We start from the raw sequence: 56,620 nt of genomic DNA on the forward strand, positions 1-56,620 counted from the left end.
CTTCAAATAGACAGCCTTTCTTGTTTTAATAGGCCATTTCCTTTATATTTGCCACTCACAACAAAATGGGATATATGGAAAAGATTACGGAGTTCAGAAATACCTTGGCAGTACCTATTCATAAGTTATCGATAGACTCTCTGGTACAAGAGGTATGCCTCTGCCCCGAGTATTTTGAAGATATATACCGATTGACATACGATGAAAAACAGACGGTGTCATGGCGGGCAATATGGGTATGCGAGAAATTGAGCGAAATCCATCCCGGCTGGTTCATCCTACTGTACGATGAAATCATTCAACGGCTGATAGACTGCACGCACGACGGTTCCAAACGTCTCTTATTATCTATACTGTATAATATTCCCATCCCTACTCCAATCTCCGTCGATTTGCTGAATTACTGCCTGGACCACATGCTATCTCCGCAAGAAAGCATAGGAGTGCAAGCCCTTTCCATCAGAATAGCCTATCTGCTTTGCAGGAAGGAGCCGGAACTGCTGCAGGAATTGCAACTGATACTGGAAAATACAGAGCTTGATTTTTATTCAACTGGAGTCAGAACCACTGTTCGGAATACGCTGAAAAAGATACGTGCCACAAAGGGGCGCGAGTAAACAAAAAGTAATCACTGAAATAAAAAGTACGTTCTTTTGTTTTTTATTTCCGATTTTCCCTTACCTTTGTTGCCGTAAAGACAAAGGGGTGCCCCGACGGGCTGAGATTATACCCTCGAACCTGATGCAGTTAGTACTGCCGTAGGAATTGGATATTTCTTTCTTCACTGAACTTGCCGTAAAGACGCTTCTTTGTATTTACTTCCATTTGTTTTATTTCTTAATGAACAGAAAAATGAAAGTATTGGTCAACAACAAGGAAGTGAAAACCGGCGCCACTACCCTTTCACAACTTATCGAGGAACTTGCCCTACCGATGCAAGGCATTGCCGTGGCCGTAGACAACCGTATTGTACTTCGCACGGAATGGACAAAATGCATCCTGAGGGAATACATGCCTATCATCATTATCAAAGCAGCTTGCGGAGGGTGAGGAAGATGAAGGACGAGAGACTGAAAAACGGAGGAATGCAGTTCATCACGCACTATACGGAACGATATTCGTATCTGGATGCTGCACGCATGGCTCTTGAGGGCGGTTGCCGCTGGGTGCAACTGCGCATGAAAGACACCCCGGTGGAAACGATAGAACCCGTAGCTTTGGAAGTGCAGGCCCTTTGCCGGCAATACGGTGCCACCTTCATCATTGACGACCATGTGGAACTGGCGCGAAAACTGCATGCCGACGGCGTACATCTTGGAAAGAAAGACATGCCCATAGCCGACGCACGCCGGATTCTGGGCGCGGAGTACATTATAGGCGGTACCGCCAATACTTTTGAGGATGTACTGCAACACTACAAAGCCGGTGCCGACTACATAGGCTGCGGCCCCTTCCGCTACACCACTACCAAGAAGAATCTGAGTCCGATATTGGGACTGGAAGGATATACAGCTATCATCCACCGGATGCAGGAGAAGGATATACACCTTCCGATAGTAGCCATCGGTGGAATAACCATAGCGGATATTCCAGCCGTTATGCAGACGGGGGTAAGCGGGATTGCCCTTTCGGGCACGGTACTGCATGCCGATAGTCCGGCAGATGAAATGAAAAGAATCATTTCTTTAATGGAGAATGAAAAATAAAGAATTAATATATGACGACTGATATGGAAAAATTAGTGATTGCGGAACGTGAGTTCAACTCCCGTCTGTTTTTAGGAACCGGAAAGTTCAATTCCGATGAAGTGATGGAGCAGTCTATCCTGGCATCCGGCACAGAAATGGTGACGGTAGCCATGAAACGCATTGAACTGGACAACAAGGAAGACAATATGCTGGTACACATACAGCATCCCGGTATCCAGCTTCTGCCCAACACCTCCGGCGTGCGCAATGCCGAAGAAGCTGTTTTTGCTGCACAGATGGCGCGTGAAGCTTTCGGCACGAACTGGCTGAAACTGGAGATACACCCCGACCCCCGCTATCTGTTGCCCGATTCTGTAGAGACGCTGAAAGCCACAGAAGAACTGGTCAAGTTAGGATTTGTGGTACTGCCCTATTGCCAGGCCGACCCCACACTGTGCAAGAGGCTGGAAGAAGCCGGTGCCGCCACCGTCATGCCGCTGGGTGCTCCTATCGGTACAAACAAAGGACTGCAGACAAGGGATTTCCTGAGAATAATCATCGAGCAAGCCAATATCCCCGTAGTGGTGGATGCCGGTATCGGTGCCCCGAGCCATGCGGCAGAGGCTATGGAAATGGGCGCTTCGGCTTGCCTGGTGAATACAGCCATTGCAGTGGCGGGCGACCCCGTGACCATGGCGGTAGCGTTCAAGCAGGCTGTAGAGGCAGGACGCATGGCATACGAAGCAGGTCTGGGCATACAGGCAGATAATTTTGTTGCGGAAGCCAGCTCACCGCTGACGGCTTTCTTGAATGAAAAATGATAAAACAGGGAGATTTACGATTAGACGATTTACGATTGAAGTTACTCATGCAATCATAAACCTACCGGTTGAGAGAGGTTGTTTAACAATACAAACTCCAATCGTAAATCGTAAATTGTCTAATCGTAAATCTCTACATAACAAAACCTAAAGAAAAATGAACCAGAAGATAAAATTCCCCCGTTCCGAGAAAGTATATTTGCCGGGCACCTTGTTTCCCGAATTGCGCGTAGCTATGCGCAAGGTGGAGCAAGTGCCCAGTACGAACTTCGTTGATGGAGAAAAGGTACTTACTCCGAATCCGGAAGTGTATGTGTATGATACCAGCGGACCGTTCAGCGACCCTGCCGTCGAAGTGGATTTGAAGAAAGGGCTGCCCCGTCTGCGCGAGCCGTGGATACTGAAACGCGGCGATGTGGAGCAGCTTTCCGAAATAACGTCGGAGTACGGGCGCATGCGCCGCGACGACCGGTCGCTCGACTCTCTGCGCTTTGAGCATATCACCCTGCCCTACCGCGCCCTTCAAGGAAAATGCTGCACACAGATGTACTATGCCAAACAAGGCATCATCACGCCTGAAATGGAGTATGTGGCGATTCGCGAGAACATGAACTGCGCGGAGCTGGGAATAGAGACGCACATCACACCGGAATTTGTACGCCAGGAGATTGCTGCCGGACGCGCCCTGCTTCCTGCCAACATCAACCATCCCGAAGCAGAGCCGATGATTATAGGCCGTAACTTCCTGGTGAAGATAAATACCAATATCGGAAACTCCGCCACCACCTCGGGCATCGAAGAAGAGGTAGAGAAAGCATTGTGGAGCTGCAAATGGGGCGGCGACACGCTGATGGACCTCTCCACGGGCGAGAACATACACGAAACGCGCGAATGGATTATCCGCAACTGTCCCGTTCCCGTGGGCACTGTCCCCATCTACCAGGCATTGGAGAAAGTGAACGGCAAGGTGGAAGACCTCACCTGGGAAATCTACCGCGATACCTTGATTGAACAATGCGAGCAGGGAGTGGACTACTTCACCATCCATGCCGGCATACGCCGCCACAATGTGCATCTGGCCGAGAAAAGGTTGTGCGGCATCGTGAGCCGTGGCGGCAGCATCATGAGCAAATGGTGCCTGGTGCACGACCGCGAGAGTTTCCTTTACGAACACTTTGATGACATTTGCGACATTCTGGCACAGTATGACGTTGCCATCTCTTTGGGAGACGGGCTGCGTCCGGGGTCTACGCACGATGCCAACGATGAAGCGCAGTTTGCAGAACTCGACACGATGGGCGAGCTTGTGCTGCGTGCCTGGGACAAGAATGTGCAGGCTTTCATCGAAGGTCCCGGCCACGTGCCCATGCACAAGATTAAGGAGAATATGGAGCGCCAGATAGAAAAATGCCACGATGCGCCTTTCTATACGCTCGGCCCCATCGTGACGGACATCGCACCGGGATACGACCATATCACGTCCGCCATCGGTGCGGCGCAGATAGGCTGGCTGGGTACGGCGATGCTCTGCTATGTCACTCCCAAAGAGCATCTGGCACTGCCCGATAAGGAGGATGTGCGTGTAGGTGTCATCACCTATAAGATAGCCGCCCATGCCGCCGACCTGGCAAAAGGGCATCCCGGAGCACAAGTGCGTGACAATGCACTGAGCAAAGCACGTTATGAATTCCGCTGGAAAGACCAGTTTGACTTGTCGCTCGACCCGGAACGTGCGTTCAGCTATTTTCATGCAGGGAAGCATGTGGATGGGGAGTATTGCACGATGTGCGGACCGAACTTCTGTGCGATGCGGTTGTCGAGAGAATTAAAAAAGAAATAAATGGGAATTGATAGAGCACTATGTTTTCAGACGAATTAGAACATATATCCTGGGAGGAAACCACGGCACGCATCCATGCCAAGACAGATGCGGATGTACGCCGTGCCCTCTCCAAAGAACATTGTAATGTAGAGGACTTCATGGCCCTCATCTCACCCGCCGCTGCCCCCTATCTGGAGACGATGGCACGATTGAGCAAGAAATACACCGAGGCACGATTCGGGAAAACCATCTCCATGTTCGTGCCTCTTTACATCACGAATTCCTGCACCAACTCTTGCGTGTATTGCGGTTTCCATATCAGCAACCCCATGCCGCGTACCATACTGACGGAAGAAGAAATCGTGAACGAATACAAGGCCATCAAGAAGCTGGCACCTTTCGAGAATTTGCTGTTGGTAACGGGAGAAAATCCGGCCAAAGCAGGCGTGCCCTACATAGCCCGTGCACTGGACCTGGCAAAACCCTACTTCAGCAATCTGAAAATAGAAGTGATGCCCTTAAAAACGGAAGAGTATGCAACGCTGAAAGAACACGGCATGAATGGCGTGATTTGTTTTCAAGAAACCTACCACAAGTCGAATTACAACATCTACCACCCCCGTGGCATGAAGTCCAAATTCGAATGGCGTGTCAATGGTTTCGACCGCATGGGGCAGGCAGGCGTCCATTCCATCGGCATGGGAGTGCTCATCGGTCTGGAGAAAGAATGGCGGACAGACATCACCATGATGGCTTATCACCTGCGCTATCTCCAGAAACATTATTGGCAAACGAAATACAGCGTCAACTTCCCCCGTATGCGTCCTTCGGAGAACGGCGGCTTCCAGCCCAATGTCATCATGAGCGACCGCGAACTGGCACAAGTCACTTTCGCCATGCGCATCTTCGACCATGATGTAGACATCTCCTACTCCACCCGCGAGCCTGCCGATATACGCGACCATATGGCAACACTCGGTGTGACAACCATGAGCGCCGAAAGCAAGACCGAACCGGGAGGATATTACAGCTATCCGCAAACACTGGAACAGTTTCATGTCAGCGACGAGCGCAAGGCTGTGGAAGTGGACAAAGCATTGAAACGCCTGGGGCGCGAACCAGTGTGGAAAGATTGGGATGCGAGTTTTGATTTGAAGGCTTTCAAGAGATGAGTGGCCGAATACAGAACCTTAATAATAATGAACAAATGAACCGATATGCCAGACAAACGTCCCTCCCTGAAATAGGCGAAGCCGGACAAGAGAAACTGCGTAATGCCAAGGTGTTGATAGTCGGTGTGGGAGGATTGGGTTCTCCCATTGCCCTCTATCTGGCGGGAGCAGGAGTCGGAACGCTGGGATTGGTGGACGATGACCAGGTCAGCATCAGTAATCTTCAACGTCAGGTTCTGTATGCTGAAGCTGACCTTGGGCAGCCTAAACCTCTATGTGGCGCCCGTAGAGTGCAGGGTTTGAACAGCGATGTAAACGTGGAAGTATACCCCTTCCGTCTGGACAAGAAGAATGCCGGAGAACTGATAAGGAACTACGATATAGTGGTAGACGGGTGCGACAACTTCGCTACCCGCTACTTGCTGAATGACGTATGCAACGCTTGGGGCAAGCCCTACGTTTATGGTGCCATTCAAGGCTTTGAAGGCCAAGTGTCCGTCTTCTGCTACGGTGAGAGTGCTAAAAACTATCGTGACCTCTATCCGGATGAAGAAGGGACACTGCTCATGCCATCTCCGGACAAATCGGTTATCGGCGTAACCCCTGCCATTGTGGGTAGCGTAGAAGCCAATGAAGTGTTGAAACTGATTTGCGGCTACGGTGAACCCTTGGCTGGAAAGCTATGGACGATTGATTTAAGGACCATGCAGTCGTATATTCTCTCACTATAGGCAAACATCCATAAAGATATGAAACTGATAGTCATTACCACGCCGCAATTCTTTGAAGGAGAAGCAGAGGCAGTTACCTCCTTATTCCAAAACGGTTTGGAAATGCTCCACCTGCGCAAGCCGGGAGCTTCGGCAGAGGAGATGGGGAATTTTCTTCAACAGCTACCGATGGAATATATGCCACGCATTGTCACGCATGAGCAATTCCAGCTGGCATCCGTTTTCGGTCTGAAAGGAATTCATCTGAACGGGCGCAATCCGCAGATACCGTCCGGATATAAGGGACATGTCAGTCGCTCTTGTCACTCTCTTGAAGAAGTGTTGAAACATAAATCAGATTGTAACTATGTGTTCCTCAGCCCCATTTATGACAGTATATCCAAAGAAGGCTATTCTTCCGCTTACTCCTGCGATACCTTGCAGAAGGCGCAGCAAGCTGGTATTATCGACTCAAAGGTGATGGCATTGGGTGGCATCACCTTGGAACATCTTCCGGAAATAGCCGCTTTAGGTTTCGGAGGTGCCGTACTGCTGGGAGATGTCTGGCAGCAAGCGAAGGAAGCTTTCATCCCCCACTTCCTCCACCTGAAACAGCTTTCCTCTCACCCCTTTAATTTTTAATTTCTAATTTTTAATTATTTCATGCTTCCCCCTATTATCCTTTCCATTGCCGGTTCCGACTGTTCGGGCGGTGCAGGCATACAAGCAGACATAAAGACCATTTCCGCTTTGGGAGGTTATGCCGCTTCCGTCATCACGGCTGTTACTGCACAAAACACACTGGGAGTACAATCGGTTTATCCGATACCTGTGGATATGGTTAAGGCACAAATCACCTCTGTTATGGATGATTTAAGGCCGGATGCCGTCAAGATAGGTATGGTATATGATGCCGGTATTGTGACCACCATTGTCGATTGTCTTCAGACATATACTCCGGAGTGTATAGTCTATGACCCCGTCATGATATCGACCAGCGGACGGCGGCTGATGACCGAAGAAACCATACAAGTCATTAAGACGGAACTGTTTCCGCTATGCACCCTCATTACTCCCAACCTGAATGAAGCAAGCCTGCTTTGGGGGCGAACCATTGCCGGCACTGTGGAGATGCAGCAAGCGGCACAGGAATTATCCTGCAGATACAATACCGCTGTTCTCGTCAAAGGCGGACATCTGGAGGGCAATGACATGTGCGACGTGCTTTATTGCCGGCAACCTTCTGCCGGGGCTGACGTCCTGCCATCCGGATGCATCCTCTATTCCAATCCCAAAATAGAGAGCCGTAACCTGCACGGCACGGGGTGTACCCTTTCCTCTGCCATAGCTACATTTCTTGCCGGTAGCAGCAAACTCGATGAAGCGGTCTGCAAGGCTAAAGAGTATATCGGTACTGCGATAAACCGGGGGAAAAACATGGATATAGGGCACGGGAACGGTCCGTTATGGCACTTTCCTTTATCGGAATAAGAGCTCGTCGAAACGCATTATCTGTTTACCTTAAACGCATTATCTGTCAGCCTCCGATACATCATGTGTTTGGCACCAACGGACAATGCGTTTCGACATGCCTGCTTCTTAATAGCGTATGCCCAGAATTTTCTTGGCATCGTCTTTCTTGAACAGTGAATCAATGACGTCTAAAATCGCTTCGTAGTTTTCCGGATCTACGATATTGGGAGCGAATATGTTGAGGACTTTCATCTTGTCGTCATCAAAAGTATATAGTGCCATCAAACTGGCACATTGCACACAGTTCAGACTGTTGTTTCGGGCAACAGTTCTCATCATTTCGATTTGATCATCCTTGAAAGGGCGGGACTTCACTTTTTCATAAAAATGCCGGAAGTCTTCGGGGTGCATCCCCCTGACATAAACCGGAGCTGGAGAATCTATCACTACTTCACTGGGAACAACCGGCAACGTACGTGGCTCTCCGGAGAATGAGTCCATTGCAACGACTCTCCCACCTTCAAAAGTCACGACAATCTGAGTTCGGCTGATATTACTTTTACCGGACAGCACTCTGGAATATTCCCATTCTTCTATATCCCGGTCGAAGCGGCGATACTCTGGAGTTCCCAATATCTTGGTGACCTCCTGCCTGCTCATCCCCTTCTGGATACTGTTCAACACATCTACCTTAGCATCATAAAACAAACTGGAACAACTGCTGAATCCCATCGTCATTACCAGTCCCGCAATAATTAGTCTGATTGTTTTCATCTTATCGAGTTTTTAGTTGCCACAAAGGTAGGCAGAAACATGGATAGACCTCTTATTATCCCCCTATTTGTCAAAAGGGATTTCCCTACTTTTTTTAGCCATATACCTATTAATATGGAAATAATCCGTTATTTTTGCAGATACTATCACTATAAATAGGTAAAAACACATGGAAAAAGCAAAAGTATACTACTCTGATTTGCGTACCTCCCCTACATCCAATCTTTTGGATAAAATGGAACGCTTGCTGAAAAGGGCAGGCATCGAGCAACTTCCTTTGAAAGATAGCTTTGCTGCCATTAAAATCCATTTCGGCGAACCCGGAAACCTGGCATACTTGCGTCCCAATTATGCAGCTCGAATGGCAACCCTGCTCCGCAGCCTGGGAGCCAAACCTTTCTTGACGGACTGCAACACGCTGTATTCCGGTCGTCGTGCCAATGCTGTAGACCACTTGCAAAGTGCGATGGAGAATGGCTTTAACCCTATCTCGGCCCAGTGCCAGGTCATTATCGGCGACGGACTGAAGGGAACGGACTACCGCGAAATCCCTCTGAACGGGGAATATTGTCCGGCACCCAAAATCGGCACAGCGATAGCCGATGCCGATATTGTAATCAGTATGAACCACTTCAAGGGGCACGAACAAGCCGGTTTTGGCGGCGCCTTGAAGAATCTGGGCATGGGATGTGCCAGCGTAGGCGGAAAGCTGGAACTGCATTGCGCCTCGCAACCCAAGATTGATGAAGCAAGCTGCATCGGCTGCAACATCTGCGTGAAGCATTGCGCACACGACGCTGTGCACCTCAATGCCAGCCGCAAGGCAGAAATAGACTACGCCAAATGCGTAGGTTGCGGACAGTGCGTAGCCCTCTGCCAGCACGACGGTGCCGTGATGGGAGCCGAAGATACTTCCGAGCGCCTGAACTACAAGATTGCGGAATATGCCCTCGCTGTCGTTATGGGCAAGCCCCATTTCCACATCAGCTTCATCATGAACGTATCTCCCGAATGCGACTGCTGGAACCACAACGATGCCGCCATCGTGCCCGACCTCGGCATTCTGGCTTCGGCAGACCCGGTTGCACTGGACAAGGCATGTGCAGATATGGTCATCCAAGCCCCGATACTGCACGGTAACAATTGCCTTGCCACGGCACACGAGCACGACGACTTGTGTGGATGCGACAAGTTCCACTTGATGCACCCCGACACGGACTGGCTTGCCGGATTGCGCCATGCCGAGAAAATAGGATTGGGAACCATGGAATATGAATTGGTGAAGATTTGATTAAACCTTTTCAGTTTTAAACAGTCATAATAAAAATAGATTTATCAACTAATGCATAATATTATACAAATGGAAACATCTGCAAAACTTTATTCTTTGCCTTTCGGCAACGTAAAGACCTATCTATTCGCCCTGCTGTTCGTGGCAGGAAACATCGCCTTGCCGCAACTCTGCCATCTGGTCCCAGCAGGCGGTCCGACGTTGCTTCCCATCTATTTCTTTACACTGATAGCTGCTTATAAATATGGTTTCAAGGTAGGTCTGCTGACGGCTCTCTTGTCTCCGGTCATCAATCATCTGCTTTTTGCCATGCCTGCAGCAGCCGTGTTGCCGGCCATACTTATAAAGTCCGGTCTGCTGGCCGGAACCGCCGCTCTTGCTGCACGCTATGCCAAGAATATCTCTTTATTGGCATTGCTGGGTGTAATCCTCTCCTATCAAATTATCGGTACGGCCTTTGAATGGGCACTGTGCGGTAATTTCTTTTTGGCAGTGCAAGATTTCCGTATGGGCATTCCGGGCATGCTGATTCAGTGGTTTGGAGGATATGCACTGCTGAAAGCAATCGCAAAGAAATAAACGTATATTCTCAAACAGTATCCCTTAATCCTAAAACTTTGTTCGCACACTGCGGATACATATCCCCAGTTTGCGGATGTCTATCCCAAGGCTTGGGATAGACATCCGCAAACCATAAACAAAGTTTTTTCTTAACTGATAAAAACTTTTTCCCTAACTAAGAAAAACTTTCTCCTTAATAGAGAAGACTTTTCTCTTAATACTTTGAACTTTTTTCCGCTATTTTCCTTTCTCCCTACAATAAAATCATTAATTTCGTGCCGAACAATATATCATATTTTCAACATGGAAGTAGTAACGAACAACTGGTTCACTAAAAAATATCCAATAGGTTTTGCCTTAAGCGGCGGTTTCATCAAAGGCTTTGCCCATTTGGGTGCCATGCAATCCTTATTGGAACATGACATAAAGCCCAATATACTTTCCGGAGTCAGCGCCGGAGCCTTGGCCGGGGTATTCTACGCCGACGGCAATGAACCGCATAAAGTTCTTGACTACTTTGCCGGGCACAAGTTTCAGGACCTGACCAAACTGGTGATTCCCAAAGTCGGATTGTTTGAATTGGGAGAATTCATCGATTTCCTGAAAAGCAATCTGAAATCCAAGAAACTGGAAGAACTGCAAATCCCTCTGATTATTACAGCTACTGACCTGGACCACGGACGTCTGGTACATTTCCATAAAGGGGACATCGCCGAACGCGTAGCAGCTTCGTGTTGCATGCCGGTATTGTTTGCCCCGGTCAATATAGACGGCACCCATTACGTGGACGGAGGCCTGCTGATGAACCTGCCTGTCTCTACCCTCCGCCGTATATGCGAAAAAGTGATTGCCGTGAATGTCAGCCCTCTGATGGCGACCAAGTATAAAATGAACATTGTGAGCATTGCCTTACGTTCCTATAATTTTATGTTCCGCTCCAACTCTTTTCCTGAACGCGAGAAGGCTGATTTGCTGATAGAACCTTATAACTTGGAAGGATACAGCAATACAGAGCTGGAAAAGGCGGAGGAGATATTCATGCAGGGATATAATACGACCAATGATATATTGGAACGCCTGCTCATTGACAAAGGCAGCATTTGGAAAGAATAAAATAACCATTCTATAACATAGAAAACAAAGAAATGAACGACGAAAACAAATTGATTATTTATCAAGTGTTCACCCGACTATTCGGAAACAACAATAACCACTGCATCAATAATGGCAGCATCACCGAAAATGGATGCGGCAAGATGGCTGACTTTACAGCCAAAGCGTTGGGAGAAATCAAGAAGCTTGGCGCTACACATATCTGGTACACGGGCATCATCGAGCATGCTACGCAAACTGACTACCGCCGTCACAATATCCAACCCGACCATCCGGCCATAGTGAAAGGTAAAGCCGGATCTCCCTATGCCATCAAGGACTACTATGATGTCGACCCGGATCTCGCCAAGGACGTACCGGAGCGTATGAAAGAGTTTGAGAATCTGGTGCAGCGCACTCACCGTAGCGGTCTGAAGGTTATCATAGATTTTGTTCCCAACCACGTAGCCCGTCAATATCACTCGGATGCCCAGCCGGATGGCACTTCACAACTGGGGTCAAACGATGATACCAATTATGCGTTCAGCCCATATAATAACTTCTATTATATCCCGAAATCGGAACTGCATGGCCAATTTGACATGAAAGGTGCAGCCGCCGAACCTTATAGGGAGTTTCCGGCAAAAGCTACCGGAAACAACCGTTTTGACGCTTATCCAAACATCACCGATTGGTACGAAACTATAAAGTTGAATTATGGAGTGGATTATCAGAACGGCGGGACTTGCCATTTCGACCCCATTCCCGACACATGGACCAAGATGCTGGATATCATGCTGTTCTGGGCGGGAAAGAATATAGACGGTTTCCGTTGCGATATGGCCGAAATGGTTCCCGTAGAGTTCTGGGAATGGGCAATCCCGCAGGTAAAAGAGCAATATCCCTCCCTGCTGTTTATAGCCGAAGTCTATAACCCGGGAGAATACAAGAATTACTTGTTCCGTGGCAAGTTTGATTATTTATACGACAAAGTAGGACTTTATGATACCTTGCGGGCTGTTACTTGCGGGTATGAATCGGCAACTGCCATCACCCGTTCCTGGCAAAGTCTGGGAGGTATAGAAAAACGCATGCTGAACTTTCTGGAAAACCATGACGAGCAACGTATCGCTTCCGACTTTTTTGCCAGTAACCCACGCAAGGCGATTCCGGCACTCATTGTGTCAGCTTGCATGAACACCAATCCGATGATGATTTATTTCGGTCAGGAGTTTGGTGAGCTGGGCATGGATAGTGAAGGTTTCAGCGGCCGGGACGGACGTACAACCATCTTTGACTATTGGAGTGTAGATACTATCCGCCGTTGGCGCAATGGCGGCAAGTTCGACGGCAAGATGCTGACGGAGGACCAGAAACACCTATACAGCATTTATAAACGGCTGCTGACTCTTTGCAATGAAGAAAAGGCCATCTCTCAGGGGGCTTTCTTCGATTTGATGTATGCCAATGTCAACGGATGGCGCTTTAATGAACATAAGCAATATACATTCCTGCGCAAATTTGAGAGAGACCTGCTGCTGTTCGTCGTGAACTTCGACCATATCTCGGCAGACCTTGCCATAAATATTCCTTCCCATGCTTTTGACTTCCTACAAATACCGCAGATGGACCAGTACAAAGCTACGGAGCTGCTCAGCGGAAAAGAAGAAAACATAAGTCTGCTTCCCTATAAGGCTACTAATGTGGCCGTCGAAGGATATGGAGGAAAGATACTTAAGATAAAGCTATAACGGAGTCACAACTCTGGTGATTTATTAGATTTGACACTGATTATGCAGAACAACACGGATTTCTTAATCGCTTCGTGGTTTTCCGCATAATCAGTGCCAAGTCTTTATTTGTTCTCTTCCATATATTCCTTCAGCCGATATAGCCGCGTGATGGCAGGATTATAAAAATCATCAGGATAATGTGCATCTATGTCACTCAGGTTAGCTTGCACAAAACGTTTCACATCCACTATGTTCTCAGCATCAGACAATGTTACACTTTGAGGGAAAGATGTGCTCTTTGCCCAAGCTATCAGCGCTTTAACGCTATCTTCATCAAATTTATATTCGGCCATATTCTACATATTTTCTTGCAAAGATAGTGCAAACCGGATGCAGAATAAAATGACCCACCCATTTTTTTATGCTAAAGTTATCCTCATCTGCATGAACAAAATTCCAATTTGTTGTGTTATATAAATGTGTTTTTCATAGTATTAGATATAAGATTAATTAAAAGAGACGTACCCGCTTGTGATAAGTAAGTACATCAAAAACAGAAGCGTCTGTTTGATTGATAAATGTGTAAGGAGCATCGGTTTACCAGAGCCGATGCTTTTTTTTACCCTTCTTTGTAGCATGTTAGAAATATTATCCGTAAATTTGGCAGATAATAAGGAAAGAATATGATATGAATATCCCTGTTATATTTCAATTTTTGAAAGAACTGTCTGCAAACAACAATCGTGAATGGTTCAATTCTCACCGGGAACAGTATGAAGTCGCCCGCAGCGAGTTTGAAAACTTGCTTACAGTAATTATCTCCCGTATCTCTTTATTTGATGAAAGCATCCGTGGTATAGAAGCAAAGGACTGTACATACCGTATTTATCGTGATACACGCTTTTCCGAAGATAAAACTCCCTACAAGACACATCTGGGAGGATATATCAATGCGAAAGGAAAGAAATCCGACCATTGTGGCTATTACGTGCATCTGGAACCGGGAAACTGCTTGTTGGCCGGTGGAAGTTATTGTCCTCCCCCGCCCTTGTTAAGAGCTCTGCGACAAGCGGTACACGACAATATAGATGAATTTCGCAGTATAGTGGAAGATCCTGCTTTCAAGCAATACTTTCCCGTCATCGGAGAGAATTTTCTAAAAACAGCTCCAAAAGGATTTCCAAAGGACTATCCCTATCTGAAATACCTTCAGTGTAAAGAGTATACGGTTGCCTGCTGCCAGCCGGACAGCTTCTTTCTTGCTCCAGACTTTTTGGATCGTACAGACGACATCTTCAAGCAGATGAAGCGTTTTTCTGATTTTGTGAATTACACCATAGACGACTTTGAATAATTTACCTATATAACTAACTTAAAACATTTGAATTATGGTTATAGACAGACTTGAAAACATAGAAAAATATACTTTGCTGCATCCTCTGTTTGAGCAGGCCATTGATTTTTTAAAATCACATGACTTGCACTCTTTGGAAATCGGCAAGACCGAACTGAAAGGAAAGGACTTGCTGGTCAACGTGGCGCAGACAAACCCAAAAGAAAAAGAAAATGCCAAACTGGAAACCCATAAAGACTATATTGACATTCAAATACCCTTGTCCGGTACGGAGATAATGGGTTATACCGCCGCCCAAGACTGCCTTCCGGTTGATGCTCCTTACAATGCGGAAAAAGACATCACTTTTTTTGAAGGACTGGCGGAGGACTATATTGCAGTGAAGCCCGGAATGTTTGCTATCTTTTTCCCTCAGGACGGGCATGCTCCGGGTATTACCCCTGACGGTGTAAAAAAAATAATTGTGAAAGTTAAAGCGTAAATTTATCAAATATCCAAAACTCATCCTCTTTATGGAAACATTGAATTTAATCAAGAATGACCCATGGCTGGAACCTTTTGCCGATGCCATCAACGGACGTCATCAACATGCCATAGACAAAGAATCGGAATTGACCAACAAAGGAAAACTAACCTTGTCTGATTTTGCATCCGGATACCTCTATTTCGGCCTGCATCGTACTGACGATGGTTGGGTTTTCCGTGAATGGGCGCCTAACGCAACCCAAATCTTTATGGTCGGAACTTTTAACGATTGGAAAGAAGAAAAAAAATATAGCTTGAAGCGTAAAGCAAACGGTAATTGGGAAATCAAGCTTCCTGCTGATGCCGTGAAACACGGTGACTTGTACAAGCTGATGGTACATTGGGACGGTGGTTGCGGTGAACGCATTCCTGCATGGGCTACACGTGTCGTACAAGACGAACAGACTAAAATATTCAGTGCCCAGGTTTGGGCTCCGGAGAAACCCTATAAAATGAAAAAGCGGGTTTTCAAGCCATCTACAGATCCTTTATTGATATATGAATGCCATATCGGTATGTCTCAGCAGGAGGAAAAGGTCGGTAGCTATAAGGAATTTCAGGAAAAGATTCTTCCACGTATCGCCAAAGAAGGCTACAACTGCATACAGATTATGGCTATCCAGGAACATCCCTATTATGGTAGCTTCGGATACCATGTTTCCAGTTTCTTTGCCGCTTCTTCCCGTTTTGGTACTCCGGAAGAACTGAAGGAGTTGATTGATACAGCCCATAGTATGGGGATTGCCGTTATCATGGATATTGTCCATTCACACGCTGTGAAGAATGAAGTGGAAGGCTTGGGTAACTTTGCCGGTGATCCTAATCAATATTTCTATCCCGGTGGACGTCGGGAACATCCAGCTTGGGATTCACTTTGCTTTGATTACGGCAAGAACGAAGTTATTCACTTCCTGCTGTCTAACTGTAAATTCTGGCTGGAAGAATATCATTTCGACGGCTTCCGCTTTGACGGAGTAACCTCCATGTTATATTATAGTCATGGTTTGGGAGAAGCATTCTGTAATTATGGAGATTACTTCAACGGACATCAAGACGACAATGCCATTTGTTATCTGACACTTGCCAACCGGCTTATCCATCAGGTCAATGCCAAAGCCATCACCATTGCCGAAGAAGTATCGGGAATGCCCGGACTGGCGGCAAAATATGAAGATGGCGGCTACGGATTTGATTACCGTATGGCCATGAATATTCCCGATTATTGGATTAAGACAATCAAGGAGAAAATAGATGAAGACTGGAAGCCATCCAGCATGTTCTGGGAAGTGACCAACCGCCGCAAAGATGAAAAGACCATCTCCTATGCGGAAAGCCATGACCAAGCTTTGGTGGGCGATAAAACCATCATTTTCCGCTTGATTGATGCGGATATGTACTGGCACATGCAGAAAGGAGACGAGAACTATACCGTAAATCGAGGCATTTCTCTCCATAAAATGATACGTTTACTGACTGCGACTACTATCAATGGCGGTTATCTTAACTTTATGGGCAATGAATTCGGACATCCGGAATGGATTGACTTCCCCCGTGAAGGTAACGGTTGGTCTTGTAAATATGCCCGCCGCCAATGGAATTTGGTGGACAACAAGAATCTGGCATATCATTATATGGGTGACTTTGATGCTGCCATGTTGGGAGTTGTAAAAAGCATAAAGAACTTCCAGGCTACTCCGGTCCAAGAAATATGGCATAATGACGGTGACCAGGTATTGGCCTATATGCGCAAGGACTTGATTTTTGTATTCAACTTCAACCCTAAGCAGTCTTTTACTGATTACGGTTTCTTGGTTCCTGCCGGAACTTATGAAGTTATTTTGAATACAGATAATCCAGATTATGGCGGTAATGGTTTGACGGATGATACCATCAAACATTTTACCATCCACGACCCGCTTTACAAAAAAGACAAGAAGGAGTGGCTGAAGCTTTACATACCGGCACGTACAGCTGTTGTACTGAGAAGAACTAAATAGTCATTTCATAACGCAAAAAAAGAGGCAGATATCAATTCAGATATCTGCCTCTTTTTTATATATGAGTCTTTTATTTCACTTGACTGTCGATGAAGTTCAACATCGTTTTTGCATTATCCATCATTTTCTTTTGAGCTGGTTTGTCCGCAGAGAGCAATGGAATAAGTTTATCCAAATATTCTTTGGCTTCCTTGAATTCAACTTTTGCTTTTTCTACATCTGTTTTCATGGTATTGGCACCCTTACTATAATACAAAGAACCCAGACTGTTAAGTGCATTTACATTATCTGCTTGGATAGCTATGGCTTGTTTAAATGCTTCTTCGGCTGCATCCATCTTTTTGGCTTTCTGCGCCATGATACCTTGATTTACGTAATAAGTGGCATACAATTTAGTCAATGTCTTATTACCGGGATTTGCTTCCAGCCCTTCCTTTAAAGTGGCAACATACTCATCATTTTTCTTCAAATCTTTCAAAGCACCGGCTTTACCTATATAAGCATTTGCCAGGTTATACTTTTTCTGTACAGCAATATCAAAATACTTCAAAGCTTCGGCAGGTTTCTTTATCTTATCGGCACAAACGCCACAGTTATATGCAATTACGGAATCTTGGTTGTTTGTTTGTGTCAGATAAGTACTAAATTTTGTGTAAGCTTCCTGGTAATTTTTAGCTTCAAGAGCAGCCTTACCATCGTTGACCAACTGGGCAGGGTCAGCATTCTGCGCAAAGAAATTCGTAGCTGCACAACATAGTGCAATAGATAAGATTAATTTTTTCATATGCTTTAATTCATTTAAAAGTTGATTCCCAAAGTTAGTTTACAATGGTATAGAAGCAAAACCTTTTTACTTTTTTTGAGGTTTTTAGCATAGTCGTAACAAGTGTTATTTTACGTAAAAGCAAATATCCGGATATGTGTGTTGGGCTTTGTCACATATGTTACACTTATACTTAGAATATCATATTATCTTTGCCACAAAAAAAGATTATGGAACAATTACATGCACATGAAGTCCTTCACATGATGGAAGGTAATAGTTATACTGAGTTATCATTGAGAGAAGCCATTATCCAAAAATTCGGCGAGCAGCAGCGTTTTTTCACCTGCTCTGCCAACAATATGGATGTAGATACCCTGATAGAATTTCTTAAAAGAAAAGGAAAATTTATACCCGCCAATGGTGGATTTACAGTGGACATGACTAAAGTTTGCAATCACTGATGAGGAATATTAATTCCTTCTTCTGTTAAATTGAATATTATTTATGTTAATAGTTAACGGAAATAATATTCTACTAAACCATGTTATAATATCCGCTGATTACCCGCTAAAATTTGGATATCTCCTGCAAGTACGTATCTTTGTACTGTGTTTTTCATAGTATTAGATTTAAGGTTAATAAAAAAGATTGGCTGTCTGGGATAGATAGCCTTTTTTTATGTCTAAATGTCATCTTTCCCCTTTTTAGTTATAGTTTTATTCTATCTTTGTAGGTCAGATAATCCACGCAGCATTAATAGAATAAACTGAATATGGGAAAACGCTTTATTTTTATCTTGATGGCATGCTCATTATTGAGTATAGCTACTGTTGTGCATGCACAGCATATTGACAAGCAAACATATATTTTTGCCATCAAAAAGGTTGATACTCTGAAACTGGACAAGTATGTAATGATTGATCAAATACAAGGGACACAATCAAAGCCCGTCATTCTTTTTGCATTTGGGGGAGGTTTCAAAGGCGGGAGAAGAGATAATCCCGATTACATTTCTTATTTTCATTTTTTGGCACGAGCCGGCTATGTGGTAGTATCAACAGATTACCGTACCCAATTAAAGGATATAGATAAATCGGAGTATTCGGACTTGCAAGGATTCTCTTCTGCCCTGCAACAAGCAATCACTTGTGCTGTAGAAGATTTTGGTGATGCTACAAATTATATAATTGAGCATAGTGTAGAATGGCAAATAAATCCTGCACAAATTATAGCTTGCGGTTCAAGTGCAGGTGCGATAACTGCCCTTCAAGCAGAGTATGAGATTTGCAATCAAACGGCTTTTGCGGACAGATTACCTGCCAATTTCAATTATGCAGGGGTCATTTCCTTTTCTGGAGCAATCTGTGCCAATGGTATTCCAAAATGGATAATGTCCCCTTGTCCTCTTATGTTGTTCCATGGTGATGCCGACAGCACGGTTCCTTTTACTAAGGCAGTAGTAGAAGAGGAAATGGGGCTATGGGGCTCAAACTTTATCTGTATGCAACTGAAAGAAAAAGAGACAGCATACTATTTCTATATAGCGGAAGGTATAGGACATTCCCTATCCTATTCTCCTATGAAGGATAATCGTCATGACATCCTGAGCTTCCTAAACCGGTTGGTACTTGGTAAAGAAAAACGTTGCATTACGACTGTAGAGAAGAATCCGGAAATATCTAGATATAAGAGTGATTTTACAATAGAAGATTATATCCGTGAAAATATGCGTTAATTCCTATCTTTATATCCTTTCCAGAGTTTTTGTTTCTCCACCAATCAATTATCTTTGCACATTATTATTCCATAAAAACAAATCTTTAATTCTATAAATTATGTTGGTACGTATTATCAGTATGGTCATAGCCGGAGTTATTATAGTATATCTAGTCCGTTGGATTGATAATTTTTTCTCCAGGTATCGCAAATAAATCTTGCCTGCAATGTAAACCAAATACTCCAATTTGTTTCCCATTACAACCTATGCTGACAAAATGCGGACATTTTCTAATTCTAAAACAAGAAAACCGCAAAAGCTTTTTTTAGCCATTTGCGGTTTTTTCCTTGTGATTCCGTTGCGATTCGGAATATAAAATACTATAAAACCAATACATATAACATTATATTAAAAATCAGAGTAATATAAAAATATTATATTGCATGCCATTGCATTATGTTGTGCAATATTTGAACTGAGTTGTGCAATTTATGTATATTTGCACAACCGATATAACAGAGAATATATGACTACAGTAAAAGCATTTATAAGAACTGGGAAGAAAGATAAAGAGGTAAATGTCAGATTTCGATTATCTGATGGACGCAATGTACAGTTATTCCACAAATCAGATATTATGGTCTCTCCTACTCTTTGGGATGCCAAGACTGAAAAATATAAGGCTAAAAGTATTATAAAGTTAGACATAAGAACATCATTTAACACATCTATTGAAGAACGGAAGAATCTAATTTTATCCATTTATGGGAGCAACAAAGAATTAACCAGTGAAAAACTGGAAATCTTAATAGACCAGCACTTACATCCTGAAAAATATAACATCAGCAGTGAAGAGGAATCCATGTGTAGTATGTTCCAACGCTATGTTGACGGATGGCTAAATGCAGGTGTAATAGGTCCCGGCAGAAAGAAACATTACGATGTAGTGATAAGGGAACTGACTCGATTCCTCATTATCAATGGCATTGACGGGTTGCCGGTCAATGAATTCAATAAGGAACATATTCTAAATTTTCGTGATTTTCTACGCAAAGAATACACTCTGGTTGAAAAATTTCCAGAACTGTACGCAGAAATGAATAAGCGGAATATACCATCAAAGGAAAGAAGCCAGAATACAATTGCTGAGAAACTATTATTATTACAAGCATTTATGGTGGAGCTTGAAAGTAATGATGTTATTCCCGTATCTCCTTTCCGCAAGATAGGAAAAGAAAAAGAGTCCATTATGAAGCAACAATATGACGAGCCTTTCTTTCTCACCAAAACAGAATTCAATGAAGTTGTCCACAAAGAATGTCCCGAAACATTGCAGCGAGTAAAAGATGTATTCGTTGTTCAATGTTGTTTCGGTTGCCGTATAGGTGATTTCAGACGATTCACTTTTGATAATATCAGCATTGAAGAAGGAATACCTTACATTCATTATTTACCTCAGAAAACACACAAGGATGGACTTATACGCACTGAGATAAAAACTCCCATCATTCGTATTGCTTATGATATTATTATGAAGTATAAAGGTAGGCTACCAAGCAATGCTTTGTTACCCTATTATCCTGATGGCAATGGTGAAACCGGGTACAATTATCAAATAAAAAAACTACTTGAATACTGTGAGATTAGCCGGAAAGTGGCAATGTTTAGTGCGGCATTGGAAACAAATGAGTACAAATCCATATATGAGATTGCAAGCAGTAAACTTGCCCGTAAAACTCATGTAGATTTAATGAATAAAGTTCAGATAGATAAATACGCAGCAGGACTTCATGCAAAAGGCAGTGGAGCCGTAGACAGATATACTGGATTAGGTATAAAAGAACGTTTTATTTTAATGTGTGCGGCTTTTGGCTGTAACCAGTATGAAGTTGACAATGATTTATCTGTAATGGAATAGGCTCACTTAGTATCTCATATTGATACTCTGTTATTTGACACCATCCCCGTAGTTGAGCAGCTACGGGGATTTTTTACTGAAAAAGAAGCGATTCATTCAACTGTCCTTTCCACAATCTCCATCACTACATGGCTTGACTCCAACCAGAGCCAATACCACAGCCAAAGCATAATCCCACCCAACCAAACAAAAGCCACATCAATATAGTACAAATTTAATATCCTGCTAACCAATACACATAAGAGTTCTCCGCAAAGCACATAGGCAGCAACCATAGTAACAAGCTGGTCATTGGCAACAGTTATCAAAACCAGAATGCCTATAACGGGAAGAAGGGAAATACAATCAATTAGAAGTTGTTGTTTGTCATTCATAATACAATAGGGATTAGAATACAAATATAAACATTATTTTGTATAAAACAACCCTCTATAATAGGAATTTCTGACAAAAAAGAAACGAACTATTATTACAATATAAACAAAAAGAGCGACTATTCAGCCGCCCCTTTCGCATTAACGAGATAGACATAAAAGTATCTCAAATCATCTCTGTAGATGGATGCCGAACCACTACAGAGTTTCCATTCATTCTACAGTTTCTCCTTTTTCATTCAGAAGTACCGTCACTTCTTCAGTGGATTGATTTTCCTTGGTGATGGTCAACACAACCTTATAAATCTTACCGGTTTCTTTCTCGGAAATGAAAGCCTCCTTTATTACAGCCCCCTCATAGTCCTTAGCCAAGACATTCATAACTGCCTGAGGCAAGTCTTTTACTTCCACTTTTGTGAACTCATCCTGAGGATTTTGCTGAGTTTGCTCTACAGACTGTGTTCCAGAAACCACGTAAGCAAATGCTACTGAACTGCCTAATCCCATAACCATTGCTAATGCTACCAATACTTTTTTCATAATCGTAAGTTTTAAGTAAATAAATATAGTTTTTGTATTAACTATAGGACAAACGATATGCCATGATGTACATCAGTACATAATACATTATACATCAGCATATTATAAAAACAAGAAGGAATAATTATGTGTGGAAATATGTGGAACTGAGTACCACACATGGGGAATAATTACACAATATGGATTACTTAATTCCTGGGAAATGGAACAAGGCAGCTGAATAAGCTGCCCCTTCTATAAAACAGTCAACAAACAGACATTCACTAATCAAATGACATAAACATAAGCATAAATAACCCGGCTAAAGCCATAGCAAATGCAATTACCATATAAATTACTTTTTTCATAACTAATAATTTGGTTAAACACATATTTCCATCGCACGTTCAACAACGTACTCTTATCTCCGACAAAACCTCAGCCGCATAAAAGCTGAGGTCCAGCATGTTCCTTTCAATATCTACAATCAATTAGAGCACACAATGTTGGAACATTCTGTAAATCCAGTATAAAGAAACTGCAATGGCTGAAAGAAGGACTATACTAACACTATACACCGGATTCTACTATAAAGACAAATGTGTTTCTGAAATTCCCTACGTGATTTGAGGGAATTTTTATAAAAGAAAAGGCACGCAAACGAAAAAGCCCCGACATGTCATATACAAGGTATGAATTGTTACTGAAATATGAACAAAGGAAAAGGCAACTTATTGGGCTACCTTTCCTTTTATATAATCTATTCCCTCATTCCCCATACCTTTTTTCCAGATATTATATGTAATATATGATAAATAATCACAGTTTTCATTTATAATATTTTTATCAATACTGAACTCATTACATCTTAAAGCCTCACTGGATTTGCAATGCCTTTCAATACCTTTTTTCTTATACAAACAACATATCCTCTCGCTCGTATAATAATTCGTTTTATAATATTTACATAAGAAACAATTTCTCACATTTTCATAATTTTTATAGGCAATTACCCAACCAAAAGTCAAAGGATCTATAGTACGATTAGTATAATAATCGAATGTAATCTCAAATATAGCAGATGAATATCGATGGGTATATTCATTACAACTAATACGCTTATATAAACCTTTCATTGATTCTAATAATACGAATTTATTGAGTTGCATCCCACATGTTCTAGTAATCCCATCTTTACGCCTAAAATTATAAAACATTGTTGTTTCATCTTCTGAAATTATTCCATTTCTTATAATATCGTCTAATTCATATTCGGAGCTTAGAGCAACTTCAATAATACGCATCCCAGATTCTATCTTCTCCTTCTCACATTGATGTGAAACTAAAATCTCAATAAAAATAGGCTCATGTCTATTTTCAGAATCAGAAAGAAGTAAATCAGCCCGGAAACCTTTATATGTTTTTTCTCGAGTGATTACATTGTAATAATTCTTTAAGTTAAAAGATCGGCTCGATTTTTTCTCACAATAAGAAGTATAGTCATCATGATTCCATAGACAATGTTCAAAATTAGAGCATCTATCTTTTGTTCTAAAAGAGATATTTAATGCACTATCTGAATTAAACCACTCTTCAATTCTTTTCTTGGCAAGAGCATGAAGATAAGTTTCGTAGCTACAGTTTTGCGGTCTTATCTTATGAGCATAATGCTTTACTTTAATAGAACCTTCTTTTACAACCATTTCTCCTTTGCAATGAGGACATCGATATTCTATTCCTTTCTGAGCATTTCCAATACCAATGCAATTTTCATTCTTATCAAGAGCATACGTATATTTGAGTTCTGCCATATTAAAGAATCATGCTTTATTCAACAAAAGTCATATTCATTTTTATCTTTGAAAAATGGAATTATCAGTCGTCTGCACGTTGGCTAATAAGAATTCTTCTAAAGCGGCACATTCAAAAGCCGAATCAAATGGAACCGCAATAGCTGCAATATATTTAGGTGACGTGCTCCAATAAGGGCTTCTAACCCGGCATTTCCCTTCACCATCATAACAAAAATAACTTCCAAGCCTTCTGCCAATGGCAACGGATGATTTACCTATATATAGCACATTGTCCTTATCGTCCATAATCAAATAGACTCCAGGCCTATCGGCATATGGGTAGCATTGGGGCCAGCAGTTTTCCATATTCTCTTTCCCAGGAAACAAATCATACTTGTTACTAACTGAAAAACGTGTAAGACTTGGGTGACGATACTTCTCTTCGTATAATCTCACTAATTTTAAAACCTCATCTAATTTTGCCATTCTTGGTTACTCTGTTTTTTAAATCATCGAATCCCTTTTGCCAAAAACACATATCTACAACTTTCATTGATGGATAGTGGTAGTGAAGTTTTTCAGAAATATATCTTTGGCATTGCTGTATTGTATCTTTATTGCTCTGAGAACAATCAATTATCCGCTTTAATAATTCTTCGTCAAACTGCTTGCCTTGACAATGAAATGCCCGCTTAAACAAGTCATCCAATGCAGGAACACAGCCAATGGTTCCCAACATGATTTTAGTAATCAGAGTATCTGTCGCAGCAAGGTTTAAGGATGAAGTCTTATTTTCCGGTTTATAATATGTGATTTTACTGTAGTAATCTTTGAGCGCATTGTACAACTTCATTATTTGAGAAACATCATCCATTGTAAACCATTCTTTTCGTAGGGAATGAAATTTCCTTATTATGTTTACGGCATCCATATGAATCGTATAATCTTTCCAAAGTATTCCACAACTACCTCTATACATTCCCCAACTCGCTAAATAAAAAGCAAGGTGAAGAGATAAATAGTCTACTGAATCTAAATTACCGAATGCCGTATAGCAATATTCCCATGATTTAAAGCGATGATTTGAGTCTTGAACCATATTACTCAAATATTTTTCAACGCTACTTTTTTCTATGTCTAAAATAGGAAATGTCATTTCTATATAGTTAATTGTTTGACTCAATAAATTCCTTCAACCGATACAATCTATCAATGGCCGGATTGTAGAAAGCATCCGGATAGTGCTGCTTAATATCGCAGATATTCGCATTAACATACATAGAGGTGTCAAAAATATGTTCTGCCTCACTTAGCATCACCTCCTTGGGTAACTGGGTTGTTTGTGCCCATTCGATTATTGCCTTGACGGATTCCTCGTCATAGGAATATTTACTTTCTTCTGCCATAATTGCTATTTATGTTTTTATGAATTAGCCTGCACAAATATAGATAATTGAAGCCAATTACAAATGATATAGAAGCCGAAGTTATAGGAAATATTGAGGCTTTGCATTAATTTTGTCACTACTTATAATTTTTTACACCATATGAGCCCAAAGAATGTATATGAATTAATCCAGGAAAGACTGGAAGTGATTTTTAAAGAGTTCGACAATATATACATTTCCTTTTCAGGTGGAAAGGATAGCGGAGTGTTGCTGAACCTATGTCTGGACTATATGCGTAGGAACCGGCTGAAGCGCAGGATTGGAGTGTTCCACATGGACTATGAGATACAGTACAGTATGACCATTGACTATGTGGACCGGGTATTGGAGGCAAACAAGGACATGCTGGACGTGTACCGTGTCTGCGTGCCTTTCCGTGTAACGACCTGTACCTCCATGTACCAGAACTACTGGCGTCCCTGGGACGAAGCAAAAAAGGAAGCATGGGTCAGAGAAATGCCGGAGGGCGCAATGACTGTAGACGATTTCCCTTTCTATAACCGCAGGATGTGGGACTATGAATTTCAGACAGAGTTTTCCCGTTGGCTCCATCAACGGAAAGCTGCACGGCGTACCTGCTGTCTGGTGGGCATACGTACCCAAGAAAGCTACAACCGTTGGCGCACAATCTATCGAGGTGTGAAAGAGCAATATAAGGATTACCAATGGAGCACGAAAATCGGTGAGGGTGTGTATAACCTATACCCACTGTTCGACTGGAAAACGGAGGATATATGGATTGCCAACGGCAAATTCCGATGGGATTACAATAAACTATACGACCTCTACTACCAAGCCGGGGTAAGCCTTGACCGGCAACGGGTGGCAAGTCCATTCATCAGTGAGGCCATTGAGAGCCTTGCCTTGTATAAAGTCATTGACCCCAATACTTGGGGACGGATGATAGGACGTGTAAACGGAGTCGGCTTTGCCGGACTTTACGGCAATACCCGTGCGGCAGGAAGGAGAGCGATACGTCTGCCGGATGGATATACCTGGAAGTCATTCATGGAATTCCTGCTTTCGACCCTGCCGGAACATACCAGGAGAAGATACCAGGCCAAGCTGGAAACCAGTATCAAATTTTGGAAGGAAAAGGGTGGAGTTCTCAGTGATGAAGTCATACAGAAGCTGAAAGACCGCAATATCCCCATCCAGGTAGGTGACAGCACCAACTATAGGACAGACAAGAAACCAGTACGAATGGACTACCTGGATGACATTGACATAGAAGAGTTCCGAGAAATTCCCACCTATAAGCGTATGTGTATATGTATCCTGCGTAACGACCATACCTGCAAGTATATGGGGTTCGCCCTAACCAAGGAGGAGAATGAAATGAAGAGCAATGCCTTGAAAAAATACAAGGATATTTTATAAATACTGCATTGTACAGTAAACATATAAAACTGCCCCGACTTTCGCAAGCCAGAGCAGTCCAATTTATAAATTTAAAGTCTTATGATGAAGATTGTCTGTTGCGCCAATGTTTTACTATCAGCATAACGACAATCAAAACGGTTACACAAACACAAGCAAAACCAATTTGTTTAAGCAAGGTGGATTCTTTTTTTTCTTTTATAGTTTCTGACCGTTTTTCCTCACGGGTATTGGAAATGGTTCTTTTATCAGCCTTGACACTCGTAGTATCGGCTACTACCGTCTGTCTATCCTCCTTCTTATTGAAATCACCTTCTACATGACCGTCAGCCAATAACGGAGATTTCCCGGTCAGGCTGTCGGGCGGTTTTCTTGTATCATAGATACGGAAATCAATCACATAGTTACCATTAGCGGTAATGAGTTCGCTCAAAGAGGTACTTGCCCCATGTACGATATCGACCGATTCACTCGTGCTGTCCTTTCTGATTACTTCTGCATCGGACTTGACAGTTTTATGAGAGCTGCCACATGATAACAATAGGAACAGACACATGAAAGGAGCCAGCAATATATGCCGGCTTACCCAGTTCATAACCTTAGCCAACATAGGCAATGTCATTTATACGGTTCATCCAGCCTCTCTTGAATTTATTGTTAGCCGGACGTTTCCTGCATATATCCTCAATGAAGTCGAACCGTGCAATCTTAATCATGTCGAACAACTCACGCGGGTTCCTGGCATTCACCGCAGCAAGTGTCTTAGGTCCAACAATGCCATCTACAGAAACACCAAGCAAGCGTTGAGGTATCTTTATTCCGTGTGCACCGGATGCCCACACCCAATCGACAAGGATATTAGCAACTGATTGCGATTTAATATCGTCAGCTTTCCATCTGTCCCAATAATGCGGCTTGAGCACCCGGTTAACGACATCCTCACGGGTAAGCAAACGCAGGTCATCCACGTCTATATCACCGTCACCGTCCTTGTCATAGCCGCATGATTTCCACGTGCCGATAGTCACACCCATATTCGTAGCCCCTCCCAAATCGTCAGGGTCATTTACAAAACCGCCTTCCCACTTTAGGATAAACGGCGCTAATTTATACACATTCGCCATTCTTATTTTCCTCCTTATTCAATTAATACCCATTTTGCGGTTCTCTATCACCGCACTTCTTTCTCTCACACCGTTTCAGTGCTAGTTCCAGTTTCAAGTCAGAATTAGTTTCCTTCAGTGTAAACAGCTCATCCTGTGCCTTACGGAGCCGGTCAGTCTGCTCCACAAACCGCTGTTCCTTCTCCGAAAGCTGCTTCTGCAGGAACTCGTTGTACTCCCGTAATGCCTTGAACTCCTCGACATCAGCATGTGCGTCCTCAATACGCGCATTGGTCTTGCGCGACATCCACCACTTAATAAGCTGCTTGATGCCCTCGATGCCACCGAGGGCGGTCACCAGCATAACCCAATCATTCATATCCATTTCACCAATTCATTTAATAATCTACTAATAACCATTTTTTGTCCGACACCGCACAAATGTACATCAGGCAAAATCAAACAAGTTGTTGAATTACAATTTTCCACTGACATTCCGTGACAGCAAAAGTAATTGCTTCCACAACCTTGAAAAAGGACATAAAAAAAGAGCTCGATGACAACATAAGTCGCCACTAAGCTCTTGGTATTTATATACATTTCTACAAGCAAATATAGGAATTTATATTTGAAATCCGATTACTTATTGCATCCTTTTTAAATGTTCATCCAATGTTTTAGGATTGCATTTAAGCTTACGGCAAATAGCAGCTTTACTATAGCCATAGTCAAGCATAGTTTGAATGAGTTTTTCCTTACCCGTCAGCTTGTAATGCGAGTTATGCCCACCCTTATGCCGCCCTAATTTCTGTCCTTCGGCAACACGCCTGGCAAGTCCTTCTTTGGTCCGTTGCGAAATCAAATCACGTTCAATCTGAGCTGACAGACCAAAAGCGAAGGCAAGAATCTGAGACTGTATATTGTTACCCAACTCATACTTCTCCTTTACAGTCAGAACAGTGATTTTTTTTTGCATGAGAGTGTTTAGAATGCTCATCACTTCCATCAGACGACGCCCAAGACGACTAATTTCAGAGCAAATAAGGGTATCACCCTTTTTAAGTTTTTTCAGCAAAGCGCCAAGCTTCCGTTCTTTTGCAGACTTGGTACCGGATATGGTTTCCGACACCCATTTGTCTATTTGCAGTTCTCTTATCTTACAAAATTTCTCTATCTCGAATTTCTGATTCTCAACCGTTTGCTTATCTGTTGAAACACGAATGTATGCGTAAATCATTTTTGTGGTGAAGATAACTTTAATCATTAGCCTTACCAAAACAGAATTCAATCGCCCCTTAAATGTAAGAATATGGCAGATAAGCAAGATATTAGAGAGAATGCGATGAGTGGTGGAACACCTACAAGATTACGTGGACTGGCGGCAAACGGCAACAGTATATCACCAACATTGGAAGAGGTAATGAACGCAATGGGAATATATACCTATAGCTTTACATTGGCGGCAAAAGAGGAAAAAGACCTTGGCGACTTGGGGTACGGTATGTATTTGCTTGCATCCCCCAACAATGCAGCAACTGCTATATTTGCTTTTGGTTCCTATTCAAAAGGTTTTGTGTCAGATGCAGGTTCAAATTTTTACTGTGATTATACAGATGGGACTAAAGGTGTTGCTTTCGGTCGAAAAACGACAAATGGTAGCTTTTTTATCAAAAACAACAGAAGCACTGAAACATACATAGTTTTAAAAAGGATTGGTACCTTATGATAGTGGTTCTGCAAGCCATGTGGATTTTCATTTGTGTATTTTGTGCGAAAGCAATACTTTTGCGCACTATTGTAATAAATAGGCACAGAAGTGTATTTTGTTCGCGAGAATAGAATGCATGACAAAGCTGCTGATTTGTCTGTACATTATTGGCTCATTTTACTTTCATCTCAAAGATATAATGTACATGACAAATAATGTTTTAGGTTATGCCCGTTCTGACCGAGATGGTCGGAACGGGTTACAAGAGAATTCAAACAGACCATTGACTTTCCATTTCTCAGCATGTCTTGCATGGGATTTGTTCCTTTAAAATAAAAATTATACCTTTGGTGCATTGACAACCCGATAATCATGCCTTATTTGTGAAGATAGTGCATGATTTAGAAGGCATTGGCAACGCCATAAAGCTGAATTCGGGTTGCCACCCTATCTCTTTCTTTTGCGCATTGGACAGAATGTTTGTTTGCTTGTTAAATTACACTTCATACCTTTTATAATGGATGTCCAATGTGCGCAAATTAAGCCCGTTCAAGCCGAGATGGTTTGAGCGGGTTTTGTTTGGCATTCTGATTGATTATTATTAATTTTACCGCATGTCCTTTTTAGGCATAGTAGTCTTTTTTAGGGTTATAAAGTCTGAAGAGTCAGACTGTTATAAACTCATATTAATTAACTCTCTTTCTCCGTCTTGTCCGTGAGGATAGGACGGATTTCTATTATAGGCAGAAGATTGGAAAGACTTATGAAATGGTAATTTTATTTTCCTGGGCATGAGAACCCATAACATATTCCGATGTTACCGCTTCCATAGAGAGAATTTGGTTCTTGTTCCCATTAACATTGGATATAACATACAACATAAGATAGCCACCAGAATGGTTTGGGTATTTACTGTTTAAATAAAAACTGAAAGTATTGTCATTATCAACGTAGCATACGATATAGTTACATATTGTTGAACTGTAATTTTCTTTGGATAGACGACTGTCTGCGAATTTGTTCTCCCAATACTTTATATTAACAGAGAAATTCTCATTACTCATATTGTTTTGGTTAAAACCTATAGAGCATTGCAACCTTATGGCACGATATTGCGCCACACTTATTGCAGTTCTAATTATAAAGCCTTTTACATTTCCAGCTGAAGGAGTGGAAAATAACTTTGGAAATAAGCCTCCTATTAATGTATTCATCACATTTGCCAAATCACTCTTCTTTATTTTCCCCTGGCTACCATCTGCCAGTTCTACATATACATACGGTGCATCACTTACTATCTGGAACTGGTTCATTGCTATATCCTGCTTCTCTGCCATATTCTTATATTTAAGGGGCAGAAGATAAGGCAGAAAAAGTAGAATGAATAAATTGCTTTATTATAGGTAATTTATATTTGCCTCCAATTAGTATAAAGGATGGCATCCCCATTGCTATAGCCTTCTCTGATATACGTGAGCCTTCCGCTTACCATCTGAAAGATAAATTGGCTACCACTGGTATCTCCTTTAGATGAACGCTGCACATGAATACAAACACCATATTCTATCGGTGAATTTTCTGTCTTTCCTATATAAACAACACTTAAACCTTCATTTAAAACCTTGTATGCTTCATTCAAATCGTTTAAAGATGTGATTCCAATTCCCTTAATAGACAGTAATGCACTTAATGAGGGAAGCTCCATCTTAGCTTGCCCACTATCTGTTTTTTCCCCATACACATACTTCATACTTGTGACTACCGGAAACTGGTTCATTGCTATATCCTGCTTCTCTGCCATATCTTCCTTACATTTAAGGGGCAAAGGATACGGCAGAAGAAGATATGGCAAGAAATAACTATTTAAAGAAAGAATTTATACAACATTAATTTTCAATATGATTGAGGAGGACAGTCCGTTTTTGATGGCATATTTACCAAGTCCGGTATTATAAATACAGATTTTATTAGCGTTATCAATGTTCGAGAACCTATCATCCCCTATAATATAAGTAGAAATCCATCCTAATAAAACCATACATCCAACGCCTGCACTTGACGTATAGTAAACAAATAGGGTATTGTATGAACCTACATTTAAGGAATAAATCTCTCCAGCTTCAATCTCGATATTGAACTCATCTCGTTTTGGTAATGCTTTTGCCACCTCTGTCAATGTCGGACTAATACTATTACCATTTGCATCCAACCCACGCAACCGTTTCGGAGTACCGCCACTCATTGCATTTTCCTTAATATCATCTGCCATACTATGCACATTTAACGGGCAAGAGATAAGGCAAAGAAGTGAAAGGGTAAATAAAGCGTTCTGATTAAGTAAATGTTATAGACTTCCAATCTCCCCAACTAACACCTATATCTGGAGATTTCCTTTGTTTTATACCATCACCATATAAATATAACTGAATAATATAGTTATAAGCTTTAAATACCACCAAAATACCATATCCTGCGTAAGGAATATTAGGAATTGCGCTACTATTAACTGTATAGTAGCCAGCATCAAGAGAATTATTTGCATCTTGAACTATACCTCTATATTGAAACAGTGCACTCAACAAATTACCGGGAGCGATAAGTACACTATCCATGCCCTTTAGTCCTCTCAGATAATCCACTGTATTGGTTATAGTCATCTGGTCTTCTCTTATATCTTGCTCTGCCATATTCTTACATTTTAGGGGCATAATTTCCGGATGGAAATATTACCCGATTTAACATTTTAATAATTAACTCGTTTTGTAAATTATAAATCAAATTTTTCCGTAATATCTGAAGAACTCAAAAGGAGTTCTCACATCCAGATAACCGTCTACCTCTTCGTTAGCTTCCGCTTCCATCTCAAACGCGGAATTGCCGTAAGCCTTATCACCTACATTTATCCAACACCGGTTACGGCATAAGTGATAAACGTATGAAATCGCATACTCCAACCCATACTGAAGGTAGAACCACAACGGGCAAAGTAGATATACCCATAAGTTGAATCCGGTAAACAGCATGATTACCGTCAGCAGCACAGCCGAAGCAATCATACATTCTTCCCATTGGCGCACATGAATCGCCTCATGGTTAAGTGTACTCTGCTTCATCTCCTCCTTGCTTTTCTTGGTGAAGACGAAGCATCCCAATGTGATGGTGCTGTAACCCTGCCACAGCAGCCATTTCGCTAACTTGCTTTCATAAAAAACTTTCATACATCTTTCCATTTATATTAGTTTGTTAATTAACCGGGTTTTCGTAATCATGGTCACCCAAATCAGCATACGAATACGAAATGCCATTTTTATTGGTTGAAATCCAAACTCCTCCCAATGATATGAATTCATAAACACCAGGCTCTGTGATATGAGCCTTATTGCAATAATGGTATTGACCGTCAACCAACTCCATATCATTAAATCCGTCCGATGTCACAACTGACACATAGCCATATGTGCTCCCTGAAGAATTATTATATATGATCAAGGATATTTTCATACCCACACATTGGGCAGAGCTGGGAAGCATGTATTCACTTTGGCCTATTCTACTGGGACGCCCATTGCCAAAATCCGAACCAAAATTGGGGTTCAGGTAAAAGTAGCCTTCATTGGAACTAAACCCATGTATCTTTATGAATGCCGCTGTCGCTGTAATTTTTCCTTGAACATTGACTTCTCCAGTCTCACCATCAATGCTACAAGTGACATTTCCATTCTTATCCCTTGCCAGCACATTCTGTACCACCAAATCATCCACATAGATTTCATCGGCACGTATCTTTCTCGCTAAAGCCATATCCATAGCCACAAACATATACTGCTGTGCCGCCTCCCAATTAGCATCACCGTCTATCGAGGTAGGTGCGACAGTGACCGACGTACCGTAAGCCCGTACCCGAAACGGAATGGTTCGATTGTTGAATGTGGCCAGTACGATGTCATGGTAGTCTTCATTCCAGACATATGTGTTGCCTTTGGCGAAAAAACCTCTCGGACGCGGCTCGCTGGCGTCTCGTCCGCTTGCTCCGTCATAGCTGACACCCACTGATATCTCCGCAATGAAACTGTCATTCCATGCCGAAGCGTCCGCCTGGCTCTGATAACAGCGGACTGAAAACGTTGAATACCCTGCAGAAGCGTTGACCGTAATCTCGGAAGCCCTCGAAGGCCCTGCGATGGCGCTCCATATCCCGTTGCTGTACCCCCGTGCGGCCAGATATCCGTCCGGATAAGTCAATGTGGCGCTACCAAGCGTCCGCTTGGCATAGACGCGGAAAGCCGAAGGAACAAGCGACCCGGCACTGCTCACCCGTATATTGCTGCATGTACTGATGAGATAGACCATGCCGCCATCTGATGTCAGTTGTTCCCATTCGTCAGTGTTCACTTCTTCGGTAATAATATAGCCGTAGGACTTGCCGCCGTTCTGGGTCTGAGTGATTCGCCTCCCGTCATGAGTTGTCTGAGTCCATAGAGGTGGATTCGAAGTGTCAACCTTTGAGAGCCAGGAGCGACTCCCCATCGTACAGATGGTGAGCTTTTTGTATGGAGTATTAGCCGTGCGCCACTCACCGCCAGCCTTGACGGATTCGCCGTCACCGCCCGGTTTCCCAGGATTACCGTCGTTGCCATCCACAACCATGGGTATAGTTTCCCGGTCCACGACCTGCCCACCCACGTAATAGACAAATTGCAGCTGCGTCGTGAAGTTCTTCGGGGAGATGGACGTGCCGTTCTGTATTTCCACCTCCGAACCACCGTCCTTACTGTATTTCAGCACACCATCCGTCGTAACAGCAGTACTGCCACCGACCGACTTGGTGCGTGTACATGACACGCTTGCCACGCTGTAAGTACCGTCCTTCCGCTTGCTTACCGATGAGACGGAAGGCACCAGCCTATAGAGTACCGCATCACTGCCTGGATTACCGGCACGCACCCCGGTAATGGTGAACACCAACTCACGGCTTATATCAGTTCCTTGGATAGTAGCCGTAACAGTTATCCTGACTTCTGAGCGTGCAGGCATTGAGACACCGGCCTGTACGGTGAAGGCTATCACCCCCGTATTGACATTGTAGCTCTCCGTGACACCTGCCGGGGTCACGCATGAGATGGATTTCAACTGTAGCTTCTGCGTGCCGTACCACATGCCGACGGTCGTATTGAGCACGGACTGCGCAACGGTCTTTCCCTCATATGTCAAGGCAATGCTTTCCATCTCGTTGTCGAAATCGGCTACAATGGCAGACTCGCCGTCAAAGCCCCATTTGGCCCAGATGGCGGCCGGACTGAACGCGCTCCATACACCGTCTTTCTTAGTTCGGCAGCAAGCCCACTCGTATGGCAGGCTCTCGCTGACACCAATCGGGTCATCATGCCAGCCGGACGGCACGTAGTCATCCACCTGCAAGGTGGCTGGCGTAGGAGGCGTCACATTCTCTGTCGTATGTTTGAATATCCACTCATAGCCTTTTCCGTCCTTACCATCCTGGCCGTTCTCCACCAGCAGCTCATACTCAGCCGTGTTCAAGTCCCCGGTAATGGTATATCCGTAGCTCTTTCCACCGTTCTGCGTCTGCAGGATGCGTCTCCCCTCATTGGTCGTCTGAGTCCACATCGGAGGATTGTCGGTACCACCAGGAGCAATACAGAGGAACACACGTCCGGCCATCCTGGTAATACCCATGTAAGGTATATGCTTACCGGTTTCCCATTCACCGCAATTGGTAATGCTTGTACCGTCTGCACCCTTGCTGCCAGTCACACAGATGGCGTTCGTTGTGGTGGAAGTATCGTCAGTAAAGACTATCCTTGTCCGGGTCCAGATATACCAGCCGTTTTTCCACGCCGGAGAGTCTGTCTGCCACTCGCCTCCGGTTGTGGTGGCCGATGAAGAGGAAAGGTAGTATTCTTCGGTAATGGACTTGATGCCCTTGCCGTCGGCCCCCTGCCCACCACTGATACAAGCCGCTTGGGTGTACTTGACTTCGCCATCAGAATAGACAATCTTCGTCCGCGACCAGATATACTTGCCGGCTTCCCATTCAGGGGAGGTAGTCTGCCAACCGTCCACCGGGGCAATGACATTAGACACCGATATCGCGTATTCCACATCGGTAGACTTGATACCCTTGCCGCTTTCTCCCTTGGCCGCATATTTCAGCCAGTCGGCATTGCCGTCTGCCGGTTCTGTAGACGTGCCTTTCTCATTGACACATATCCATGAGCTGCCGTTATGCGTCACCTCATCATAATAGGCATACTTCTCACCCTTTTTCCACGTACCTTTAAATAGCGGTACCCGGAAAGCCTCGCCGGTGATGTCATCCACCTGGAATATCTTGCCGGACATGATGACGTGGCGAAAAACAGCCGAGTAGTTGTCGGCCGGAATGCCGTGAACTGTTCTGCCTTTCTTCTTGCCAATCCACGACATCTCTTGTGCCGGCTCGACATCCCAGGTATTGGCGTGGTCGAAGAAAGTGATGCAGTTGTTGCCGTTAACCGTATCAATCAGGATGTACGTCTGCCGTTCCGGGTCTGTAAAGTTACCCGTCTGGGCGAGTACCATCGCATCCCCCGGCTTCCAGTCGGTACCCGGTTTCGGCGTCATGACGAATGTCTTGGCAGTGTAATCGGCAGAAGTCACCCGGAACTTCATCTCCTCGAACCCCTGCAGCTTGCCTTCGGCGTTCTTGGTGACGAAGTAGGTGGTCAGAATGTCATCCACAAACTGGCTCAGCCCGTCGGCATCGGTCAGGTCAGGAGTTATGGTGTAGCTGCCGTCACCGTTGTCGCTCCATTCCTTGACCGTACATCCGCCTCCGGGAGAGGCGCACATTCTGCCTTTGAAATAGGTCACACGGTTATAGGCAATCTCCGGAACAAACACACGTTTGCGGAATATGCCCTCTTCCATTTCAAGGATGCCATTCTTGTCGATGCACCCTCCGGAAATACCAGTGATGAACTCGCCGAACTTGACCCAATCTCCGAAGGTTATGGGGAAGGGAGTGCCGTCAGCCTGGTCTTTTCGAAGGAACATAGCCAAGGAACGCAAAGCCGAAAACACGTTATTATCCGTGGCCGGTGTAGAGTCATTCCTTCTTATCACATACACGCCACTACTACCGCTGCCCGTATAGGTCTGTCCCTTCAGAGTAAGGCTCTCAACCTTCTCCTCCAGCTCCCCAATACGGGAATAGGCAGCGGTTTCCCCGACAGTATATATAGGGGAATCATAAGGCAGGTCAAGATTGAATTCAAATCCGATAATCCTTGACTGCCTTCCGTTCTCGAAATAGGCCTTGTTGATAAGGTTGACCTTTTGACCGATGCTGTAGAGGTTGTGAATGCCGTCCTCACTGTATGCGACATCCGACATCATCTTACAGTTATATGTAGAAGGGTCTATCTTAGACTTGGCAACGTACTTATCGGCTTTGTCCTTTAATTCCAACTGTGCTTCTGCTACCAGCCCCATTTCAGTTATCTTCATGGAATTCCAGCCTGATAAGATGTAAGTATCACCATTTTCGGGGATAAGCGCTCCATCTGGAAGCGGTCTGCCGTAGTCCTCATTCCTGACTATCTCCCAAAGCTGTGCCTCAGGGTTCCAGCCACCATTCCCCAGTTTCTCCGGCTTTCCCTCAGGGTCGAATGTCACAGCGAATTCCATACCATTCAACTTGCCGGATTGGAAAGTGATTTTCAATTCCTTGCCGGGAAGGATATAGTCCTTTGAGAAGGTAATGCCAGTATCCTTGAAGCGGTAGGCATTCCACTTCTTTTCAGTGGTAGTCCCGTCGGCATTTTCTATTTTGTCAGTGTATTCCTTGATGGTAATGTCCGACATCGTGCCGACCCTTCGGGGATAGACATCATCGAAGATAACCACTTGTTCAATGGCTTCCTCGGTGGTCATATCGGGATAAGCGTCTATATACGGAGTTCCTTCGGGCAACATTAAGCGTTTTTGCACCACGCCGTTCAGCACTACAGTCTCATCAACGGGGCGGTAGTCAGATGGGATATTCTTTGTTGAGCCGAAAGCATAGATACGGGTGGCGTAGGTGGACCGGGATTCTGATCGTGGCATTTCCTGCACGTTTTTCCCAATCTCGAAATCCACCGCATCGCCAGACTCACAACGTCCGAAATGGATGATGTTTTCAGTCACCCAGCATTCGCAATCCCATTTCTTTGCCATAGAGAAGCAGGCGTCAAGGATGTTGATGTTGTCATAAGTCATCAGTAGCGCCTTATTCTCTACAGTGCTGTCAATGGAGAAAACAAAATCTTGTCCTTTGTATTTGTAACCAAGAGCTTTTAAATTTCTAAGGACTATACCGGCTTGAACATCAAGTGAAGCGGTGAGATTCCAGGACGCTTCCTGCCCGGCCACTTCGGGGGTATATTTAAAGATTTTGTTTTTCCATTTCCAGTAGTGGGCGTCAAGCTGCAACTCATAGTCGTAGCCTGCGTTATCGGTGTTGAATACCGGCTTCTGCAAGTCGCACACCTCGAACAGCCCGAAGTCGCACTCCACGTATGAACCAAGTTTGAAGAATATAGGACTCTCCAAGGAGAACTTTAACGTGATGTAGTCCTCCTTCATAAGAGTAAACTTACGCTTGCAGCCTTCATTGGGAAGGGTAGTAAGCAGGATAGCACCGGATATGTCTTTGATGTCGATTTGTTCCACGTCTTCAAAGTTCGGAGATAAAAAAAAGAGTGCCCAATTTTGAGCACTCATATACGCAACAATCTCTCTATTGTTGGAATTTAATTTCTGTTTGCCGGATTCGGTTCGTTGAACTTGGCTGAAATTTTTCCGAAAGTTCGGTCTAAACTCTGTGCGTAAGTGACACTCTTGCCAGTATAAATAAGATGGTAAACTTCGCTACTATTAGCCGGAACTTGAATATCAATCTTGCCTTTATAAAGCTCATCGAAGAAAGCTTTTTTCTTTAATTGATAATCGGACTGGGAATTTCCTTCAATTGTAAAAGAAAGTGTTATTTCCCTCTCATCGACTTTAGGATTATTGATTATCACACGTTTTCCATGTTCTAACCGGGACTTATTCTCTATAAATTCTTTCATGGGTGATGATGCACCAAGTACATCAAGAAAGCCCTCTCCTATTCTTACCCCCCATGTTGTGTAGGCGTCTTGGGTATTTATCAATAAATCTGACATAGTTTATAATTTAGATGTATTGTTTTTCACTTCTGCCATATCTTTCTGAATTTGAATGATTGGTTTTACAATAGCTCCTGTATTTTCCGAAATCTGTACTAATTCAAGATAAGATTGTGCTATCAAATCTCGCGTATCATCAGCGATATTCCTTGTTTCCGTATTTATGGAAAGTAGAGCATCAGCTTTTACTGTTAGTAAATTAAGCGATTGAGATTGAATGATATTTTGATTCTTTATCTCTTCTCCTGCTATCTGCAGAGCAGTAAACCTACCGCTTAATTCTCCTGCATCTTCATGTGTCATTTCAGTACCGAACCCTCTGGAAGTTGAAGACTGGGATGTTGATTCTTGCGAAATCTTGTCATATCCGGTGGCTGCGGCAAGCTCGTCACGAAGCTTCATCGCTTCTTCAATGTAACCCATATACTCGCTGTTCAATGCATTTCTTTCGGATTCCGTCAAAGAACCATCCTCCATACCCTTTGCAAACTTCTCATACCACTTCTTTAGCTTGTCCTGATAAAGTGTTCCTATCTGCTCGGAGAGCATAGCTTGCATGAAGTATTCCGAAATGTCTTCGGCTGCATCTTTGGACGATGCTTTCATGTCCATAAGGGTATCTATGAAATTACTGTACACACCATCGAATGTAGTCTGTGTAAGCTGCTCGTTTATCTGATTATGGATTTCCTCAATACGTTCCTCCCCCTCGATAATCTTATCAAGATAATCTCTCACATCGCCATCTAATTTAGCCCAAAAAGTAGGCGCTTCTGACTTTAGTTTCTCCAACTGTTCAGTAGTCAGGTCAAACAATCCCGTCATGCGTCCGGTACCTATAAAATCCTTGGCGTCTTTGACAGACATGTCGAGCGCTCTGGCGATGTCCTGCCAGTCGCTTGACGAGGTGTTCTTTGCCATGCGCTTGCCAATGGAATGAGAACCGGCAGACGCACCGGAGTTTAATCGTTCACGCCCAAGTATTCTGTACGCCTCAATGCTTTTGTTGACAAGTTCAAGAGCCTCTTTGCCTACCTTGTCCGCTTCTGCTCCGTAGGATGTGTTGATGTACTCCAGCTTCTTGTCTATCAGCTCATCCCATATCTCATTGAGTTTGTTATATTCCTCGACCATCTCGTTATAGTGGGAATAATCGGCACCGAACATCCCATCCAACGCAGACACTACAGCGGAAATTCCAGAAACTGCACTCATTGCGCCTCCGACAATATCACCCGACATGATTTGCCCGACCCCGGATGCCGTTTGTCCTAAGCCGCCAAGCGCATCAATGGCGCTTGTTATCTTACTGTCGTCAAATCCGAATATGTCGGCGATACTTGAGCCGAACTCATTCAATGCAGGGGCAAAAGACGTCACAGCATTTCCTATATCGGTGATTCCTTGACCGGTTTTCTTGGAATCGTTGCCGCCCTTTTTTATGGCTTCTATCCCTTTCTCCAAGTCAGAGACGAAAGCCTGCCACGGTGATTTGCCTTTCAGCTCATCCTTTAGCCCTCTGATTGCATCTGTTACGTCCTTTATGGAGATTTCACCCTTTTCTATCTTTTCAATGTCCTTATCAGTGAATCCGAGCGCTTTCAATTCATCAAGTGTAACATTCGTTCCGTCACTTTCCTTTGTACCAGACATGTACTTGACAAGTGTTTCATACTTATCAATGATGGACTGAATAGCGGAAACGGACTTATTGCTGGCATCTTCAAAGAGGTCTGCCATCGCCTTTGTGGAGTGACCGAACTGTTCATCAAGCTGTTCAAGAGCCTTGTTCTTTTGGGCTACCTTGGAAGCGTACTCCGGGCTGTCGGTTTGCAGTTTGGCTATCTCGTCATTGTATTTCTGTACAAGGTTCTTCCGTTTTTCTTGGTAATTTCCGTACTCAATGAAGTATTCCTGCCAAGCCTTTCTGTCCGATTCCAGCTTCTTTCTGTTTACGTCGGAGATACCGGATTCCCTTCCTTTTGCTGCATTGGAAGCCCACATGCCAAGAGTAGACATTTGCTCGTCGGTTAGCTTGCCGCCCTGCAAACTTTCCCATTCCCTGCGCTGCTTCTTGATGGCATCAAGCTCCCTCTGATAGTCCAAGTCAATCTGCTTCAACTTCCTTTCCGTGCCGTCCTCCATGAGGTTGACTTCATCCTGCTGGTTTTTCCGACGAATGGAAAGAAGTTGTTCGGCAAGTTGTTCTTGCTGTTTAAGTCGGTTTTCGGCTTCTTTCTTGGCTTGATTTTCCTGCTTGATTAAAGAACTTCCGGTAATACCACCTAAATCTTTATAGGCTTTCTCTTTTGATAGCATATCTTCACGGGCCTTTTTTACCTGTTCCGATGTTGCTTGTTGGTCTTTCAAAAGAACTTCATACCCTTTCTTTGCCTCTTCCCAATCTTCTTTTGCTTTGGCAAGGTCTTGCAGGTAGGTTGTTTTATTCTTCTCTGCGTCAATTCGTGTCTGTTTAGTGGATTTTGCAGTATCTATAAGTGTTTTTATGTCTTTCACATTATAGATTGCTTCATCGGACAAAGTACCCTTAATATCAATAGGTAAACGGAGTTTCACAGTACCATTTTTACCTTTCCCTTTGATACTCTTTTCTAACTCAGAGATGTAGCGGTCAAACTCACTAATATCAACATCTTTAAGATTGGATATGAACTGTTCAGAGATACCTTTACCTTTATCAACAAGAAATTGGTCTCTATAAGAGCGAAGTTCTTTTAACTTGTTTATTTCCTGCTGTGTTAATTTACCACCATTGATTTGTTTGGCAGAAAGGGCATTTTCATAGTCTGAAACAGCTTTGTTAGCAGCTTCAAAACTTCTTGCAACTTCCTCGCCTGCGCGCTTTGCATCCTCTTTGGCTATTTGTTGTTTTAATTGAAGTATGTCAGCAAGTTTAATTGATTCAATATCGTATTGGGCAAATATCTTGGGATATTCGCTTCGTAATACCGCCAAACTTTCACCTCGCTGCAAGTCAGACAATGCAATATCACGAGAGCTTTGAATAAGACCGTCTATTTTTTGTTTCCGTTCGCTATCAAGCTTGGTCGCTTTTTCTTGTTCTTCATTATACCTCCTTGTTCCTTTTTCAGCAGCGGTTGTAGAATCTCTGAATGCCCACATAGTAGCTGTTAATCCAACAACCACCGTAGCCAATGCTACATAAGGATTAGTTAGCATAGCAGCATTTAAAGCTAACTGCGCTTTTCGTGCCAATAAACGGGCATTGATAAGTCCAATCTCCACAAGAGTATGTTTACTTTCGGCAGCAGTAACAAGCATCACTGCGGTCCGGTATGTACCATAAGTAACCACTAATCCAGCCAAGACCTTCCCTACTGTTTCATAATTCTGAATCAACGAAGTTGTCATTTGAATACCGTCCATGATAACACTTTCTGACTTAATTCCCAATTCGTTAAACACGGAATCCAAAGCATCCTGCATCATAGACAACTGACCATTGATAGTCTTTGAAGCATTCTCAGACATATTATAGAACTTACCACCTGCGGAAGTTGCATCAATGAATGCCTGTTGAACCATTTCAGCGGAAACAGCACCTTTGGACATTTCATCTTTCAAAGTTGCGATAGATTTTCCGGTCTTTTCGGAGATAATCTGTAACGGGTTGAATCCAGCGTTTATCATTTGATTCAGATCCTGCCCCATAAGTTTACCCGCTGCTGACATCTGTGAAAATGCCAAAGTCAGCGAATTGAACTTACTGGATTCCCCCATAGAAATATCACTAATGGCTTTCAAGTATTTGATAGTATCTTCTGCTTGTATGTTAAATCCAAGCATCATCTTTTCTGCTCCAACCATATCTGACATAGTAAGTGGAGAAATCTTAGCCAGCTCCTTGATTTGCGGAATCAGTCGCCCTGCTATATCTTCTCCAACCATAGTCTCAATAGCGGTCTGCATAGATTGAAATTCGCCACGCACACGAATCATTTCAGAACCTAATGCCTTTAATACTCCGGCGCCACCAATAACTGCCAGCGCTTTCTTCCAAGATATAGCGATACCTTCGTTAGTTTCTACTACTTGTTTCCCATCATTCTTATAAAGTGTATATTCATCCCGGAGTTTCTTTACGGAAAGACGCGCTTCGGCTTGCTGTTGGGTGAGGTTGAATAAAGCATCCCGTTCTTTACCGAGCGCTCTTTCTTGTTTGTTGATGTGATTAAGCAGTTCTTTATCTTCCCCACCTCTTGAAACGATGTTCTTATATAACTCCTTATTTTTACGAATAGTTGTTTGAAGAGAACCTATGGCACTCTTTTGAGCGATAATCTTCTCTGTGAACCCATTTACAGATTGGGAAGCATCGAAGATTTTCCTTTTGAATCCCGTTTCCATCTCTGCTCCAGCTTTGGCTGCATTAGTTACCAACTCATCCAATCTTTGATTAGATGCAGCAAGTTGAACATTTAAAGCCTTGAAAGCAGCAGGAGACTGCGTGCCATCCATGCTCATTAACTCTTGTTTTAACTTCGCAATTTCATTACGGAGCCTTACAACTTCTTCCCAGTCACTACCTACCTTAAAATATAATTTCGCCATATCTATTTCTTTTTCCTACGATTAGCCAATTCCTTACCACTGATTCTATTCACCTTCTGACCACCATATACTGCGTGTAATTTATCCCGTTGCATCATCAGCAGATTCCGATAAGGGATAATCTCAAACACTTCTGTATAACTCAGATGCAGCGTGTCAATCAAATGGGCTATCTGCCCGAAGAACGTTGTGTTTCCTACTGTTTCGGTCTTGCTGCCAGCATCGACACGTTCCTCATCGAGCTGACACACTGAAAAGCCGATATATCCATCATAGAGAAACAGACTTCCAAGGCATCTTTGACTTCTTCAAAAGTGCCGTTCTCCAATTCTTTGACCAAACTATCATTCCCGCAGATGAAGCATGAAATACCTTTCAGCATATCTTCAGTAGCTTCAGGAAGCTCTTTAATAGCCTCCATGATATTATCTCCTCTCAGGGCGATATCGGAAAAATGATGAATGGCACGACAGATAATTTTAATTGTAGGAGGTTTAATGGTATAAACCATCCCTCCTATCTCCACATTCTTGAAATCCAGCCCTAACAAAGCATCAGAAACCGTTTTTGCTGCTTGATTCATATTCTTAAACTAAAAGGGGGAATGGTATATATCCATCCCCCAGTTATCACTCTTGTGCTTTTACCAATGTTATCTCTTTTTTAAGAGTGGTATCAACTTCAGAAGGAGTGGTTTTAATATCTCCTGACTGAGTGACGTACCCCACTTTCGACACTTCATAGTGAACGGTAGCCCCAGCATTCACCTGCTTTGACTTGACCGTTGCACCGTCCAGCTTTACGGTCGCATCGGAAGGAGTAGGTACAATGGTTACTGTAGTTCATGCCTGCAAAGCTTTAATCTGCCCCTCTTCGTAGTTATACTCAGAAGAAACGCCTTCAATTCCCGGTTCCTGCACCAAGCCTTTTACAGCGATTGCAATTGCCTTATCCGTATTGGCTTCACGGGAAACAATACGGCATTTTGGGAAGATGAACCAGACATCATCATCGGTCAGACAGAACAATGCTTTGTTGATAATAACTTTATCCAAAGCACGCTTCCAACCCACATCTTTAGATGTTGCCTGAATAACATCGCCACCCATGAACGCTTTCTTTGTCTTCCAGTCATATTGTCCGATAGAGAAAGTTGGTGACACTTCTCCCGGCACATCATCGTAACGGTAATTCTTTCCCGTTAATTGGTTCTTGTACCCAGTGACGGAGGCTTCCGTCTCCTCAATCTGCCACGTTTCCCCGTGTACATTCAAGACCTCATCTTTGGCAGCGATGGCTGCTTGAATCAAAGTTTTTGCAATTTCGGGGGTAATGTCTGCCGTTACCTTATCAATGTCGGCAAACAAGATTCTTTTAATTCCTACTGCTGAAATCATAATCTTATAGTTTTACATTTAATACTTCAAATAAAATTCTCACATTCACATAATGACATTTCAAAGCTGTGTCCGCTTCCGTACCAATTGATTCAATAGAGTAACGATAGGTTGTACTGTCATAGGTGCTTACTACATCATCAAGCAGCTTGCCAGCCTTTCTTTCAAGTTCGTTAAGCCGGATTGTGTTCGCTTCATTCTCGCTTAAATTGGGTACACATAGATTCACTTCTGCGAAAGACTTCTTCCAATACTTTCCCGGCTGTTGTTTCTTTGTGTGGATAACGATTCTTTCAGAGGCCAATTCACCCGTCAGCGTTTCTCCTGCTGGCACTATGCATATCTCGAAAGCCTTGCAATCCCGGTAGAGGATGTTTCCTATGTCGGTGGTTACTATCATACTATCAAATATTGGACGTTTTCGTCATATTCGAGAAATACGTGACAAACCAAATCTCCAAGTTGAACCGTTCCGGCAAATCTTTTTCCAGCCAAATCTGCATCTGATACGTGTTGCCCCGTTCCGTACATATAAATATCCACAAAGCACAATTCTTTCTGATATTCATCTACGATAGCCCACAAGCAAACAGTACCTCGTTGTACTTGAACAGACAATATCCTCGCCCCGATAGGCAGACATAGTTTTGAATGGTCTGCAACAATCAATTCATACTTGAATATTCTTTTCATTTTTCAAATTCTTCTTTTAATCGTTTCTCCGCATATAAAGCAGCACTACTCAAAACATCATACCCTTTAGATTCTACGAATGAAGCGTATTCCGCTTCGTTTTTCAGCGTCAAACCGTCTTTATCGACATCGTAATCATTGGACGTTCTCAAAGTGAGTGTATGGTCTTGATAATCGCCATTTTCCTCTGCGTACTTCACGGCTTCATCGCCTACATCAATCATCTTCTTTTCGACCTCCCATTCTCCTTCATCGAAAAAGGAGTCGACATCTGAGAAATCGAAATCTACATCCATAATTCCGAGTAGTTAAAGTAGTTTGTACTCTTTATCGTGTAGACTTCGCCTTGACCTCTTACGCCATCACCATCCATGCAACGTACTTCATCACCAGCCTTGACAGTAATTCTCTTCTCACACACCACATGATAATTCGGACGATACACAGAGCCGTTATCAGATGAAAACTCTTTGGTAGTGTTATCATCACAACGGCACTTGCATACCTCCTGCCAGTATTCACCACCTGTTCCAGGAATAGGTCTGCCAAACTCATCCTTATCCATCGGGGTGATAACTTTTACCTGCAATATGTGTGGAGCGAATATCATAAAAAAGTCACTTTAGGTTTGTTACTCAGTTCGTCTTTCAAGCCGTACTGCTTACACAGCCATGAGTACAATTTCATTAGGCTATCAACATAATTAGACCAAGACACAGAAAATCCGCTTTCGCTGACCGAAGATGGATTTTGTATCATCCACGGAATTTGCTTTGCACAAGCGACCTCTAATCTTGCCCGATTTTCCTCGGCAAAAGGTTCTTCACCATCCAATCCCGTTCTTGAAAGTATATTTTCAACTACAAGATTAGACGGGGTGTTCTTATCAAATACGCTTAATACAAACTCCTTGTTACTCATGGCTGATATCATTCAATATGGTGTAATCAGTTTACTATATGCGGTATAGCTATAATGCGTACAATGTTTAGATTTATAGATGTATCTGAACGGACATTTGGGAACATTAATTCGTATCCCTTGAATAGCCGCTTCCTCTTTCATCGAACACATCATAGCCGGGTTATTTGCAACCAAGAAGACGGGAGGTGTCATGGTCAGTACAACACAATCAGCCGGAGCCGTTTCCAAAGTGATAAACTGAATATCCGGCAGACCAACATCAACCGATGGATTCACGTATTCACGCTTAGGAGATTCCACACTTGATGCCTGCACGCTCAACGAAACCAAAGACATCATTAAAAAGCCACACATGGCAAAAATAAAATTCTTCATTCCTTTTCTGATTTATAAAATTAGACAATGGAAGGGTAGAAGCACTACCCTATCCTTTTACTCGATACCTAATGCTTCTTTCAGTTTGGCTGTTGATTCTTCATCTAGTTCTGCAACCTTAGCCAAAAGAGTTTCCTCTTTCATGTTGCCGGAAGCCTGCGCACCGATAGACCTCAAAGCGTCAACCAAAGTCTTCTTCTCAAACTCCTTTTCAAAGAGGGAGATTTTCACCTCCTTCTTTTCTTCAGGGGCTTTCACTTCGGGATTTTTTGCCTCAATCCGTTCAGCAAGTCTGCGGCTTTCCATATCCAGCACACGGGCTTCCTCACCGACTTCAATCACTTCACCGGGAGTATAATACTTTCCGGTGAACTTGTCGCGGAAAACTGATATAACCTTTACTTTCATATCCTACCTCCTTATGCTGATTGGATGGATGCAATTTCGCTCAGGTCGAAATTGGTAATCAAGTCCGGGTTGGAAATCTGCGGAATCCACTCGGCCGTATATTCCATGTAGCGACCGTTTTTGTCACGGTAGTTAGAGATAAGCATCTGCCCCTCTGACGGGATATAAGTACGTCCTTGTACCGGGTCTGTCGCTTCATATGGGGTATGATGGCGCATATAACCGATTTGGTCAGAAGGCAACAGAGTAATACGGTTATCCGCGTAAATCTGCACATTCTTTCCCGTCTGGTCTTTCACGTAGTCTTCCTTGATTTCGATGCGAGGCAGACCGATGCCGGTGAACACTTCGGAAGCCAAAGAAGAGGAAACCAATCCCGTACTCAACTTCATTTCGTTGCTGCCGAGAATCATCTTGTACTGCTCACCAAATTCAGATGAACCAAGAATAAGTTTGTTGAAAGATGCACGGGTCATTATCATCTTGGCATAAACGCCATAGTCCGGTGCCAAGGAATGAAGTTTCTCTCTCAAATAAGAGATAAACATATTCTTTCCGTCCACAACCACATCTCCACTTTTCGGCTTGATAAAATTGAACGGAAGGGTAATCTCCAGCAGTTTATTATTGGTCTGACCGGAAGTGATTGCAGCGTCTTTGTTGTAAACGGTGGCTTCACCAAGCATCAACAGCGCACCGACAATAATATCCATACGCTTGTGGGCGGCAAGGGTAATCTGACGGTAGTCGTCTGCCAGGAAGTTTACAATCTCTTCCATTGCAGCCTTTTGGTCGGCTGGCTTAGCTGCATTGAACTTGTCAATCAAATCCTGCAATTCGGAAAGACGGTCAATAGACATCTGATAAGCATCACCCAAATAGGCAATCTCACCATATCCGGAACCGATGTTCCGACGCTCACGGATGGGTTTCTCTCCAAAACGTGAATTGATAGAGCCGGCCATAACTCCGGTTACAGAACCGATATAATCCTTGAACACACGAGTAGTCACTCTGCGGAAAGTAAGATACTGCTGCCAATAGATTGTGTCCTTGCGTGTCTGGTTCACACGTCTGATGATAGCGGAAACAATGTTCGCATCATCGAATAATGTTTGAATCGTTAAAAACATATCCTACCTCCTTACTCGTTAAATTCAAACCATCCCTTCATGTTGGCTTTATCGTTCTCGGAGAACGGTATAACCAATTTTGAGGGTTCAATTTCTGCGGCTGTACGAAGCAATGAAACCAATGTGACTCCGTCCTCAACCTTTGTACGGTTAAACAGAGCCGAATTAGCTACATGCTTTTGTTTTAAACCATCAACTGCAACCGCATTGAATAATACAGCATCTTTGGCGATATTCTCACCAAAAGCAGCCTTGATTGTCAAGACATCATAATTTGCATTTGTCTTGTCGATAGCCGAAACTTCCGCGCCTTTCGTACCGCTTCCGAGAAACATGCCAACGTATGCAAGGGAGTTCTTTTCTACCTTGATAGATAACGCCGTGTCACCGGTTGCGTATGCTTCTACTACTCTCACATTGATTACCGTGTATGCGAACTTATTTTTCAAGTCCGCACAAATCGGTGTAAATCCGGGAAGAAAACTTCCCACTACCAGGTTCTGCGTGTCGAGTTTGAACGGGCCACGTCTACGAATACCGGTCTGGACATCGTAGCGTTCCTCTTGCTCAACGGGCGGAACCAAATCGTACTTAAATCCTGCTGACATAATTAATTCTTGTTTTGTTCAACAATAGTTTTCGTTCCCTTGTCAATCATCTTAGCGATAGATTCAGATTCTTTCTCAATCTTCTTTTCCGCTGATTCGGGAGGGGTTACGCCCTTGAAGCCGTCATTTGCGAACTCCTGCTTCAAGTCCTTGAAATATGCGTCCAAGTCCTCATCGTCCTTGATGGCGCATCGTTTGGCGTAGTTTTCGGGAATACCATACTCCTTTGCCTTTGCCATAATCTGCTCCTGCCGGGTAGCTTGTAACTTCTCTGTCTCGAATTGAGCGAGCTTATCAGAAAGAGGTTTAACGGCTGCACTCACTGCGTTAGCAATAATAGCCGCCATGTCGTCCGTCTTATCTTCCAGCTTCGGATTAGGGTTCTCAATTGGCTTACCGTCTTTAAGGTTATGTTTCTTCTCGTAGTTGGAAACTGCGGTCTTGGAAGCATCCCCGGCACGGAAATCACCATAGGAATTTAGCACGTCCGAGAAGCTGATACCCTCAACAATGGAGTTTACCTTTGTCTCGTCCGTTACACCCTCTGCCTTCTTAGTGGCAATTCGGGTTAAGATAGCAGTGTCCACCCCAGCGAATTTCTGTTGCAGCCCTGCCAAAATTTGTTCTAAGATTGTCATACCGTATGAATTTGATTTATAAATTTCTACGGTAAATTTCGTTATTAATAAAGAAGGTGAGAAATAATCAGATAGGTGATACACGACAATGAAACGATTGTCGTAAAATGGTATAAAAAAGGCGTGAAACCGAATGGAATCACGCCTAAATATTCTTCTTATGAACTAATCAGAAACCCAACATCGCGGCTGGAGGTATATTCAGCACTCGACATAGCAACCTCGCAATTTTGAGGGTCGGTTCCGAACGTCCGGAGATATAGTCATTCACTCTTGAAGGACTTATTCCAATCTCACCAGCAAGTTGCTTTTGACTCATCCCTTTCTCTTCAAGGAATAGCTCTATCAATTCCGCAACGGTCGGTTTTTCTATCGGATAATGTTCTTTTTCGTATGCTATCACAATATCGGACATAACTGTAAGCTCCACCGCATTCTTATCATTTGAAGGCGTATTGTCATCAACCAATGGCAGAAGTTCCTCCACTCTCGCCAAAGCAAATTCATACTGTTCTTTCGTTACTTTATTCATACTTCTATCTCTTAAATGGTTGAACAATCTATCTTATCGTAATCTTTATGAGTACCAACCCAGCGAATGAAGACGTACCCAATTGTAAACTTAACAACGACAACCAACCGATAGTTGTTGCCTCTGATATTGAATACATAGTGTTGATTGCCTACATAATCAACTGAAAGAAAATCCACTTTAATGTCTGATAGATTCTTCCATTCAGCTTTTTCTGCTATATCATACCAACGTTCCAAAGCTATGCGTGAATCTTCATAACCTTTCGTCTCGTAGAATTCCTTCAATTTTCTATGTGATACAATTCTCATACCTCTTTTATTTAATGCAAAAATATGAATTAATTTTGAATTATAAAATTTTTCCAGAAAATATATTCTATAATATAGAATTTAGTAATAAAAAAGCGGAACTAAATTAGCTCCGCCCAATAGTACTATAAAAACATGAAGCAATGAATTATCCCTTGGGGTTAGGAGACGCTGCATTGTTATTCTTTGCCGCTTGCTCCTCCTTGATTTCTGCAAGCTCCTCTTCTACCCTATCAGCATTCCCGGCAAACATGATTCCTTCACGCGTTGACCAGATGCCACCACTGACAGCGGAAACGGCAGTAGTTACCTTATCGTTCAAATCGTCAATCATATAGGGAACCAGTTTTGTTTCTATGTCAATGGTCTGTGATGCCTTGCTGAACTCGGTCGGATTAATTTCCCCTAAAGCAGAAACAATGAAATTTACCCTCCGTTGCAGGAACTCACCGATAACCTCGCCGTGATTTTCCACCGCCATGTGCGCTCCCATAAACATGAAGCGGAAAGCAGTGCCGGAAGCCTTGCCTATGCCTTTCAATGTCTCAAAAGAGATACGTGGAGTGTTTGACATGTCGTAAGCCATGTTAGTAAGCGTTTCCGCTTCAAATTTAATAGTATCAGGCACCTGCGACCACGTCAGATACTGCGCATCCGCACCTTCTCCCGTCAGTTTCACCATCCGGTCTTTTGTTTTCCCCATGAAGCCCTCCACATCGCCAATCAGCTTCAGCAACGGGAAAAAATGGTAGTCGATGCAGTCGGCATAATTGGAAAGAAGTTTCTCCAGCCGGACACGAAAAGTCTTAATCTTACTACAATAGGGTTCGGGACGGTAAGCATAAATAACCGGTAGCTTTCCAAATCCGTGGGCGAAAGAGGTTCTTTCCTCGTAGCCTTTAGATAAATCCCATTGATAGACCTTCTTGTCCGTGATAGTCATAAAGCAGGTGACTTCCGAACCGTCCATGAGTTTCTTCTTGTACTCACGGGAGAAAGCGACCAAATCACCCTCATCGTTGAAGAATGGATAGAGCTTGTCCCCACGGAACGGGGACCATAGTACGCTTTTCAGTTTTTTAGTAGGCTTCACTTTGCCGCCAAAAGCAGTTTTCACCTTCTTCCAAAACTTAGTCCAGAACGAATCATCATCAACCACATACCAGTATTCAGCCACCTCCTGCTCAGATAACCAAGAACGGACAACCTTCTTGTTCTGATATTTGATTTTGTTGGATTTAAATACAGCCTTTACCGCATCCAGTAGCTTCTTTTCATCATCATCAGTTGGAGTGCAATCCATAGACGGTTCTGTGCCGACCGTGAAAGCAGTTTGAATGTTCACTATATCCTGTTCCAATGGAATGGAGATACGGTTCACTGGTTCTGTTTTATACCTTGCTTCGATTTCATAAGTCTTACCAGTTTTTTCATCGAAGTGCTTCTCAGCTTCTTTTTCAAGAACCTTTCTGTCCGGATACTTCTTTTTGTCAACCATAATTTCATGGCGTTCCGGATTCCAATCGTCCCAAAGTTTACAACAGTCGGGAAGTTCAGTCTTCCTACCTTTCTTCAGGTAGTTTATCTTCTGCCCGATATCGGGTAATGCTAATATTTCTTCTAAATTCAATGGCATAGCTTATATTTTTAGTGTGTGAATATTCCAGTTAAATCTTTCGGCTTCTGAATCTTACCAAGAAGCTCACCCAATACATAGTAACGTACAGCATCTATTCCGTGATTATCATGGTCTTCCGGTTCGTTGATATAGCTCCCGTCCTTATCCTTTGCCCAAACATACTTTCTGAACTCGCTTTGCAAGTTGTACGAGCGTTTGGTTATATAAATCTCCATATCTTTCATTTTGTCAATTCCGGCATTGATAGAGCCTGCACCTTTCTCTACGGCATATATCTTGATTCCTCCGTTGTGTATCTCTTGAATCAAACGTGGGTCTGCGCTGTCGGCAATGACTTTCAATCCCCACGGGCGAAGAGTCTTGATGATGTCAGAAGAAAGCAATCCAGTACGGTAATCCACTTCATCCAAGTAAAGGGCGTTATCAACGATACCACAACGAATGGAAGCAGACGGGTCATGCGTATAACCGAAGTCTTGCCCGAAAGCAACTTTCTTTGCCCAAGCCGGGAACTCGTCAACAATTCCCCACTTCTTGAACACAGCACCTTCTGCAACGTCAGCCCAGCGACCGATAACCACATGAGCATACTTTTCAGGATTACTCACCTTCATATCTTCCACCTCTTTCAGGAACTCAGGAGAAAGGTTATCCAAGTTATCAAAATACGTAGTATGGATATGGAGCACATTCGGATGAGTGGAAATCTGAACCTGCACACCGTCAATCTCTACCAGCTTGTGAGTTTTCTCAATGTATTTCTTGTAGATGAAGTGATTGGAATCGCATGGGTTCATTATAATGATAATCCGGTTCTGAATACCCTTCTTGCGAATGGAGAGCATTATCTTGTCGAACTCATCTTCGCTTGTCCACTCTTCCGCTTCATCGCAGACGAAAGTCGTAATGCCTTGAATGGATTTCAGTTTTGCTGTCTGGTTCCCGGAAGAAGTCTTGATACCCCGGAACATGATACGGCTCTTAGTCATCTTATTGACTATATCCGTCTTTGTGGTCTTGAAATATTTCGTGGTTCCGTCCAAATCTATCTTCTCCATCATTTCGGGGATGATAGACATACCGGCAGAAACCATCGTGTAACGGGTGTAAAGAATCTGATGAACTATCTTCTCTACGGGAGTCATTTCAAAAGTCAACCGCTCAATAAAGGTAGAAGCATTGAAAGACTTTCCGCTACCACGCCCACCGGTGATAAGAATTATAAATTTTTCCTTATCCTCGTATAATGGATGGTAAATTTCTTGAGGTACTATCATTTCAGCTTGTCTTTAATCCAGGAATCAATGTTGATGCCATGCTCTATGTCTGTTGGAATATCAGCGTCTTCATCTTGTTTGCGTTCAATCTTTCTCCAATCTTCATCATGGTGGTACAGCCAAACGGACATTGCTTGCAAATTAGGAGCCAACTCGCTTTCGCTTACTTGTAATTCATCTTCGCCCGTCAAATTCCCTTCTGAATCACGGAGCTTTCTTACCACGGTGCTTTTGGTTTTTATGCCACCGAGAGCCATTGCAAGGAATTTAGCCCTTACAGTGGCATTGATTGTCGCACGCCCACGCGCTAAGACTTCGGATATTTCGGTGTACTCACTTTTCTTTTCGCAGAAAGTTTGTGGTAAAATCCCTATGGCATAAGCAATTTCCTTGTCAGTGAGCCCCTTTTTGGCATACGACTCTACGAGAGAAAGAAAGTCCTCGCTTGTGTAGTCAAACTTGGGCTTTCTTCCTCCTTTGCCTTTTCTGTTTTGAGATTCACTATTGCTCATATTACTTATTCACTCCAAGGATTTTCATCTTCTTCCTCAACGTAAATCCGTTTTAGTCTATCAGATACTTCTTTCAATTCATGTTTCATCTGCTTTACATGAAATTCGGCAGGCATGGGAATTTTCATTGCGCCTAATAGGTTATCTATCGTGTCGACAACTTCCGTAAATTCATCTGGTGCAATCACATATCAATCTATTCTTTCTATTTGTTCATCAAATACTTCTCCCTTTATGAACTTCATATCCGGTCCATAACCGAATCGTTCACAGAAAGCGGCTTTCGCCTCATAGGTATCAAAAGACAACATCACATAGGCATCCATGTTCTCGGCTTGCTTCTGTGCATTCTCCTTTACCTGTTGTTTGACTTCCTTCATGTGGGCTACCTTTTCGGCACGTTCCAACTGTTTGGCGGCCTTATCGGCTTCTTTCTGTTCGGAAACCGGGGTCATCATATCAGACAAAGCATCCGCAATAGAGTTTTCCCCTTCGGTCTGCAAAAGATAGTCGACACCAATCATATTCAAGTCTGCATCGGTCAGACCTGCATCTTTCCAGTCAATATCAGGAACAATACGGGCAAGAGCGTCAAAATCCCATGTCCCTTGTGCATTAGGGTTGTTCATTAGAATGTTTAACTCCTTTTCCTGCTGCTCGTCCACGTCTATGACATCGACACGAATGCGGTAGTCGTTATCGGGAAACTTTTACAATTCGTCCATGACAGACAAACGCTGGTGCCCGCTGACTACGGTAAGACCTGTACGCTTGTTCACGACAATTCCACCGACTAAACCAAACTTCTTGATGCCACGTTTCAGTGTCTTACGTGATTCATCGGAAAGTTTCCGGGGGTTATAATCTGCAAAGTGAATGGCAGAACGATTAAGTTCCATCGATTCACTCTTTATGTATTTTGACAATTCCATATCATCCATTAGTTAAACCCATATAAATTCTTCGAGATACTTTTCTTGCGCCATCTTGTTGTTTCCCCTCGTTATACCCAAAGGTTCGTTCAATGTATCGAATATACTTTCTTGCAATAGAGTTTACTCTGTTCAGCCTATTACCCGTTAAAGTACGAGATAGTCTGTATCTTTGCTCTGCAATATCATCAATTGATTTTCTTCTGACTCGGCTTTCCTTCTATTGCTTTTGTTGATTATTATACTCCCAAAGCACCCTTTCAGCCATTGGGAAAACTTTGTAAATTCTCTGTAAATCTTGTGGGTAATTATTCTCCATCCAAAGCATACAATCAAGATTGAAACCTACTCCCGAACTGGCTTTCAATGAATATCGAACTGGTTCGGGTAAATTGTGCTGCCTCATATAAGCAAGAATATCCTTTTGTGTCCAATCAGCCAAAGGATAAACCATACCGTTATTCTCGTAACCGTTTACCTCATACCCTTTCAGCATAAGCCTGCGGTTCATACCATCGGCTTTTTTCATGCCTAAAAATGTGTAATAAAGCCCATAAGTAAGCTGCATAGCCTTTACCACATCTGCCAACTTCAATAGTTTCACTTTCGGATTAGGCACGCAATACATACCTCCACGAAGAATATAAGTAAGATTCCAGTGAGGCACTTGCACAAACTCAATCTTTGGATATTTGACTTTAGTCCAGCCAATCCATCGGTTAATGTGCTCCAATTTCTTGACGAAGTACATGAACACACAAACAATCCGGTCAAACTTCGGATAGATTAAATCAAGCAGAACAAGCGAATCTTTGCCAAGTGATAAAAACAGTAAAGCCTCATTCGATTTTACCCGAATGAGGTCTATATACCGGTTCGCTTGTTCTACCTTGCTCATAGCTAACCACCACTTAAACCAAATGAAGTACGAAGGTCACTATAACGCTGTCTGCGTGACCCCAACTGTGATGTACCAGCTTCACCGCCACGTCTGGCAACCAATCTACCACCAGCCCCTGCACCGTTCATATTTCTGCGAGGCCCGGCTACTCTGTTAATTCTTCTTGCGACTCTGCTTTTTAATTTTAAAAGTTAAACAAATCAATCTATATGTCTCTCTAATATCTTGCCCAAAGTATAATCCATTTGTGCAGCAAGATACTCTTCGCCTTGATGTTCGTAAACAATATCATTACCGTTTTCATCTGTGAGAATAACTGCTTCTGCTACTTTCACTTCAACGATAATATAAGGACGTTTACCTGTATATGCACCTGTCAGAAGCTTGATTGCATCGTACTTGATAGGCTTTAATTCTATTTCACCTTCTTCAGGCAGTTCTGCATCAGCCGGATATTCTTTGCCGCCACATAGGTAAGTGATATACTTCTTAGCGTTAGTTGGTCTGATTTCACGGTATTCGTGGGTTTTCTTTCCTGCCAAGATTTCATCGAAATACTTCTGTTTGATACTTAATGTAAGAATGTTCATAATCGTGTCAAATTTAAATTAATACTCAATAGTTGCGGAAACAGGACTCGAACCTGTGACCACCGCCAAGTCAAAGCGGTAAGCTAACCAACTGCTCCATTCCGCGATAGTACCCCAAAGATACTACCACAACCAAAGATAACGAAATATCTTCAATCGTTATACACGACAACCGGCTTATTGTCGTGAACTAAGCCATTTATCCC

General features: G+C 43.1%; 64 protein-coding genes, 1 tRNA gene, 1 pseudogene and 1 riboswitch (1 of these 67 running past the window's edge). Of the genes and pseudogenes, 21 read left to right on the top strand and 45 right to left on the bottom strand.

Annotation, left to right across the window (positions count from 1 at the left end; all coding sequences use genetic code 11):
- The first annotated feature begins 74 nt into the window (after window positions 1–74).
- The 9 genes from DW896_RS00250 (at window position 75) to thiD (ending at window position 7,704) form a co-directional block, all read left to right on the top strand.
- Window positions 75–617: a hypothetical protein gene (locus DW896_RS00250; protein WP_005837107.1), complete on the top strand. Its 543-nt coding sequence runs from the start codon at window positions 75–77 to the stop codon at window positions 615–617.
- Between the two features lie 74 nt (window positions 618–691).
- Window positions 692–782: riboswitch (TPP riboswitch) on the top strand.
- Window positions 783–852: 70 nt separating this feature from the next.
- Window positions 853–1,050 carry a sulfur carrier protein ThiS gene (gene thiS, locus DW896_RS00255; RefSeq protein WP_005837106.1) on the top strand — a complete coding sequence of 66 codons (198 nt, stop codon included), beginning with the start codon at window positions 853–855 and terminating at the stop codon, window positions 1,048–1,050.
- Window positions 1,051–1,055: 5 nt separating this feature from the next.
- On the top strand, window positions 1,056–1,706 hold the full coding sequence (locus DW896_RS00260) for a thiamine phosphate synthase (protein WP_009038436.1): 651 nt from the start codon (window positions 1,056–1,058) through the stop codon (window positions 1,704–1,706).
- Between the two features lie 23 nt (window positions 1,707–1,729).
- Complete coding sequence (locus DW896_RS00265) at window positions 1,730–2,509, top strand: thiazole synthase (protein ID WP_009038437.1); 780 nt, start codon at window positions 1,730–1,732, stop codon at window positions 2,507–2,509.
- A 157-nt stretch (window positions 2,510–2,666) separates the two neighbouring features.
- On the top strand, window positions 2,667–4,349 hold the full coding sequence (gene thiC, locus DW896_RS00270; RefSeq protein WP_008664608.1) for a phosphomethylpyrimidine synthase ThiC: 1,683 nt from the start codon (window positions 2,667–2,669) through the stop codon (window positions 4,347–4,349).
- Between the two features lie 20 nt (window positions 4,350–4,369).
- Window positions 4,370–5,503 carry a 2-iminoacetate synthase ThiH gene (gene thiH, locus DW896_RS00275; protein WP_008664609.1) on the top strand — a complete coding sequence of 378 codons (1,134 nt, stop codon included), beginning with the start codon at window positions 4,370–4,372 and terminating at the stop codon, window positions 5,501–5,503.
- A gap of 35 nt (window positions 5,504–5,538) precedes the next feature.
- Window positions 5,539–6,234, top strand: coding sequence for a HesA/MoeB/ThiF family protein (locus DW896_RS00280; RefSeq protein WP_009038438.1), 696 nt, complete (start codon window positions 5,539–5,541; stop codon window positions 6,232–6,234).
- An 18-nt stretch (window positions 6,235–6,252) separates the two neighbouring features.
- Window positions 6,253–6,855 carry a thiamine phosphate synthase gene (locus DW896_RS00285; protein WP_009038439.1) on the top strand — a complete coding sequence of 201 codons (603 nt, stop codon included), beginning with the start codon at window positions 6,253–6,255 and terminating at the stop codon, window positions 6,853–6,855.
- 21 nt (window positions 6,856–6,876) lie between these two features.
- On the top strand, window positions 6,877–7,704 hold the full coding sequence (gene thiD / locus DW896_RS00290) for a bifunctional hydroxymethylpyrimidine kinase/phosphomethylpyrimidine kinase (protein ID WP_022402457.1): 828 nt from the start codon (window positions 6,877–6,879) through the stop codon (window positions 7,702–7,704).
- A 108-nt stretch (window positions 7,705–7,812) separates the two neighbouring features.
- Here the strand turns inward: thiD and DW896_RS00295 are convergent, their stop codons facing one another.
- On the bottom strand, window positions 7,813–8,460 hold the full coding sequence (locus DW896_RS00295) for a DUF4476 domain-containing protein (RefSeq protein ID WP_005825555.1): 648 nt from the start codon (window positions 8,458–8,460) through the stop codon (window positions 7,813–7,815).
- A gap of 169 nt (window positions 8,461–8,629) precedes the next feature.
- Here DW896_RS00295 and DW896_RS00300 point away from each other — a divergent pair, with 169 nt between their 5' ends.
- From DW896_RS00300 to DW896_RS00315, 4 genes are all read left to right on the top strand, one after another.
- Window positions 8,630–9,751 carry a DUF362 domain-containing protein gene (locus DW896_RS00300; RefSeq protein ID WP_009038441.1) on the top strand — a complete coding sequence of 374 codons (1,122 nt, stop codon included), beginning with the start codon at window positions 8,630–8,632 and terminating at the stop codon, window positions 9,749–9,751.
- A gap of 69 nt (window positions 9,752–9,820) precedes the next feature.
- Window positions 9,821–10,330 (top strand): hypothetical protein, encoded by a 510-nt coding sequence (locus tag DW896_RS00305; protein ID WP_009038442.1) that lies wholly within the window; start codon window positions 9,821–9,823, stop codon window positions 10,328–10,330.
- A gap of 285 nt (window positions 10,331–10,615) precedes the next feature.
- A complete protein-coding gene (locus DW896_RS00310; protein ID WP_005825568.1) occupies window positions 10,616–11,425 on the top strand; it encodes a patatin-like phospholipase family protein in 810 nt (269 codons plus the stop codon).
- A 32-nt stretch (window positions 11,426–11,457) separates the two neighbouring features.
- On the top strand, window positions 11,458–13,155 hold the full coding sequence (locus DW896_RS00315; RefSeq protein WP_008664621.1) for an alpha-amylase family protein: 1,698 nt from the start codon (window positions 11,458–11,460) through the stop codon (window positions 13,153–13,155).
- Window positions 13,156–13,259: 104 nt separating this feature from the next.
- Here the strand turns inward: DW896_RS00315 and DW896_RS00320 are convergent, their stop codons facing one another.
- Window positions 13,260–13,490 (bottom strand): hypothetical protein, encoded by a 231-nt coding sequence (locus DW896_RS00320; RefSeq protein ID WP_009038443.1) that lies wholly within the window; start codon window positions 13,488–13,490, stop codon window positions 13,260–13,262.
- A gap of 335 nt (window positions 13,491–13,825) precedes the next feature.
- Here DW896_RS00320 and DW896_RS00325 point away from each other — a divergent pair, with 335 nt between their 5' ends.
- From DW896_RS00325 to DW896_RS00335, 3 genes are read left to right on the top strand one after another with little or no spacing between them, the layout of a single operon-like run.
- Window positions 13,826–14,491, top strand: a complete 666-nt coding sequence (locus tag DW896_RS00325) for a DUF2461 domain-containing protein (RefSeq protein ID WP_008664625.1) — start codon at window positions 13,826–13,828, stop codon at window positions 14,489–14,491.
- 34 nt (window positions 14,492–14,525) lie between these two features.
- The gene (locus DW896_RS00330; protein ID WP_005825575.1) at window positions 14,526–14,972 is read left to right on the top strand and encodes a YhcH/YjgK/YiaL family protein; all 447 of its coding nucleotides are present in this window, start codon (window positions 14,526–14,528) and stop codon (window positions 14,970–14,972) included.
- Window positions 14,973–15,003: 31 nt separating this feature from the next.
- Window positions 15,004–17,013, top strand: a complete 2,010-nt coding sequence (locus DW896_RS00335) for an alpha amylase C-terminal domain-containing protein (RefSeq protein ID WP_005825576.1) — start codon at window positions 15,004–15,006, stop codon at window positions 17,011–17,013.
- Between the two features lie 70 nt (window positions 17,014–17,083).
- Here DW896_RS00335 and DW896_RS00340 read toward each other — a convergent pair whose 3' ends face one another.
- On the bottom strand, window positions 17,084–17,797 hold the full coding sequence (locus tag DW896_RS00340; RefSeq protein ID WP_005825577.1) for a hypothetical protein: 714 nt from the start codon (window positions 17,795–17,797) through the stop codon (window positions 17,084–17,086).
- A 209-nt stretch (window positions 17,798–18,006) separates the two neighbouring features.
- Between DW896_RS00340 and DW896_RS00345 the strand changes: the two genes are divergently transcribed.
- The 3 genes from DW896_RS00345 (at window position 18,007) to DW896_RS00355 (ending at window position 21,414) form a co-directional block, all read left to right on the top strand.
- Entirely contained in the window at window positions 18,007–18,240 is a 234-nt protein-coding gene (locus DW896_RS00345) for a YecH family metal-binding protein (RefSeq protein ID WP_005825578.1), read from the top strand.
- Between the two features lie 311 nt (window positions 18,241–18,551).
- The gene (locus tag DW896_RS00350; RefSeq protein ID WP_008664634.1) at window positions 18,552–19,514 is read left to right on the top strand and encodes a S9 family peptidase; all 963 of its coding nucleotides are present in this window, start codon (window positions 18,552–18,554) and stop codon (window positions 19,512–19,514) included.
- A gap of 508 nt (window positions 19,515–20,022) precedes the next feature.
- The gene (locus DW896_RS00355; RefSeq protein WP_008664635.1) at window positions 20,023–21,414 is read left to right on the top strand and encodes an integrase; all 1,392 of its coding nucleotides are present in this window, start codon (window positions 20,023–20,025) and stop codon (window positions 21,412–21,414) included.
- A gap of 92 nt (window positions 21,415–21,506) precedes the next feature.
- Here the strand turns inward: DW896_RS00355 and DW896_RS00360 are convergent, their stop codons facing one another.
- The 6 genes from DW896_RS00360 to DW896_RS00385 form a co-directional block, all read right to left on the bottom strand.
- Window positions 21,507–21,788, bottom strand: a complete 282-nt coding sequence (locus tag DW896_RS00360; RefSeq protein ID WP_005837084.1) for a hypothetical protein — start codon at window positions 21,786–21,788, stop codon at window positions 21,507–21,509.
- Between the two features lie 213 nt (window positions 21,789–22,001).
- The gene (locus DW896_RS00365) at window positions 22,002–22,328 is read right to left on the bottom strand and encodes a hypothetical protein (protein WP_008664637.1); all 327 of its coding nucleotides are present in this window, start codon (window positions 22,326–22,328) and stop codon (window positions 22,002–22,004) included.
- A 710-nt stretch (window positions 22,329–23,038) separates the two neighbouring features.
- The gene (locus tag DW896_RS00370; RefSeq protein WP_117720826.1) at window positions 23,039–24,118 is read right to left on the bottom strand and encodes a competence protein CoiA family protein; all 1,080 of its coding nucleotides are present in this window, start codon (window positions 24,116–24,118) and stop codon (window positions 23,039–23,041) included.
- Between the two features lie 42 nt (window positions 24,119–24,160).
- Window positions 24,161–24,586, bottom strand: a complete 426-nt coding sequence (locus tag DW896_RS00375; protein WP_117720827.1) for a GIY-YIG nuclease family protein — start codon at window positions 24,584–24,586, stop codon at window positions 24,161–24,163.
- Window positions 24,570–25,256 (bottom strand): hypothetical protein, encoded by a 687-nt coding sequence (locus DW896_RS00380; protein WP_117720828.1) that lies wholly within the window; start codon window positions 25,254–25,256, stop codon window positions 24,570–24,572. Before DW896_RS00380 ends, DW896_RS00375 begins: the two co-directional genes overlap by 17 nt.
- A gap of 10 nt (window positions 25,257–25,266) precedes the next feature.
- On the bottom strand, window positions 25,267–25,506 hold the full coding sequence (locus DW896_RS00385; protein ID WP_117958694.1) for a hypothetical protein: 240 nt from the start codon (window positions 25,504–25,506) through the stop codon (window positions 25,267–25,269).
- 141 nt (window positions 25,507–25,647) lie between these two features.
- On the opposite strand from DW896_RS00385, the gene DW896_RS00390 reads away from it, so the two are divergent.
- A complete protein-coding gene (locus DW896_RS00390; RefSeq protein WP_117958695.1) occupies window positions 25,648–26,928 on the top strand; it encodes a DUF3440 domain-containing protein in 1,281 nt (426 codons plus the stop codon).
- Window positions 26,929–27,007: 79 nt separating this feature from the next.
- Here DW896_RS00390 and DW896_RS21575 read toward each other — a convergent pair whose 3' ends face one another.
- The 4 genes from DW896_RS21575 to DW896_RS00415 all read right to left on the bottom strand — a co-directional run bounded on the left by DW896_RS21575 (window position 27,008) and on the right by DW896_RS00415 (window position 29,268).
- Window positions 27,008–27,538, bottom strand: a complete 531-nt coding sequence (locus DW896_RS21575; RefSeq protein ID WP_171030430.1) for a hypothetical protein — start codon at window positions 27,536–27,538, stop codon at window positions 27,008–27,010.
- Window positions 27,528–28,052, bottom strand: coding sequence for a glycoside hydrolase family 108 protein (locus DW896_RS00405; protein WP_119992652.1), 525 nt, complete (start codon window positions 28,050–28,052; stop codon window positions 27,528–27,530). The genes DW896_RS21575 and DW896_RS00405 overlap by 11 nt, the downstream gene beginning before the upstream one ends.
- Before the next feature lie 22 nt (window positions 28,053–28,074).
- Complete coding sequence (locus DW896_RS00410) at window positions 28,075–28,416, bottom strand: hypothetical protein (protein ID WP_117652696.1); 342 nt, start codon at window positions 28,414–28,416, stop codon at window positions 28,075–28,077.
- A 258-nt stretch (window positions 28,417–28,674) separates the two neighbouring features.
- Window positions 28,675–29,268 (bottom strand): master DNA invertase Mpi family serine-type recombinase, encoded by a 594-nt coding sequence (locus tag DW896_RS00415; protein ID WP_119992840.1) that lies wholly within the window; start codon window positions 29,266–29,268, stop codon window positions 28,675–28,677.
- Between the two features lie 72 nt (window positions 29,269–29,340).
- On the opposite strand from DW896_RS00415, the gene DW896_RS00420 reads away from it, so the two are divergent.
- The gene (locus tag DW896_RS00420; RefSeq protein WP_119992654.1) at window positions 29,341–29,757 is read left to right on the top strand and encodes a hypothetical protein; all 417 of its coding nucleotides are present in this window, start codon (window positions 29,341–29,343) and stop codon (window positions 29,755–29,757) included.
- Between the two features lie 743 nt (window positions 29,758–30,500).
- Here DW896_RS00420 and DW896_RS00425 read toward each other — a convergent pair.
- From DW896_RS00425 to DW896_RS00585, 32 genes and pseudogenes are all read right to left on the bottom strand, one after another.
- The gene (locus tag DW896_RS00425; protein ID WP_119992656.1) at window positions 30,501–31,076 is read right to left on the bottom strand and encodes a hypothetical protein; all 576 of its coding nucleotides are present in this window, start codon (window positions 31,074–31,076) and stop codon (window positions 30,501–30,503) included.
- A gap of 71 nt (window positions 31,077–31,147) precedes the next feature.
- Entirely contained in the window at window positions 31,148–31,540 is a 393-nt protein-coding gene (locus DW896_RS00430; protein WP_119962336.1) for a hypothetical protein, read from the bottom strand.
- A 75-nt stretch (window positions 31,541–31,615) separates the two neighbouring features.
- Window positions 31,616–32,008, bottom strand: coding sequence for a hypothetical protein (locus DW896_RS00435; RefSeq protein WP_119992661.1), 393 nt, complete (start codon window positions 32,006–32,008; stop codon window positions 31,616–31,618).
- A gap of 64 nt (window positions 32,009–32,072) precedes the next feature.
- The gene (locus DW896_RS00440; protein ID WP_119992664.1) at window positions 32,073–32,426 is read right to left on the bottom strand and encodes a pyocin knob domain-containing protein; all 354 of its coding nucleotides are present in this window, start codon (window positions 32,424–32,426) and stop codon (window positions 32,073–32,075) included.
- 87 nt (window positions 32,427–32,513) lie between these two features.
- On the bottom strand, window positions 32,514–32,957 hold the full coding sequence (locus tag DW896_RS00445) for a hypothetical protein (RefSeq protein ID WP_044469051.1): 444 nt from the start codon (window positions 32,955–32,957) through the stop codon (window positions 32,514–32,516).
- Window positions 32,958–32,982: 25 nt separating this feature from the next.
- A complete protein-coding gene (locus DW896_RS00450; protein WP_243634814.1) occupies window positions 32,983–38,502 on the bottom strand; it encodes a hypothetical protein in 5,520 nt (1,839 codons plus the stop codon).
- Between the two features lie 29 nt (window positions 38,503–38,531).
- A complete protein-coding gene (locus DW896_RS00455) occupies window positions 38,532–38,948 on the bottom strand; it encodes a hypothetical protein (RefSeq protein ID WP_117945649.1) in 417 nt (138 codons plus the stop codon).
- A 3-nt stretch (window positions 38,949–38,951) separates the two neighbouring features.
- Window positions 38,952–43,544 (bottom strand): tape measure protein, encoded by a 4,593-nt coding sequence (locus tag DW896_RS00460; RefSeq protein ID WP_119961651.1) that lies wholly within the window; start codon window positions 43,542–43,544, stop codon window positions 38,952–38,954.
- A 2-nt stretch (window positions 43,545–43,546) separates the two neighbouring features.
- On the bottom strand, window positions 43,547–43,795 hold the full coding sequence (locus tag DW896_RS00465; protein WP_226790325.1) for a hypothetical protein: 249 nt from the start codon (window positions 43,793–43,795) through the stop codon (window positions 43,547–43,549).
- Window positions 43,741–44,127, bottom strand: a complete 387-nt coding sequence (locus tag DW896_RS00470; RefSeq protein WP_119992667.1) for a hypothetical protein — start codon at window positions 44,125–44,127, stop codon at window positions 43,741–43,743. Before DW896_RS00470 ends, DW896_RS00465 begins: the two co-directional genes overlap by 55 nt.
- 259 nt (window positions 44,128–44,386) lie before the next feature.
- Window positions 44,387–44,941 (bottom strand): hypothetical protein, encoded by a 555-nt coding sequence (locus tag DW896_RS00480; RefSeq protein WP_009038457.1) that lies wholly within the window; start codon window positions 44,939–44,941, stop codon window positions 44,387–44,389.
- A gap of 4 nt (window positions 44,942–44,945) precedes the next feature.
- Complete coding sequence (locus DW896_RS00485; RefSeq protein WP_009038458.1) at window positions 44,946–45,341, bottom strand: hypothetical protein; 396 nt, start codon at window positions 45,339–45,341, stop codon at window positions 44,946–44,948.
- Window positions 45,338–45,634, bottom strand: a complete 297-nt coding sequence (locus tag DW896_RS00490) for a hypothetical protein (protein ID WP_009038459.1) — start codon at window positions 45,632–45,634, stop codon at window positions 45,338–45,340. Before DW896_RS00490 ends, DW896_RS00485 begins: the two co-directional genes overlap by 4 nt.
- Window positions 45,631–45,930, bottom strand: a complete 300-nt coding sequence (locus DW896_RS00495) for a hypothetical protein (RefSeq protein WP_009038460.1) — start codon at window positions 45,928–45,930, stop codon at window positions 45,631–45,633. Before DW896_RS00495 ends, DW896_RS00490 begins: the two co-directional genes overlap by 4 nt.
- A complete protein-coding gene (locus DW896_RS00500) occupies window positions 45,921–46,244 on the bottom strand; it encodes a hypothetical protein (protein ID WP_009038461.1) in 324 nt (107 codons plus the stop codon). Before DW896_RS00500 ends, DW896_RS00495 begins: the two co-directional genes overlap by 10 nt.
- Window positions 46,241–46,555 (bottom strand): DUF6706 family protein, encoded by a 315-nt coding sequence (locus DW896_RS00505; protein ID WP_022400898.1) that lies wholly within the window; start codon window positions 46,553–46,555, stop codon window positions 46,241–46,243. Before DW896_RS00505 ends, DW896_RS00500 begins: the two co-directional genes overlap by 4 nt.
- Before the next feature lie 12 nt (window positions 46,556–46,567).
- Complete coding sequence (locus DW896_RS00510; RefSeq protein ID WP_009038462.1) at window positions 46,568–46,933, bottom strand: hypothetical protein; 366 nt, start codon at window positions 46,931–46,933, stop codon at window positions 46,568–46,570.
- Between the two features lie 57 nt (window positions 46,934–46,990).
- Window positions 46,991–47,341: a hypothetical protein gene (locus DW896_RS00515; protein ID WP_009038463.1), complete on the bottom strand. Its 351-nt coding sequence runs from the start codon at window positions 47,339–47,341 to the stop codon at window positions 46,991–46,993.
- A gap of 11 nt (window positions 47,342–47,352) precedes the next feature.
- Window positions 47,353–48,474, bottom strand: coding sequence for a hypothetical protein (locus DW896_RS00520; RefSeq protein WP_009038464.1), 1,122 nt, complete (start codon window positions 48,472–48,474; stop codon window positions 47,353–47,355).
- An 11-nt stretch (window positions 48,475–48,485) separates the two neighbouring features.
- A complete protein-coding gene (locus DW896_RS00525; protein ID WP_009038465.1) occupies window positions 48,486–49,082 on the bottom strand; it encodes a head fiber protein in 597 nt (198 codons plus the stop codon).
- 2 nt (window positions 49,083–49,084) lie between these two features.
- On the bottom strand, window positions 49,085–49,720 hold the full coding sequence (locus DW896_RS00530) for a hypothetical protein (protein WP_119992669.1): 636 nt from the start codon (window positions 49,718–49,720) through the stop codon (window positions 49,085–49,087).
- Window positions 49,721–49,889: 169 nt separating this feature from the next.
- Window positions 49,890–50,252, bottom strand: coding sequence for a type II toxin-antitoxin system HigA family antitoxin (locus DW896_RS00535; protein ID WP_009038467.1), 363 nt, complete (start codon window positions 50,250–50,252; stop codon window positions 49,890–49,892).
- A gap of 11 nt (window positions 50,253–50,263) precedes the next feature.
- Window positions 50,264–50,563: a type II toxin-antitoxin system HigB family toxin gene (locus DW896_RS00540; protein WP_009038468.1), complete on the bottom strand. Its 300-nt coding sequence runs from the start codon at window positions 50,561–50,563 to the stop codon at window positions 50,264–50,266.
- 148 nt (window positions 50,564–50,711) lie between these two features.
- Entirely contained in the window at window positions 50,712–52,199 is a 1,488-nt protein-coding gene (locus DW896_RS00545; RefSeq protein ID WP_009038469.1) for a phage portal protein, read from the bottom strand.
- Window positions 52,200–52,210: 11 nt separating this feature from the next.
- A complete protein-coding gene (locus DW896_RS00550; protein ID WP_009038470.1) occupies window positions 52,211–53,479 on the bottom strand; it encodes a PBSX family phage terminase large subunit in 1,269 nt (422 codons plus the stop codon).
- Complete coding sequence (locus DW896_RS00555) at window positions 53,476–53,991, bottom strand: hypothetical protein (protein WP_009038471.1); 516 nt, start codon at window positions 53,989–53,991, stop codon at window positions 53,476–53,478. Before DW896_RS00555 ends, DW896_RS00550 begins: the two co-directional genes overlap by 4 nt.
- 5 nt (window positions 53,992–53,996) lie before the next feature.
- Entirely contained in the window at window positions 53,997–54,179 is a 183-nt protein-coding gene (locus tag DW896_RS00560) for a hypothetical protein (RefSeq protein ID WP_034529787.1), read from the bottom strand.
- 3 nt (window positions 54,180–54,182) lie between these two features.
- A pseudogene (locus tag DW896_RS21850) lies at window positions 54,183–54,923 on the bottom strand (ParB N-terminal domain-containing protein).
- Between the two features lie 220 nt (window positions 54,924–55,143).
- Complete coding sequence (locus DW896_RS00570; protein WP_009038474.1) at window positions 55,144–55,821, bottom strand: phosphoadenosine phosphosulfate reductase family protein; 678 nt, start codon at window positions 55,819–55,821, stop codon at window positions 55,144–55,146.
- A gap of 203 nt (window positions 55,822–56,024) precedes the next feature.
- A complete protein-coding gene (locus DW896_RS00575; RefSeq protein WP_009038475.1) occupies window positions 56,025–56,414 on the bottom strand; it encodes an ASCH domain-containing protein in 390 nt (129 codons plus the stop codon).
- Window positions 56,415–56,446: 32 nt separating this feature from the next.
- Window positions 56,447–56,520 (bottom strand) — tRNA-Val (locus DW896_RS00580).
- A 71-nt stretch (window positions 56,521–56,591) separates the two neighbouring features.
- A protein-coding gene (locus DW896_RS00585; protein ID WP_118936933.1) for a DUF3873 family protein crosses the window boundary here: on the bottom strand, window positions 56,592–56,620 show its end. The gene runs 178 nt beyond the window's last position; 29 of the gene's 207 nt are visible here — the last part of the coding sequence; the start codon falls outside the window, past its right edge; it ends in the stop codon at window positions 56,592–56,594.

Origin of the sequence: Bacteroides sp. AM41-16 (genome assembly GCF_003603495.1) — a bacterium.
Classification (GTDB): Bacteria; Bacteroidota; Bacteroidia; order Bacteroidales; family Bacteroidaceae; genus Bacteroides; species Bacteroides uniformis.

Excerpts from the sequence above, each read along its gene's own strand:
- DW896_RS00250 (WP_005837107.1), top strand. The coding sequence starts at position 75 with ATGGAAAAGATTACGGAGTTCAGAAATACCTTGGCAGTACCTATTCAT.
- thiS (WP_005837106.1), top strand. The coding sequence starts at position 853 with ATGAAAGTATTGGTCAACAACAAGGAAGTGAAAACCGGCGCCACTACC.
- DW896_RS00260 (WP_009038436.1), top strand. The coding sequence starts at position 1,056 with ATGAAGGACGAGAGACTGAAAAACGGAGGAATGCAGTTCATCACGCAC.
- DW896_RS00265 (WP_009038437.1), top strand. The coding sequence starts at position 1,730 with ATGGAAAAATTAGTGATTGCGGAACGTGAGTTCAACTCCCGTCTGTTT.
- thiC (WP_008664608.1), top strand. The coding sequence starts at position 2,667 with ATGAACCAGAAGATAAAATTCCCCCGTTCCGAGAAAGTATATTTGCCG.
- thiH (WP_008664609.1), top strand. The coding sequence starts at position 4,370 with ATGTTTTCAGACGAATTAGAACATATATCCTGGGAGGAAACCACGGCA.
- DW896_RS00280 (WP_009038438.1), top strand. The coding sequence starts at position 5,539 with ATGAACCGATATGCCAGACAAACGTCCCTCCCTGAAATAGGCGAAGCC.
- DW896_RS00285 (WP_009038439.1), top strand. The coding sequence starts at position 6,253 with ATGAAACTGATAGTCATTACCACGCCGCAATTCTTTGAAGGAGAAGCA.
- thiD (WP_022402457.1), top strand. The coding sequence starts at position 6,877 with ATGCTTCCCCCTATTATCCTTTCCATTGCCGGTTCCGACTGTTCGGGC.
- DW896_RS00295 (WP_005825555.1), bottom strand. The coding sequence starts at position 8,460 with ATGAAAACAATCAGACTAATTATTGCGGGACTGGTAATGACGATGGGA.
- DW896_RS00300 (WP_009038441.1), top strand. The coding sequence starts at position 8,630 with ATGGAAAAAGCAAAAGTATACTACTCTGATTTGCGTACCTCCCCTACA.
- DW896_RS00305 (WP_009038442.1), top strand. The coding sequence starts at position 9,821 with ATGGAAACATCTGCAAAACTTTATTCTTTGCCTTTCGGCAACGTAAAG.
- DW896_RS00310 (WP_005825568.1), top strand. The coding sequence starts at position 10,616 with ATGGAAGTAGTAACGAACAACTGGTTCACTAAAAAATATCCAATAGGT.
- DW896_RS00315 (WP_008664621.1), top strand. The coding sequence starts at position 11,458 with ATGAACGACGAAAACAAATTGATTATTTATCAAGTGTTCACCCGACTA.
- DW896_RS00320 (WP_009038443.1), bottom strand. The coding sequence starts at position 13,490 with ATGGCCGAATATAAATTTGATGAAGATAGCGTTAAAGCGCTGATAGCT.
- DW896_RS00325 (WP_008664625.1), top strand. The coding sequence starts at position 13,826 with ATGAATATCCCTGTTATATTTCAATTTTTGAAAGAACTGTCTGCAAAC.
- DW896_RS00330 (WP_005825575.1), top strand. The coding sequence starts at position 14,526 with ATGGTTATAGACAGACTTGAAAACATAGAAAAATATACTTTGCTGCAT.
- DW896_RS00335 (WP_005825576.1), top strand. The coding sequence starts at position 15,004 with ATGGAAACATTGAATTTAATCAAGAATGACCCATGGCTGGAACCTTTT.
- DW896_RS00340 (WP_005825577.1), bottom strand. The coding sequence starts at position 17,797 with ATGAAAAAATTAATCTTATCTATTGCACTATGTTGTGCAGCTACGAAT.
- DW896_RS00345 (WP_005825578.1), top strand. The coding sequence starts at position 18,007 with ATGGAACAATTACATGCACATGAAGTCCTTCACATGATGGAAGGTAAT.
- DW896_RS00350 (WP_008664634.1), top strand. The coding sequence starts at position 18,552 with ATGGGAAAACGCTTTATTTTTATCTTGATGGCATGCTCATTATTGAGT.
- DW896_RS00355 (WP_008664635.1), top strand. The coding sequence starts at position 20,023 with ATGACTACAGTAAAAGCATTTATAAGAACTGGGAAGAAAGATAAAGAG.
- DW896_RS00360 (WP_005837084.1), bottom strand. The coding sequence starts at position 21,788 with ATGAATGACAAACAACAACTTCTAATTGATTGTATTTCCCTTCTTCCC.
- DW896_RS00365 (WP_008664637.1), bottom strand. The coding sequence starts at position 22,328 with ATGAAAAAAGTATTGGTAGCATTAGCAATGGTTATGGGATTAGGCAGT.
- DW896_RS00370 (WP_117720826.1), bottom strand. The coding sequence starts at position 24,118 with ATGGCAGAACTCAAATATACGTATGCTCTTGATAAGAATGAAAATTGC.
- DW896_RS00375 (WP_117720827.1), bottom strand. The coding sequence starts at position 24,586 with ATGGCAAAATTAGATGAGGTTTTAAAATTAGTGAGATTATACGAAGAG.
- DW896_RS00380 (WP_117720828.1), bottom strand. The coding sequence starts at position 25,256 with ATGACATTTCCTATTTTAGACATAGAAAAAAGTAGCGTTGAAAAATAT.
- DW896_RS00385 (WP_117958694.1), bottom strand. The coding sequence starts at position 25,506 with ATGGCAGAAGAAAGTAAATATTCCTATGACGAGGAATCCGTCAAGGCA.
- DW896_RS00390 (WP_117958695.1), top strand. The coding sequence starts at position 25,648 with ATGAGCCCAAAGAATGTATATGAATTAATCCAGGAAAGACTGGAAGTG.
- DW896_RS21575 (WP_171030430.1), bottom strand. The coding sequence starts at position 27,538 with ATGTTGGCTAAGGTTATGAACTGGGTAAGCCGGCATATATTGCTGGCT.
- DW896_RS00405 (WP_119992652.1), bottom strand. The coding sequence starts at position 28,052 with ATGGCGAATGTGTATAAATTAGCGCCGTTTATCCTAAAGTGGGAAGGC.
- DW896_RS00410 (WP_117652696.1), bottom strand. The coding sequence starts at position 28,416 with ATGGATATGAATGATTGGGTTATGCTGGTGACCGCCCTCGGTGGCATC.
- DW896_RS00415 (WP_119992840.1), bottom strand. The coding sequence starts at position 29,268 with ATGATTTACGCATACATTCGTGTTTCAACAGATAAGCAAACGGTTGAG.
- DW896_RS00420 (WP_119992654.1), top strand. The coding sequence starts at position 29,341 with ATGGCAGATAAGCAAGATATTAGAGAGAATGCGATGAGTGGTGGAACA.
- DW896_RS00425 (WP_119992656.1), bottom strand. The coding sequence starts at position 31,076 with ATGGCAGAGAAGCAGGATATAGCAATGAACCAGTTCCAGATAGTAAGT.
- DW896_RS00430 (WP_119962336.1), bottom strand. The coding sequence starts at position 31,540 with ATGGCAGAGAAGCAGGATATAGCAATGAACCAGTTTCCGGTAGTCACA.
- DW896_RS00435 (WP_119992661.1), bottom strand. The coding sequence starts at position 32,008 with ATGGCAGATGATATTAAGGAAAATGCAATGAGTGGCGGTACTCCGAAA.
- DW896_RS00440 (WP_119992664.1), bottom strand. The coding sequence starts at position 32,426 with ATGGCAGAGCAAGATATAAGAGAAGACCAGATGACTATAACCAATACA.
- DW896_RS00445 (WP_044469051.1), bottom strand. The coding sequence starts at position 32,957 with ATGAAAGTTTTTTATGAAAGCAAGTTAGCGAAATGGCTGCTGTGGCAG.
- DW896_RS00450 (WP_243634814.1), bottom strand. The coding sequence starts at position 38,502 with ATGAGTGCTCAAAATTGGGCACTCTTTTTTTTATCTCCGAACTTTGAA.
- DW896_RS00455 (WP_117945649.1), bottom strand. The coding sequence starts at position 38,948 with ATGTCAGATTTATTGATAAATACCCAAGACGCCTACACAACATGGGGG.
- DW896_RS00460 (WP_119961651.1), bottom strand. The coding sequence starts at position 43,544 with ATGGCGAAATTATATTTTAAGGTAGGTAGTGACTGGGAAGAAGTTGTA.
- DW896_RS00470 (WP_119992667.1), bottom strand. The coding sequence starts at position 44,127 with ATGAATCAAGCAGCAAAAACGGTTTCTGATGCTTTGTTAGGGCTGGAT.
- DW896_RS00480 (WP_009038457.1), bottom strand. The coding sequence starts at position 44,941 with ATGATTTCAGCAGTAGGAATTAAAAGAATCTTGTTTGCCGACATTGAT.
- DW896_RS00485 (WP_009038458.1), bottom strand. The coding sequence starts at position 45,341 with ATGATAGTAACCACCGACATAGGAAACATCCTCTACCGGGATTGCAAG.
- DW896_RS00490 (WP_009038459.1), bottom strand. The coding sequence starts at position 45,634 with ATGAAAAGAATATTCAAGTATGAATTGATTGTTGCAGACCATTCAAAA.
- DW896_RS00495 (WP_009038460.1), bottom strand. The coding sequence starts at position 45,930 with ATGGATGTAGATTTCGATTTCTCAGATGTCGACTCCTTTTTCGATGAA.
- DW896_RS00500 (WP_009038461.1), bottom strand. The coding sequence starts at position 46,244 with ATGATATTCGCTCCACACATATTGCAGGTAAAAGTTATCACCCCGATG.
- DW896_RS00505 (WP_022400898.1), bottom strand. The coding sequence starts at position 46,555 with ATGAGTAACAAGGAGTTTGTATTAAGCGTATTTGATAAGAACACCCCG.
- DW896_RS00510 (WP_009038462.1), bottom strand. The coding sequence starts at position 46,933 with ATGAAGAATTTTATTTTTGCCATGTGTGGCTTTTTAATGATGTCTTTG.
- DW896_RS00515 (WP_009038463.1), bottom strand. The coding sequence starts at position 47,341 with ATGAAAGTAAAGGTTATATCAGTTTTCCGCGACAAGTTCACCGGAAAG.
- DW896_RS00520 (WP_009038464.1), bottom strand. The coding sequence starts at position 48,474 with ATGTTTTTAACGATTCAAACATTATTCGATGATGCGAACATTGTTTCC.
- DW896_RS00525 (WP_009038465.1), bottom strand. The coding sequence starts at position 49,082 with ATGTCAGCAGGATTTAAGTACGATTTGGTTCCGCCCGTTGAGCAAGAG.
- DW896_RS00530 (WP_119992669.1), bottom strand. The coding sequence starts at position 49,720 with ATGACAATCTTAGAACAAATTTTGGCAGGGCTGCAACAGAAATTCGCT.
- DW896_RS00535 (WP_009038467.1), bottom strand. The coding sequence starts at position 50,252 with ATGAATAAAGTAACGAAAGAACAGTATGAATTTGCTTTGGCGAGAGTG.
- DW896_RS00540 (WP_009038468.1), bottom strand. The coding sequence starts at position 50,563 with ATGAGAATTGTATCACATAGAAAATTGAAGGAATTCTACGAGACGAAA.
- DW896_RS00545 (WP_009038469.1), bottom strand. The coding sequence starts at position 52,199 with ATGCCATTGAATTTAGAAGAAATATTAGCATTACCCGATATCGGGCAG.
- DW896_RS00550 (WP_009038470.1), bottom strand. The coding sequence starts at position 53,479 with ATGATAGTACCTCAAGAAATTTACCATCCATTATACGAGGATAAGGAA.
- DW896_RS00555 (WP_009038471.1), bottom strand. The coding sequence starts at position 53,991 with ATGAGCAATAGTGAATCTCAAAACAGAAAAGGCAAAGGAGGAAGAAAG.
- DW896_RS00570 (WP_009038474.1), bottom strand. The coding sequence starts at position 55,821 with ATGAGCAAGGTAGAACAAGCGAACCGGTATATAGACCTCATTCGGGTA.
- DW896_RS00575 (WP_009038475.1), bottom strand. The coding sequence starts at position 56,414 with ATGAACATTCTTACATTAAGTATCAAACAGAAGTATTTCGATGAAATC.